Below are 55,152 nucleotides of genomic sequence, written 5' to 3' on the forward strand. Positions count from 1 at the left end.
CTCGCCGCGTATCCCGCCGACCCGGGCTTCGTGGTCGTCGACTCGCGCTCCACCGCCGCCTGGGACCAGGGCCACGTCCCCGGCGCCGTCCACCTGCCCACGGCGCTCGTCCCCGAGCAGGCCGGACAGCTCCTCGACCCGTCCGTGCCCGTCGTCACCTACTGCTGGGGCCCGGGCTGCAACGGAGCGGCCCGCTCCGCCCTCGCCCTCGCCGAACTCGGCTTCCAGGTCAAGGAGATGCTGGGCGGCTTCGAGTACTGGGTGCGCGAGGGCTTCGCCCACGAGACGTGGGAGGGGCCCGCGCGGCAGAGCGCGGACCCCCTCACGGCGCCGGCCGACGGCGCCGACTGCGGCTGCTGAACCGCCCTCCCCCTACAGCTTGGAGAGCTCGTCCACCAGGTCGTCGAGGCCCAGCGACCCCTGCGACAGCGCCGCCATGTGCCACGCCTTCGCGTCGAACGCGTCACCGTGCGCCGCCCGCGCGTTGGCCCGGCCCAGCAGCCACGCGCGCTCGCCCAGCTTGTAGCCGATCGCCTGGCCGGGGATCGACAGATAGCGGGTCAGCTCGCTCTCCACGAAGTCCGCGGGGCGGCTGCTGTGCGCGCCGAAGAACTCCTGGGCCAGCCCGGGCGTCCAGCGCTCGCCGGGGTGGAACGGCGAGTCCGCCGGGATCTCCAGCTCCAGGTGCATGCCGATGTCGACGATGACCCGGCACGCCCGCATCATCTGCGCGTCCAGGTACCCGATCCGCGTCTCGGCGTCGGTCAGGTGGCCCAGCTCGTCCATCAGCCGCTCCGCGTACAGCGCCCAGCCCTCGGCGTTCGCGGAGACGATGCCGACGGTCGCCTGGTAGCGCGAGAGGTCGTCGGCGACGTGCGCCCACTGCGCGAGCTGGAGGTGGTGGCCGGGAACGCCCTCGTGGTACCAGGTCGACACCAGGTCGTAGACGGGGAAGCGGGTCTGGCCCATCGTCGGCAGCCAGGTCCGGCCGGGCCGGGAGAAGTCGACCGACGGCTCCGTGTAGTACGGCGCGGCCGCGCTGCCGGAGGGCGCGATGCACGACTCCACCTTCCGTACCCGCTCCGCGAGTTCGAAGTGGGTGCCGTCGAGCGTGTCGATCGCCTCGTCCATGAGGTCCTGGAGCCACTGCCGGACCTCCTCGACGCCCTCGATGTGCCGCCCGTGCTCGTCGAGGTGCGCGAGCGCCACCCACGGCGTCGCGGCGCCGGGCAGGATCTTCTCCGCCTCCAGCCGCATCTCGGCGAGCAGCCGGTGGAACTCGCTCCAGCCGTACGCGTACGCCTCGTCGAGGTCGAGGTCCGTGCCGTTGTAGTAGCGCGACCAGCGGGCGTAGCGCTCGCGGCCCACCACGTCCGCGGACCCCTCGACGGCCGGCGCGTACACGTCGCGCATCCAGTCGCGCAGCTCCAGGGTCGCGGCGTCGGCCGCCGCTGCGGCCGCCGTGAGTTCGTCGCGCAGCGTCTCGGGGCCCGCGGCCACGAACTCGCCGAACCAGCCCGCCCATTCGGCGAGCTGTCCGACGAACGTCGCGGTCGGGCGCGGCCCGCCGTGCAGCTTGCGCTCCAGGCCGAGCGCGAGCGTCTCGCGGTATCCGGCGAACGCCGCCGGGACCGCCCGCAGCCGCGCGGCGATCGCCGCCCAGTCCTCGTCCGTGCCGGTCGGCGTGATCGTGAAGACCTCCCGCACGTGGTGCACGGGCGAGCCCAGGTTCGCGACGGCGCGCAGGTGCTCGTCCGCGTCGTGCACGGCGAGTTCGGCGGTGAGCCGCTCGCGCAGCAGCCGGGCGCAGCGCCGCTCGACGTCGCTGTCGGCCGCGGGCCCCCGCTCGGCCGCGTCGAGCCGCTCCAGCGTCCGCCGGGCCAGCGCGGCGACCGCGTCGAGGCCCGCGGGCGAGAGGTCGGGCAGCTTGCTGTGGGCGGACGGTACGCCGAGGTAGGTGCCGGTGACCGGGTCGAGGGCGATCAGCTCGTCGACGTAGGAGTCCGCGACCTGGCGGGGGGTGTGCGCGATGTCTGACATGCGGACATCCTCGTACGGGTCAGGGGTTCTCGTCACCCTGGTACCCGGTCGGCGGCAGCAGCGGCCCGCACTCCCACTGCTGGAAGACCAGCCGGGTCTCCACCCGTGCCACCTCGTGCCGCGCCGTGAACTCGTCGAGGACCAGCCGCTGGAGGTCGGCCATGTCGCGGACGGCGACGTGCACCAGATAGTCGTCCGGCCCGGTGACGTGGAAGACCGTGCGCGTCTCGGGCAGGGCCCGGACCCGCTCCACGAACGGGCCCACCAGCTCCCGCCGGTGCGGGCGCACCTGGACCGACAGCAGCGCTTGCAGGCCGCGGCCGAGCCGCGCCGGATCGACCCGCAGCGCGTGCCCCAGGATCACCCCGGCGCGCCGCAGCCTGGCCACCCGGTCCAGGCACGTCGAGGGCGCGACCCCGACGCGCGCGGCGAGATCCCGGTACGTCGTACGGGCGTCGTTCTGCAACAGGCGCAGGATCTCCAGGTCCACCGGATCGAGTGCGACGGAATCGGCCATCCGCCGAACGTAGCACGGGAGTTGGACCGTCCGGCCGGGCATCCGTCCAGGCTGTGGGGCATGGACCCCACCAAGGACCACCACGAGGACGCGCCGCGCTCCCGCACCCGGAGCCTGGCCACCGAAGCCGTGCACGCCGGCCGCGACGACCTCGCCGGACTCGGCCTGCACGCCCCGCCCATCGACCTGTCGACGACCTACCCCTGCGCCGACAGCAGGGCCGAGGCCGCCCGGATCGACGCGTTCGCCGCCGACGGCGCCCTCGACGGCGGCCCGCCGGTCTACGGCCGCCTCGGCAATCCGACGGTCGCCCGGTTCGAGACGGCTCTCGCCCGCCTGGAGGGCACCGGGGCCGCGGTCGCCTTCGCCAGCGGCATGGCCGCCCTGACCGCCGTCCTGCTGGTCCGCCGTTCCGCCGGCCTGGGACACGTCGTCGCGGTCCGCCCGCTGTACGGGTGCAGCGACCACCTCCTCGACACGGGCGTCCTCGGCACCGAGGTGACCTGGGTCGATCCGGCCGGGATCGCCGACGCCATCCGGCCCGACACCGGCCTGGTGCTGGTGGAGTCGCCCGCCAACCCCACGCTCGCGGAGGTCGACCTGCGGGCCGTCGCGCACGGCTGCGGCACCGTGCCGCTGCTCGTCGACAACACGTTCGCGACGCCCGTGCTGCAACGGCCCGTGGAGAGCGGCGCCCGGCTGGTGCTGCACAGCGCGACCAAGTATCTGGGCGGGCACGGCGACGTCCTGGGCGGCGTGGTGGCCTGCGACGAGGCGTTCGCGGGGCAGTTGCGCACGATGCGGTTCGCGACGGGCGGGGTGCTGCACCCGCTCGCGGGCTATCTGCTGCTGCGCGGCCTGGCGACGCTTCCCGTACGGGTGCGGGCCGCGTCGGCGACGGCGGCGGAACTGGCGCGGCGGCTGACCCGCGACCCGCGCGTCACCCGCGTGCACTATCCCCGGATCGGCGGCGCGATGGTCGCGTTCGAGGTGGCCGGGGACCCGCACGCGGTGATCGCGGGGGTGGAACTGGTCACCCCCGCCGTCAGCCTCGGCAGCGTCGATTCGCTCATCCAGCATCCGGCGTCCATCAGCCACCGCGTGGTGGCGGCCGGCGACCGCAGGGCCGCCGGGGTCGGCGACCGGCTGCTGCGTCTGTCGGTCGGCCTGGAGGACGTGGACGACCTGTGGGCCGACCTCGACCGGGCGCTGGGCGCGAGGCCCGACGCGGCCGGGGCCGGGGCCAAGGCGGGGGCGGTCCCGGCCGGCTCGGGTCGCGGGGCGCGGCGGGACGGGGAGCGCCCCGGGCCGGTGTCCTCGTCGGCGGGCCGCGCGAGGTGACGCCGGTCGGGGCCGGCGCCGGATCGGGAAGCGACCCGGCCCCGGCCCCGACCGGGTGCGGCGGCCGTCCGGCGCTTCCTACGCCTGGGCGTCCGACTCGTACGGCAGCCGGGAGGCGACCGGCGTCGCGTCGAGGCGCGCGGTGATCACCAGGGTGCCCTCCTCGATCTGGTAGTCGAGCGGCAGGCCGAGGCCGCGCATCGCCGCGACCATGCCGGTGTTGGACGCCTGCGTCACCGCGTACACGCTCTCGCAGCCCGCCTCGACGGCCATCGCGACCAGCCGGCCGAGGAGCTCGGCGCCGACGCCGCGGCGCTGCCAGCCGTCCTCGACGAGGAGCGCCAGCTCCGTCTCGTCGCCGTCCCACAGCAGGTGGCCGAGGGCGACGATCCGGCCCGACGCGGTCTGCGCGGCGAGCGTGCGGCCGAAGCGGGGGCTGAGCAGATGGCCCAGATAGCGGTCGGCGTCGCCGACGGGCCCGTGGTAGCGCATGCTCAGGGTCCGTGCCGAGCAGCGCTCGTGCATCTCCTTGGCGGCCGGCACGTCGGAGGGGTCGGCGCGGCGCACCGTGATCTCGTTGCCCTCGGGCAGGGTCAGCACGTCCCGGCCGCGCGGGACGCGCGGGCCGAGCCGGGTGTCCAGCTCGACGAGGGCGCGGGCCCGCGCGAACTCGGTCGGGGTGAACGGCAGGTACGGCCGCTCCACCGTGATCAGACCGCCGTCCGGAGTGCGCAGCCGCAGCTCCGTGGTGTCGAAACCGCCCTCCGCCGGGGTGCTGTCCGCGGCCTTGGCGGGCAGCGACCTGATGGTGCAGCGGCCGAGCAACTGGCGCAGCGCCAGCGGCAGTTCGGCCGCGTCCTGGGCCGTGCGGGTGGCCAGGCCCAGGATCCGGGTGGGGGCGTCGACCAGGTCGTGGGTGTCGGCGCGCTCGATCCAGGTGTCGGCGCCGCCGGCCCGGGACACGGCCCGGGTCAGCTCGGCGGCGGCCGTCTCCAGCGGGGCGCGCAGCAGGAACTCGTCGACGGTGCCGTCGGCCAGCGGATGCGTCTGGAGGCTGAGGATGTCCACCCGCTGCCGGGCCAGCACCGTGCACAGCGCGGCGAGCGACCCCGGCTCGTCGCGCACCGTGGTCCGCATCCGCCACAGCGTGCTGCCCGCCGGGTCGAGCCCGGCCGCGTCCTGCCGCCCGGCCGCCGTCGCCCCGTCCTGAGGGGCGGCGGACGGCGGGGCGCCGGTATCCGCCGTGGGTGGGGCGTGCTCGTGGCGGCGTGACCACCACACGTGGAACCCGGCGGTGGCGAGCAGCGCCACCGCCGAGACCATGAGCAGCGCGGGACCGTCGGGGCCGTGCCCGATCATGTTCGCCACCGCGTCGGCCACGGCCACCGCCGTGAACAGGGCGGCCAGTTCGACCAGGTCCCGCCGCCAGTGGTGGACGGGACGGCCGTGCTTCACTCGTGTCACATCAGACATGTCTGGACTCATGCATCCACTGTGAAGGAGTGGTGTTGCGCGATCACGAACGATGTGTGTCCGATGGGTAAAGAACGCTTATGCCTGATTTGTTCCTTCACTTGTTCCTTCATCTGTTCCTTCACCTGTTCCCCCTGGCCGGGCTACTGCCCGACCCGTCCCGGCTGGAGCGTCCGGGCGAACAGGACGTCGCCGCCCTCCTGCCGCAGCCGCACGGTCAGCTCTCCGCTCCCGCCGTCGATCTCGACCTCGCCGAAGTACGGCGGCGTCTCCATGGGCGAGGTGTTCGCCCGCGACGGCGCCTTGAGGAACACCTGCTGCGGCCCGAACGTCCCGTCCAGCTTCGTCGCCTGGAAGCCACCCGCCGCCAGCGGCCCCGACACGAACTCCCAGAACGGCTCGAAGTCCTGGAACGCGGCGCTCGACGGCTCGTAGTGCTGCGCCGACGTGTAGTGGACGTCCGCCGTCAGCCACAGCGTGCCGGTGATCCGGCGGTGCTTGATGTGCCGCAGCAGCTCGGCGATCTGCAACTCGCGGCCGAGCGGCGCGCCCGGATCGCCCTGCGCCACCGCTTCGAAGTCCGTGGCGCCGTCGGTCACCACGAGTCCCAGCGGCATGTCGGAGGCGATCACCTTCCAGGTGGCCCGCGACCGGGACAACTCCCGCTTCAGCCAGGCCAGCTGCTCGGCACCCAGGATGCCGGTCGTGTCGTCGGGCTGCCGGCCCGGCGAGTTCGCGTCGCGGTACGTGCGCATGTCGAGCACGAACACGTCGAGCAACGGGCCCTGCCGCAGCACCCGGTACACCCGCCCGTCCGCGTCGCCCGGCGACAGCGTGGAGACCGGGGCGTACTCACTGAACGCCCGCAGCGAGCGCGCCGCCAGCACGTCCGCGCGCTTCTCCGTGTAGCGGTCGTCGTTCAGGAGCTGCCCCGGATACCAGTTGTTGTGGACCTCGTGGTCGTCCCACTGGACGATGGAGGGGACCTGGGCGTTGAACCGGCGCACGTGCTCGTCCAGCAGGTTGTACCGGAACGCGCCCCGGAAATCGCCGAGCGTCTGCGCGACCTTCGACTTCTCCTCGGTGGTCACATTGCGCCACACCCGCCCGTCGGGCAGCGTCACGCTGGGCAGGATCGGGCCGTCGGCGTAGATGTTGTCGCCGCTGCACAGGAAGAAGTCCGGGTCCAGGGCGCGCATGTCCTCGTAGACGCGAAGGCCGCCGCGGTCGGGGTTGATGCCCCAGCCCTGGCCCGCGATGTCGCCCGACCAGAGGAACCGCACGCCGTCCCGGCGCCGGGCCGGAGCGGTGCGGAACGTGCCCGTCACCGGCTCGCCCGTGCGCCGCGGGTCGTCCGGGTCGGCGAGCAGCACCCGGTAGTGGATCTGCTCGCCCGACGGCAGACCGTGCAGCCGCGTCGTCCCCGTGAAATCGGTGTCCGGCCCGACCAGCGGACCGCGCCAGCGCGTCGTCCGCTTGAACGACGCGGTGGCCGACGTCTCCACGACCATCCGCGCGGGCCGGTCCGCCCGCACCCAGACCAGGCCCGAGTGCGCGCCCACGTCCCCGGCCTGGACGCCCCAGCCCGCCGCGGGACGGCCCGACAGGGCGAACGCGGGGGCGACGCCGCCGCCGACCGCCGGCAGGGCGAGCCCCGCCGACGCGGCGAGCGCGCCACGGAGCACCCCCCGGCGGCCGGGGAGCGGATCGGGCCGCGGGACTGACGGACGGTGTGACATGGACGCCTCCGATTCCAGTGACGGGTGTGACGGCGGTGCGGTGTCATGACCGGCGCGCGGCGCCGCGGGGCCACACCTACTGGCTCTCCACGGCGCGCACACGAACCCCAAGTGAACAACCGTGTCCACCGGCGGGGAACCAGGCGCGCGGACTCCTCGGTGCCTACGGTGACGGCCCTCTCCCGGGCGCGCTCCGGGCGGCGCCGGGCCGCCGCGGGGCATCCAACTCCCGCACCGCGCGGGCCAGGAGGCGCACCCCTTCGGTGATGCGGGCGGGGGAGAGGTGGGCGTACCCCAGCACCAGGCAGACGCCCCCGCCGGGCCCGCCGCTGCCGCCCCCGTAGTGGCGCAGCGTGCGCACGGAGACGCCCGCGGCCGCGCACCGGTCCAGGAGGTCATCCTCGCGGCCGGAGTCGACCGGGAGGGCGGCGATGGCGTGCAGCCCGGCCGCGATGCCCGTCACCTCGGCCCTCGGCAGCTCGTCCCGCAGGGCCGTCACGAGGGTGTCCCTGCGCTCCTTGTAGGCCCGCTGGCAGCGGCGCAACTGCCGGTCGTAGTCGCCCCGCTCGATGAACCGGGCGAGCGTCGCCTGGTCGAGCGCGGGGTGGCCCAGGTCCAGATAGCGCTTGCGCTCGACGACCTCCTGGACCAGGGCGTCGGGCACGACCATCCAGCCCAGGCGCAGCCCGGGCGCCAGCGACTTGCTCACCGAGCCCGTGTAGGCGACGCGTGTGGGGTCGAGGCCCTGGAGCGCGCCGACCGGGGCCCGGTCGTAGCGGAAGTCGCCGTCGTAGTCGTCCTCCACGAGCAGGCCGTCCGACGCGCGCGCCCAGGCCAGGAGCTCCGTCCTGCGCGCCGCCGAGTACGCCAGACCCGACGGGAAGTGGTGCGAGGGGGTCGTCACCACCGTGCGGACCCCCGAGGCGCGCAGCGCGTCCACGGCGAGCCCCTCCGCGTCCATGCCGACCCGCACCGCCGTGGCCCCGGCCGCCGCGAAGAGGTCCTCGAACTGCGGGCTGCCCGGCTGCTCCACCCCGATGCGCCGCTGCCCGCGCGCCCGGAGCACGGAGCCGAGCAGCGTCACCGCCTGCGTGACCCCGGCGCACACGATGACCCGCTCGGGGTCGGTCACCACGCCCCGGCGCCGGGTCAGCAGCTCCGCGAGGGCCGTCCGCAGCCGGGGCAGTCCGCGCGGGTCCGGATAGCCGAGCCCCTGGTGCGGCAGCCCGCCCAGGACATCGCGCTGCGCCCCGGCCCAGGCGGCGCGCGGGAACAGCGACAGGTCGGGGCTGCCCGCGACGAAGTCGGCCCGGATCCCCGCGGCCGGCCGCGGCGCCCGGTCCCGGGCCCCAGGCGGCGCGGCCCGCACCGCGTCACCGACCCAGGTCCCGGCGCCCCGGCCGCTGCGCAGATATCCCTCGGCGGTCAACTGCTCGTAGGCCTCCGTGATCAGGCCCCGCGACACCCCGAGATCCCGGGCCAGATCACGGCTCGACGGCAGGCGCGTCCCCGGCGCGAGCCGGCCCGACCGCACCGCGTCGCGCAGGGCGGACCGCAAGGAGCGGCCGCGTGCCCGGGCCGGCGCGGCGGCGGCGGGCAGCAGCAACTCCCAGGAGGGGGAGGGCGCAGGGGTCTCGTTCGTCATGCCGGGGACACTAATGCGGTCCGCTTACCGGTCGCTGACCGTTCGCCGACCACCCCCTGACACACGGCGGGGACGCCCCCGCGGCGGTCCGGAATTGGTCCACGAAGAGCCCCGCCGATTGGTCCTCCTGCGGGACCACTGCGGCTTCTAGCGTCGACCTCATGACCACACCGTCACTTCGAGGCTCCCTGCTCGCCGCCCTCGCCTGCGTCCTGGTCGGCGGCTCCTTCACCGCCAACAGCGTCCTCGGGTCCTACCCGTACGCGGGCGGCCAGTTCCTGCGCTACGGCGCCGCCTGCCTGCTGCTCCTGCCCGGACTCGCCCTCGCCCCGCTGCGCACCCTCACCGGCCGCCGGTGGGCACGGCTCGCCCTGCTCGCCGCCGTCGGCATGGTCGGGTTCAACCTCGCGGTGCTCGCCGCCGAGCGCTCGGCGGAACCCGCCGTCCCGGGCGTCCTCGTGGGCTGCGCCCCCGTCGTCGTCGCCGTCCTGGTGCCGCTCCTGTCCGGGCGGCGGCCCCGGCGGGCCGTGCTGTACGGCGCGCTGCTCGTCGCCGCCGGAGCGTTCACGGTGCAGGGCTGGGGGCGCACGGACGCCCTCGGGATCGCCTTCTCCGTCGGCGCCCTCGCCGGTGAGGTGGGGTTCGCGGTGCTCGCCGCACCCGTGCTCGCGCCGCTCGGCCCGCGTCTGCTGTCGTGCACGGTGTGCGGCGTCGCCGCCGTGGAGTCGGCGGCGGTCGGCGTGGTCGTGGACGGCGCGTCCTGGCTGCGGGTGCCCGACGCCGCGGAGACCGCCGCCCTGGTGTGGCAGGCCGTGATCGTCACCGTGATCGGCTTCGTGTGCTGGTACATGGGCATGCAGCGGATCGGCGCCGAACGCGCCACGCTGTTCTCCGGCCTCATCCCGGTCGCCGCCGCCTGCACGGCGCCGCTGGTCGGCTCGGGCGCGTACGGCGCCGCGCAGGCCGCGGGCAGCGTCCTGGTGGGCGCCGGCGTCGCCCTCGGCTCGGGGGCGTGGGCGGCGGCCCGGCGCCGGCCGGTGGGCCCCGCCGCGGCGGGCGCGCCGTCAGCGGCTGGTGTCGAGCACCACGCGCGCGACGAGCGCGGGGTCGTCGTGCATGGGGACATGGCCGCATCCCGGCAGCCTGACCAGCCGGGCGCCCGGCAGGACCCGCTTGGCGCGCACGCCCTGGCGCCGCAGGAGCAACCGGTCCCGGGTGCCCCAGGCCACCGTCACGGGGATCTCGGGGATGTCGTCGCGGAACTGCACGTCGCGCCCGGCGGCGAGGGTCTGTCCGAAGCCGGTCGCGTTGCGCAGCGCCAGCGTCTCGGCGACCACGGCCTCGGGTGAACGGCGCCCGGGGTGCGCGTAGATGGAGCTGGTCAGCGCCGTCCGACCGGCCGCCGAGCGGGACAGCCGCTCGATCACCGGCAGCGGCAGCGCCCGCGCGCCCCGCCGCATCGCCAGCAGCGTGCCGAACGCGTACCGGCGCTCGGCCTGCGTCCAGAACCCGGCGGGGGACAGCGCCGTGACGGACCGTACGAGCTTCTCGCGGGCCAGTTCCAGGGCCAGCAGGCCGCCCAGCGAGTTCCCGGCCACGTGCGGCCGCTCGATGCCCAGGTGACGGCAGAAGGCGTCCAGGACGGGCGCCACGCTCGACAGGCCGTAGGACAGCCCCTCCGGCAGCGCGGGGGACGAACCGAAGCCCGGCAGGTCCACCGCGATGACGTCGCGCTCGGTGGCCAGGATCGGCAGCACCGGCTGCCACGCCTGCCAGTGGTGGCCTATGCCGTGCAGCAGGAGCAGCGGCTCCCCGGCGCCCGCTCGCTCGTACGTCAGGGTCACCTCGCGCGGTCCGCCGGGGCTCTCGATGGTGAAGGACGCCTGCTCCGTCATGTCGTACGCTCCCTGTCCCCGCCTGCACCGCGACGGCTCTTTAGACTCCCTGTCAGCAACAATTACCGCCCAGTAGCGCCCAGTTCAAGGGGGCGGGGCGACAGCGGTCCTCCCGCGCGCGCGGACGTCCCCGTTCCGCTTGGACAGGAGCGGGCGTCTCGGATGGGATGGGGGCGTGGCCGCAGACACGCCGACCGACGACTCGCTCCACGTCTTCGAGGAGCACCGCCCCGTGCTCATGGGCGTGGCCTACCGCATGCTGGGCCGCGTCGCCGACGCCGAGGACGTCGTGCAGGACGCCTGGCTGCGCTGGTCGCGCGCCGACCGGGACGCCGTCCGCGAACCGCGCGCCTACTTGGTGCGCGTCGTCACCCGTCTCGCCATCGACCGGCTGCGCGAGGCACAGGCACGCCGCGAGTCCTACGTGGGCCCCTGGCTGCCCGAACCGCTCGTCACCGACTTCGGGCCGACCGCACCCGACACCGCCGAGCGGGCCGTGCTCGCCGACTCCGTCTCGTTCGCCGTGCTCGTCGTCCTGGAGTCGCTGTCCCCGCTGGAGCGCGCCGTGTTCGTGCTGCGCGAGGCGTTCGGGCTGCCCTTCGCGGAGATCGCCTCCGTGCTGGAGCGCGGCGAGGGGGCGGTGCGCCAGCTCGCCACCCGCGCGCGCAAGCACGTCGAGGAGCGGCGCCCCAGGTTCGACGTCGATCCGGTCCAGCAGCGCGACCTCACCGAGCGGTTCCTCGCCGCCGCGGCCGAGGGCGACCTCGACGGCCTGCTCGCCCTGCTCGCCCCCGACGTGCGGCTGGTGGGCGACAGCGGCGGCAAGTCCAAGGCGCCGCTGCGCGTCATCGAGTCCGCCGACAAGGTGGGGCGGTTCCTGCGGGGGATCGGGGCGCAGGGCGCCGCTCCCGGGTTCGCGTTCCGCTTCGCCGAGGTCAACGGCGCGCCCGCGCTGCTCGTCCTCCTCGACGGCACAATCGACGCGTTCTTCCAGTTGGGCGTCTCCGCCGGCAGGATCCAGCACGTCTACATCGTGCGGAACCCCGACAAACTGCGAGCTCTGCGGAATCCGGGGTAAGTGCAGCGGTGTGCTTGCGCGTGCTTTCTCATGCAACGTTCATCCACGCCTCGCGAACGCCGTGTGAACACCTTGCGGCCTCGCATGAATGCTCTGCGGCACGACCCCTGTACAGGGCGCAGCCGATCGATGATTGGTCTTGACCAAGTCCCCGGGCGGGCCTACGCTCGCAGAGATAGTGCAGGAACCTTTAATAAACAAGGGCGCTAAAAAGCCGCCGGAACACGGCTGTTGCGGAGGATCAGGGTGGGGACCACGCAGTTGGAAGCGGCGCCGGAGCCGAAGTACTGGCACCTCAAGACCGTGCTCAGCGAGGCGCTCGACTCGGAGTTCGCCGTGGGGGAGATCCTGCCGAACGAGCGCGATCTGGCGGCCCGCTTCGGCGTGGCCCGGGCGACGCTCCGCCAGGCACTCGAACAGCTCGAACTGGAAGGCAGGCTCCAGCGCCGCCGCGGTGTCGGCACGACCGTCGCGCCGCCGCGCGTCGGAGTGGACGTCTCCGCCACCGGCCACGACTGGCCGGGCGCGAGCGGTGACGCCTGGCAGGCCGTCGACTGCGTCCTCGACGCGGCCCCGGCCGCCGTCGCCGACATGCTGGAGACCGGCCCGGACGAGCGCGTGCACATCCTGCGCCGCACGCGCGTCTCGCACGGCCAGCCCGTCGCCGCCGAGCTGCTCTACGTGCCCGCGGCGTCGGTCCCCGACCTGACGGCCATAGACGCCCCCTCCGGCGCGGCACGCGCGCGTGCCGTCCTGCGGGAGTTGCAGCGCCTCGGCCTCGACGGCCAGGACCGCGCGGTCGAGCTGGGCTCGGCCCGCGCCGACGACGCCAAGGAACTGGAGCGCCTCCCCGGCGCCCCCGTCCTGGTGGTGACCACCCGCTACTTCACCGAGGGCACCACGGCGGCCGTCTCCATGGCCACGTACCGCGCGGACACCTGCCGTCTCACCTTCGGCGACACCCCGGACGTGGAGATCCACCACGCCCCCCACACGCAGGCCTCCTGACCCACCCGTCCCACCGTTCCCCGCCCCCGGGGAGGGGTGGGACGCCCACCGCCCGCACGCGCCCCGCCACCACGTACGCGCACGTGAAGCAAACACGTGAAGCAAAGCCGCCGCGACACCCCGCACCACGCAACGGACGCCCGCATGGGCCCCGCCAGGGGCGCGGGGGAACTGCGCGCTCAGCCACCACGTACGCGCACGTGAAATACAGCCGCCGCGACACCCCGCACCACGCAACGGACGCCCGCATGGGCCCCGCCAGGGGCGCGGGGAACTGCGCGCTCAGCCACACCCCACGCGCACCCGCAAGCAGCGCACGCGACCCCCGACGAGAAGGCCCCCTCACGGCCCCGTCACGACCAGCCCCGCCCCGACCGGCGCGGCGGAAGAGGCGGCCCGGCCGCGACGGGCGCGGCGCGGGGACACGTCACCGCCGGGCCGTCACGGTCCCCTCGGTGGCGAACAGCTGCTCCTCGACATGGTCCAATGCCAGACGCAGGGCCCCGGTCGCCACGGCCGCCTCCCCGAGCAACGACAACGCCACCCGGGGCGGCCGCAGGCAGTACCGCTCCAGTTCCCGCCGCAACGGATCCAGCACCCCGTCGAGCCCGGCGGCCCACCCCCCGACCACCACCAGCTCCGGATCGAGCGCGAGCACCAGCGCGGCGACATCGTGCACCAGCCGCTGAATGAACCGCTCCATGGCGGCCCCGGCCTGCTCGTCGCCCTGCCGCGCCAGCGTGAACACCTTCGCCACGGCCTGCTCGTCCAGCGGATGCAGCGGCTCGTCCGTGGTCGACAGCAGCGTCTCGGGCCGCACCCCGCGCCCCAGCAGGTGCAGCGCCCCGATCTCCCCGGCCGCGCCCCCGTACCCCCGGTGCAGGCGCCCGCCGATCAGCGCCCCGGCTCCGGGGCTGAGCCCCGCCATGACGAACACCATGTCGTCCGAGTCGACGCCGGCGCCCTTCCAGTGCTCGGCGACGGCCGCCGTGTTGGCGTCGTTCTCCACGATGACCGGGCACTTGAAGGAGCGCCGCAACCGCTCGCCCAGCGGCAGCCCCGTCCACCCGGGCAACGCCGTCCCGAGCCGGACGGTGCCGTCGGCCTCCACGATCCCCGGACTGCCCACGCCGACCGCCCGCAGCGATCCCCGGGCCACCCCGGCCCGCCGCAGCAGATCGGCGACGGCCCCGCGCAGCCGCTCGATGCGCTCCTCCGCGGGCGCGGCCTCGTCGACGTCCTTGGCGGCCGTCCCGATGATCCGGCCGTCGAGCGCGGACAGCACCGCGGCGACCCGGTGCGGCCCGATCTCCAGACCGAGCAGATGCCCCGCTTCGGCCCGGAAGCGGAACTTCCGCGCGGGCCGCCCCTGGCGCCGCGCGCCCGGTTCCTCGACCGCCGTCTCCACGACGAGTCCGGCCTCGATGAGCCCCTCGACGACACCCTCGACGGTCGGCCGGGACAGCCCCGTCACCCGGGTGATCTCGGTGAGCGTCGCGAAATCCGTGGCCCGCAGCGCGTGCAGCACCACCGCGGAGTTGATCCGCCTGAGCAGAGAAGGATCCCCGCCGGTCAGCAGCCCCAACGTCAGTCCTCCCAGCTAGTGCGCGTGTTCGCCGGATGCTACTCGCCGGGACGGACAGCGGCGAGAGCCGGGTGCACTTCTGTGGCGACCGGCGCTCAGCCGGGCGGCCGGCGAAACGGACGGACCGGGCGTCAGCCCGGCGCGACGAAACCGGATTCGTAGGCGGCGATCACCGCCTGGGTCCGATCGCGGGCCCCCAGCTTGGCCAGCACCGCGCTCACGTGCGACTTGACCGTCTCGGTGCCGACGACGAGATCCGTGGCGATCTCCGCGTTCGACAGCCCGCGCGCCATCAGCCGCAGCACCGCCGACTCCCGATCGGTGAGGGCCGCGCGCGCCATGGCGGCCCGCGCCGCCGGATTGCCGTACTCGGCGGCCAGTCCGCGCAGGGCCGCCGGGAAGAGGAGGGAGTCGCCGCCCGCGACGGCCCGCACGGCGTGCACGATCTCGGCGGGCCGGGCCCGCTTCAGCAGGAACCCGTCGGCGCCCGCGCGCAGCGCCCCGTACACGTATTCGTCGTTCTCGAAGGTCGTGATCACGAGGATCTTCGGCGGGTCCGGCACCGCGCGCAGCACCGCGCGAGTGGCCTCGATCCCGTCGAGCAGGGGCATCCGGACGTCCATGGCGACGACGTCCGGCCGCAGTTCGCGCACCAGCGGCACCACGGCCGCGCCGTCCGCCGCCTCCCCGAGCACCGTGATGTCGGCCTGCGCTTCGAGCACGGCGCGCAGGCCCGCGCGGACCAGGGGCTCGTCATCGACGAGGAGGACGGTGAGCGGCACGGCGCCAGCGTAGATCACGCCACGGGCAGTTCGACGTGCACCTGCCACTCGTCCCCGAGGGGGCCGGTGCGGGCCCGGCCGCCGAGCAGCGCCGCCCGCTCCCGGACCCCGCGCAGCCCGCTCCCCGTACCGCCGCCCGCGGACCCGCCACGATCGCGTACGCCGTCCCCGCGCTCACCGGCCACGGGCGCGCGCCCTCCGGACGCCGCACGGCTCGCGGGCAGCGGATTGCGGACGTCCAGGACGAGGCGCCGGTCCGCGACCTGGAGGGCCACGCTGACCGGGACGGCCCCGCAGTGCCGCAGCACGTTCGTGAGCGCCTCCTGAAGGATGCGGTAGCCCTCCCGGGACACCGCCCCCGGCACCGTCTCCACCGGCCCCTCCACCACCATCTCCACCGCGGCCCCCGAGGCCCGCGCCGAGTCGAGCAGCCGGTCCGCCTCCTGGAGCGTCGGACGACCGCCCGCCGGCCGCTCCGCCTCGCGCAGCACCCGCAGGACCCGCTCCAGATCCTCCAGCGCCGCCCGCCCCGTCTCCTCGATGGCGTCCAGCGCCCGCTCCGTGAACGCCGGATCACCCGCCGCCCGCGCCGCCCCCGCCTGCACCACCGCCACCGTCAGCGCGTGCCCGATGGAGTCGTGCAGTTCCCGCGCGATGCGGTGGCGCTGCAACAACTGCTCGGTGCGCTCCTCCAGCGCGGCGAGCCGTTCCGCGGCCGACGGGCCGAGCAGCGGGGGAGCCGCCCGCGTGAGCAGCCACCCGACACCCGCCACCCCGAACAGCAGGACGAGCACCGGCACCGGGACGAGCAGGGCGCTCGCCGCGCCCAGGTCCGGAGCGGGCAGCACCGACAGGCTTCCGTCCGGCCGTCCCGCGGCGGCCGAGAGCAACTCCAGCACCAGCGCCATCAGCTGTCCGGTCACCAGCGCCACGGACAGGCCGAGGAACAGCCGCAGCACCAGCCAGACGGCGGTCCGCGCCCGGTCGCGCCAGGACGCGGACGGCGCCACCGAGACCCCGCTCTCCGCGCCGCCGTCCGCCTCGCGCGCGTGCCCGCCGGGGAACAGCATCAGCCGCGCCTGGAGGCCCTCCGCGCGCCGGGCCACCGGGACCAGGGCGAACAGCACGAGGAACGGCACGGGAACCACGTAGACGAGGAGCCAGTCGCGTGGCGTCGGCGACGACAGGCCGGGGAAGACCGCGGCGCACACGAACGCGAACACCGCCGCGCACAGCAGATGGAGCCAGCGGGTGTAGGTGACCGTGCGGACCAGCGGTCCCAGGAAGCGGGGCATGGGGGCATCGTGCCAGCGCCCCCGCCCCGCCCGGTTCCCCCGCGCGGGGGAGACGCCACCCGCCGGCGGGGGAGGACCGCGCCCCGGCCCGTGCCCGAGGCTGACGCCATGACCAGCATCGACGTCCAGAACCTCACCAAGGAGTACGGCGCGAAGCGGGCGGTGGACCGGCTGTCCTTCCGCGTCGAACCGGGCCGCGTCACCGGCTTCCTCGGCCCGAACGGCGCCGGGAAGTCCACCACGATGCGCCTCGCCCTCGGCCTCGCCCGCCCCACCGCGGGGACGGTCCTCGTCGGCGGTCGCCCCTACGCCGCCCACGCCGCCCCGCTGCGCCGGGTGGGCGCGCTGCTCGACCCGCAGGCCGCCCACGGCGCCCGGACCGCCCGGGACCACCTGCTGGCGCTCGCCGTCGGCAACGGCCTTCCCGCGCGCCGCGTCGACGACGTCCTCGAACAGGCCGGCATCGCGGCGGTGGCGAGGCGCCGCGTGAAGACGTTCTCCCTCGGCATGCGGCAGCGGCTCGGCATCGCGGCGGCCCTGCTCGGCGATCCCGACGTGGTGCTCCTCGACGAGCCGGCCAACGGGCTCGACCCCGAAGGGATCGTCTGGATCCGCGAGTTGCTGCGCGACCTCGCGCGCGAAGGACGCACGGTCCTGGTCTCCAGCCACCTCATGAACGAGACCGCGACCTTCGCCGACCACCTCGTCGTCCTGGGCCGCGGCCGACTGCTCGCCGACCTGCCGATGCCCGACTTCATCGCCGCGCACAGCACGCGCCGCGCCCACGTGCGCACCACCGACCCGGAACGGCTGCGCGCCCTGCTCACGCGAGCGGGCCACACCGTCACGCTCGCCGCCGACGGCCGCTGCACGGTCGACGGCGCCCGCGCCGCGGAGATCGGCGCCCGCGCCGCCGCCGACGGCCTGCCCGTCCTCGAACTCGTCGACGAACAGGTCTCCTTGGAGCAGGCCTACCTCACCCTCACCGCCCGCGACACCGAGTTCGCCGCGACCTCCCTCCAGGAGGCGTGACCATGCCCGGTACCGCACGCCCGTCCACTGCCGCCACGCCCTGGTCCGGCGCTCCCGGCGCCGTCAGCCCTCTCGCCGTGCTGCACTCCGAATGGATCAAGGTCAGATCGCTGCGCGGCAGCCTCGGCTCGCTGATCGCCGTGTTCGCGGCCACCGTCGGCATCACCGTCCTGGTCCGCGCCACCGTCGGCAGTGCCGTGACCGGCAGCGGTGACGACGTCCTCCACGGCGCCTTCTACGCCCTGGACTTCGGCCAGATCGCCGCCCTCGCCTTCGGCGCCACCGCCGTCTCCTGCGAGTTCCGGGACGGAGCCCTGCGCGTCTCCCTCACCGCAGTCCCGCGCCGCGGCCTGTTCTACGCGGCGAAGACCACGGTCGTCGCAGGCTGCGCGTGGGCCGTCGGCACCCTCACCACCCTCACGGCGTTCGTCGCGGGACAGGCCTTCCTGGGCGACGACGCGCTGACCCTCGGCGACCCGGGCGCGCTGCGCGCCTGCCTCGGCGGCGGCGCGTACCTCGCGCTCATGGCGCTGTTCGCGGCGGGCCTGACGGCCGTGCTGCGCAGCGCGGTGGTGGTGCTCAGCGTCCTCGTACCGTTCCTGCTCCTCGTGTCGTTCGTGATCGGCGACGTGGCGGGCCCGGCCGCCGACTATCTGCCCGACCGGGCCGGACAGCAGGTCCTGCGCCTGCACGCCGAGGGGCCCCTCGGCCCCTGGACGGGACTCGCCGTGACCGCGCTGTGGGCCGCCGCGGCCGTCCTCGCCGGCTGGTGGAGCGTGCGTCGCAGGGACGCCTGAGGCGCGGGCGGCCCGTTGTCGGTGGCGGGCGCTTTACTGGAACGGTGAACCTCGCCGAGCAGTGCGCGGCCATCGACCTGCTGTGGGCGTCCCCCTTCCCGGACGACCACGGCAGATCCACCGCGGGCTGGGGCGGGCCCGGCTACGCGGTGGCGGAGCTGACCCGGCGGCACGGCGCGCGCGAGGAGGCGGAGGACCGCGCGGACGCCGACCGCGACGACCTGTCGGCGCTGCTCGCGCAGGGCTGGGGAGCGCCGTACCGGTTCAGCCTGTGGAGCGTGCACACCCGCGCGCTGGAGCAGGGCGCCGTGGTGTCCGAGCCCTGGGGCTGGCTCAGTGCCTGCGCCCAGGAGCTGCACTCGTGGTGCGTCGGCGAGCGCTGGGTCGCCCTCGCCGTGGCCCACCAGGGCGACGACCCGTCCTACCAACTGCTGGCCGTCGTCACCGATGTGGCGCCGCCCTAGGCTCTGTCCGGCGGATCGTGGCGGCATTGCTCCCGGGCCATGCGCAGCACTCTGACGGAGCATGCCCAGTGGTTACGGCGACGAGTACTACCCCGGACAGGCGCAAGGGTGGCTTCGTCCCCTGCGAGCGGCAGCGTTTGTTGAGCAGCCTGGGAGGTAGGTGGTGCTCCGCTGGCTCGCTGATCGGCTCTGGCTCAACTTCTATGGTCCGTGACTGTAGGTCACCGATTAGATCTCGAACAGGGCTTCCTCCTGTGGCGGGATTGGAGGGTCAAGGACGTTGCGGAGGCGGGTGATGTCCTGGCGCCACTGCGGCCAGTTCGCGGCTTGTGCCCACTGTTCGGCGAGTTCAGACCGGTGGGAGACCACTTGGTCTAGGGCGTCGACGGCGAGCATCTGAAGGTCTTTAGGCAATTCCGGTAGCGGCTCTGATGGGCCATAGTTCGGGCACGCTGGATCGCCGTCAGGATGCTGGGCAACGACCAGGGCTGCCGCGCCCACGGCTCGCTCGCCGTCGTAGATTTCCAGGAAGTCCGTCGGCCCGGCGGCGCGCTTGAGCACGCCGCGGATCATGGCTTCGCGTTCTTCCAGTGCTGCCTCGTCCAGTTCATCGGCGAAGTCGGCGGCGGTGTCGTTGTCGAAGGGGCCGATGTCCCAGGTGCCCATGTCTCTCCTCGCGCGGTTGCCTGGGGATCGTCGCACTGGTCACTGACAGTGCTATATCTGCCGCTTGATCATTTTGATGCGGTTGGCATGGCCTTCGACTGCGCCGAGCTCCAGGGCAGGTGAGGCCGGCGATGACGGCGTCGCGGTCGCGGTCGATGCCTGCGGCGGGGTGTGGAGGCTGGGCAGGTCGTCCCGCTGGACGGCGGCCAGCCAGTCCGGGAGTTGCTCGCCTTGGCGCTCGGTGAGCATGACTGCGAAGGCGCGGTCGTGCCGGGTGGGTGCGTCGATCTCGGGGCATTGGGTGCGGACGACTTTGAGCAGCAGTTGTTCGGCCTCGGGGAGAGTTTCCGGTCGCCGGAGAAGCCATCCGGCGACGGTGCGGGGCGAGGGTGGACGTGGGGCCATCGGTCGCGGTGAGGTGCGCTTCTTGTGCAGGTAAGCGCGGACGCGCTGGTAGCTGCCCTTGTAGCCGAGCGGCATGTTCTCTTCCCACAGTCGGTCATCCAGGTAAGGCTTGTAGTAATCGAGGACCGACCCCGCCTTGAAGGGCTCTTCGACGCGCGCCGGCCACTGTTGGCAGGGGACCGCGGGATGGCTGCTGAGTGAGCGCCAGGTCGAGGTGCTTGATGCTGTGGTGATCACGCGTGAACTGCTGGGGGCGGGCCCCACGTCGCTCGCGGAGGCGAAGACCATCGTTGTGGCGAGCCCAGGCAGGGGGGCGTGAGCTGAGGGTGCACGAGCAGATCATGGACGGCTTGGGGCAGAACGCCGCCCTCGGCCAGTGAGAACCGGGTGGTCGGCGCCCCGCCGCCCATGCGGGGTTTCAGGGAACCGTAGACGGCCTTGGCTGGCTCTTCGGCTCGCGCCCGTGTGGAGGCGAGGCGGTAGACACCTCATGGTGCCACGCGGTCAAGCCGGGGTCGTGAGAGGCCGATGTAGCCTTCTGACTGTTCGATTGCGGGCAGGGGGTGGGGATGCGATGGACGTAGTGCGGGTCATGGAGTCGTTGGCAGAGCAGGGTGTGTCGGTGCTGTTCAAGATCGACGCCGAGCGCATGCGCGATGCGACGAAGCCTTGGACCTTCGTCGCGAGCGGAGCTCCGCTTCAGGATGGTCTCCTGGTTCGCACGGACGCCGCCTCTCTGGAGGCGTGCCTGGAGGTCTGCCTTCCGCGGCTGCGTGAGTCTGGTTTGGTGATTCCCGATTGACGGGTGCGGTCCAGGGCGGGCAACAAGCTGTGATTGAGCTTCCCGAAGGGTCTTGGTGGGACTGGGACATCGTCACCTGGGCCCCCGGGCGGTTGCGTTTGGGCGCCGGGCACGACATCTCGTATGCCCACGGCCTGGAGTTGGTGTTCAGCGATCCGGTCTTTGTCACGTGCCCGGCAGCCTTCCAGGATCCCGCGTTTCGTGCGCCGACGCCTGACGAGGTCCGGCTCATTGCCCGGCAGGTCGGCGAGGCACCTCCCGTACTAGTTGCTTTCGAGGCCGATGCGGGCGGGCCGAGTCTCGCTTCCGGGCTGGTCGCGGCTGGGCGGCTCGACATCGTCCAGGGAACCGTCTTCCGGTACTGGCGCGAGAATCTCGCGGCCGGGGAACGTCTGGCTCCTTGGGTAGAACCACCGGTTTGATTGGTCCTCCATCTATGCGGCGGCCGCACCAAGTACTTCGCTTGAAGGTGGGAAGCAGCGAGTTCGTCGAACAGTCGGCGGTTCTTGAGGCAGTGGTGGAGCTGGCCGAGCAGCCGGTTTAGAGATTGCGCTGGGCGGTGGCGTGCCAGTCGGAGTGCTCTTCGCTTCGGCGTCGGTAGTGGGCTTCGGCTCCCATGGAGGCCGTCAGGGAGGCGAAAGCCTAGAGGAGGCGCCGGCGTAGGCTTTCAGGCCACGGGCGTCAGCGATCGGGGTGCGATCGTCTCCGATCTCGGCCAGCACACGGGCACCGAGCTGGGTGCCAAGGCCGGGAAAGCCGAGGATGCTCTCCGCGTCAGGATGCTGCGGGAAGGCTTCCTCCACCACCTGGGCGAGTTTGTCTGCGGCGGCGGCGAAGTCGACCGCGACGATCACCGGGACCTTCGCTGGATTGCCATCAGCCCAGGCCGCAAAGGCGTCACGATCTACCTGAGTGAAGTCGAAGACGTTGGCAGCGAACCTTCTTCGACGTATCTGTGTTTCCGTCCCTGGACGCCGATGACGAGACCTGAGGAAAGGAGATCGCCACTATGTCGACTCCGCAGGACGCACTGCTTAGGGCCTGCAGCGAGCCCGGCGTGAACCCTGACTGGGTCCTCCAGGGAATCGTCTGCGATGAGTATCGCGATTTCCGGATCGCCAGAAGCAACGAACGCCCGACGACCCAATGAGCCCAGGTGCCACCCCCAGCAGCGGCGTGCCCACCAGCCGTCGTCCAGTGAGGCAGTCATGTCTCGCAATTCGCGCGCAACCCGCGGAGGCCGGGCATGGAGAGCGAGCTCGAGGTTCGCGCGTTCATCGGTCGTATAGAAGGGATTGCAGAGCGGGCATCCGCAACCACCGGAAAGGGCGAGCCGCGGACGATGGGCTATCCGTGACCACTGCCGAAGGGCTTGAGCTACCGCGCCAGGCCACAGTCGGTCTCGTTCAAGGCGAGCGGCCGCGGCTGCAAGCTTGCCGGAACCGCCCGCGAACCCAGGCTCTGACGCTCCAGGCGACCGCTACCTGGAGAAACGGCTAGGGCCGGAAGGCACTCGACGAACCCCCGGCAAGCACTCGACAGAGGCCCGGCCACGCATCGGCATCGGCAAGGCAAGCCCTCCGCGAGGCACGTAGGCCGGTACCGGGCGGACCCGGGGCGCGCGGCGGGAACTCCCGTGCCACCATGGCATCTTGATCAGCAGCGGCACCCCTCATCACCACCGCACGCGGCACCCCGGCAGGACCGCGGGAACGGAGACCACATGAGCGACGACAGCGCGCAGCAGGGCATCGAGCAGCGGATCTCCGCCCACATCGCGCACAACGCCCGCGTGTGGAACTACTGGCTCGGCGGCAAGGACCACTACGAGGTCGACGAGCAGGTCGGCGACATGGTCACCGCCATGTATCCGAGCATCGGCGAGGTCGCCCGCGCCGACCGCGCCTTCCTCGGCCGCGCCGTCACGTTCCTGGCCGGCGAGGCGGGCATCCGGCAGTACCTGGACGTCGGCACGGGCCTGCCGACCGTGGAGAACACGCACGAGGTGGCCCAGCGCATCGCCCCCGACGCCCGCGTGGTCTACGTCGACAACGACCCGATCGTGCTGACCCACGCCCGTGCCCTGCTCACCAGCTCCGAGCAGGGCGCCACCAGCTACGTCGACGCCGACGCGCACGACCCGAGGGCGATCGTCGAGGCCGCGTCGCGCACCCTCGACCTCGACAGGCCCGTGGCGATCATGCTGCTCGGCATCCTGAACTTCGTCCTCGACACCGAGAAGGCCACGGCCATCGTGCGCGACCTCGTCGCCGCCGTCCCCTCGGGCAGCTACCTCGTCCTCACCCACCCCACCCTGGAGCTGGGCGGGGAGGGGAACGAGGCGGCGATGAAGTTCTGGAACGAGAACGCGACGCCGCCCATCACCGCCCGCACCGGCGCCGAGGTGGCGGCGTTCCTCGACGGCCTGGAGCTCGTCGAGCCCGGCCTCGTCTCCTGCGCGCGCTGGCGCGCCGACGGCACCGAAGAGGGCCCGCTGGTCGCCCAGTTCGGCGTCGTCGCCCGCAAGCCCTGACCCCGGGCCAGGGGCTCCGGGGGCCTGCCGAAGGTCCCCGGAGCCCCTCAGCTCACCCCGTGAGCGCCGCCGGATCCGACGCCGACAGCAGGCGCGCGTACCGGTCCCGCCAGGGCAGCGCCTCCTCCAGGGCCGCGCTCAGCGCGATCAGGGTCGCCTCGTCCGCGGGCCGCCCGACGAGCTGCACCCCGATCGGGACGCCCTCCTCGGCGGTCCAGTACAGCGGCACGTTCACGGCGGGCTGCCCGGTCATGTTGTACGGACTCGTGAACGCGCTGAACGCGCTCTGCCGGTACAGGTTGACCAGCGGATCGCCGGACTCGTCGAAGTACTCCACGGGCCGCGGCACGGTCGCCAGCGTCGGCGTGAGGACGACGTCGTACGCGGCCGTCGCCCGGACCGCCCGCCGCGCGGCGCGCTGCATCCCGGTGATCGCGGCGGCGAACCGCGCGCCCGACACCCCGCGCCCGTACTCCCGCCAGGCCCGCGTGACGGGCCGCAGCAGCGCCTCGCGGTCCGCGTCGACCGCGTACCCGAGCGACTGCACGCCCCACGCCGACACGAAGTGGTCGCCGATCCCGGGGCCGAACGGCGTGGGGATGTCCTCCACGACGTGCCCGAGGCTCTCCAGCAGCGCCGACGCGTGCTCCCACGCGGCCAGGCACTGCGGGTCGACGGTGACGCCGTCCGCCGCCGGCGTCGCGTACCGGCCGATGCGCAGCCGCCCGGGAGCGCGGTCGGCGTGGCCGAGGAAGGTCTCGCCCGCGGGCAGCGGCGGCGCCCAGTGCGGATCGCCCGGCTCGGGCCCGGCCAGCACGTCGAGGAGGGCCGCCGCGTCCCGCACCGAGCGCGCCAGCGGCCCCTGCACCGCCAGCCCGGTGACCTCGGCGCCCGCGGGGCCCGAACTGACCCGCCCCCGCGACGGCTTGATGCCGAACAGACCGCACACGCTGGCCGGGATCCGGATCGAGCCGCCGCCGTCGCTCGCGTGCGCTACCGGCACCAGCCCGAGCGCCACGGCGACCGCGGACCCCCCGCTGGACCCGCCGGCCGAGAGCGTCGGATCCCAGGGGTTGCGCGCCGGGCCCGTGATGTCGTTGTCGGTGTAGCAACAGCAGCCGAACTCGGGGGTGTTGGTCTTGCCGAGGCCGACCAGACCGGCCGCGCGCAGTCGCGTGACGCTGTGCGCGTCGGCCGTCGGCACGTGCGCGACGAACGCCTTCGAGCCGTAGGTGGTCGCCACACCGGCGGTGTCGGTGAGGTCCTTCACCGCCGTGGGCACCCCGTACAGGGGGGAGTCCCGCACGGCGTCCGGGCGCTCCCGCAGCGCGGCCGCCGCGGCGAGCGCCGCCTCGGGGGTGCGGGTCACGAACGCGCCGTAGGCCGCGTCGAAGGCCTCGGCGCGGGCGAGGTGGTGGCGGACCAGGTCCTCGGGGCCGAGGTCGCCGGCGCGGACGGCGGCGGCCTGCTCCAGCGCGGTGAGCGCGTGCGGTGCGGTGGGGGTGCTCATACGGTGCTTCCCTCCTGGGCGTCGTGCCGGATCCCGGCGACCTGACGGGCCACCGACTCCTCGTGCCGCTCCAGGTCGCGCCGGGCGTCGCGCGGGCGCCACCGGCCGGTCATCACGAAGACGAACGGGACGAACAGCACCTGCCCGCCCAGGCACACCCACCACCAGGTCTGCCAGGCGCCGGGGTTGTCCGCCCCCGCCTGCCGCACCTCGTCGCCGTGCTCGCGCAGGATCTTCAGCTGCGGCGCGGCCTCGCGCACGGTCCGCAGCCCGTCGTCGCCGACCTCCCGCCGGGCGCGGGCGAGCAGCGCCGGGGGCACCTCGCCCGGCCCGTACCGGTCGAGTTCGGCGAACAGCTTCGGGTGGGCCCCGGTGACGGCGAGCGCCGGAGCGGCCTGGACGGACGCCGCCCGCACCTCGGTGCCGTGCTCGATCAGCGGGGTCACCGTGTTCACGACGAGCGGGACGCAGGCGGCGGAGAGAGCCACCGTGATGCGGACGATCCAGCCCCAGATCGCCAGGCCCGTCGCGGTGGCCGCCGGATTGTGCCGCTCCACGGTCTCGGTGAAGCTCGCCATCCACGGCGAGTAGGCGATCCCGCTGGTCACGCCGATCCCGGCGACGATGAACGCGAACGTGTAGTAGCCGGTGTGCGGCTGGGTCGCGTGCAGTGTGAAGGCGAGGGTGAACCCGATCGAACCGAGCGCGCCCGCCAGCATGAACGGCTTGCGCACCCGCAGCCGGTCGGAGAGCAGCCCCGCGAGGACGAGGGAGATCGCGTTCGCGCCCCAGTACCAGTTGAGCAGGGCGTTCGCGCGCTGCGCCGAGTATCCGAACGTCGTCGAGAAGTACAGGACGAAGTTGCCGACGGCCGCGTAGTACAGCAGCAGGTACAGGCCGATGGCGACGGCCGAGCCGATGACGTCGAGGCGCATCATCTGCTGCCACTGGCCGTGCAGCGCGGCATCGGTGTCGATGCCCTTGGCGCGGGCCTCGACGAGGGCGCGGTCGCGCAGGCTCACCATGATCTGGTCGCGCAGGGCCGGCGCCAGCTCCCGCAGCCCGAACAGGGCGATCGCGAAGAGCACGAGCCCGCTGATGCCCGCGAAGCGGATCTCGTCCTGCCAGCTCGTCCCGTCCCCGTACGTGCGCGAGGTGACGGCCGTGACCACCAGGGAGCCGATGATCGGCCCCATCGTCCAGTAGCCCATCGCCGAGGCGCGGCCCAACTGCGGGGAGAAGTCGCGGATCAGGGCCGGTGTGGCGACCAGGATCATGCCCTCGACGAGCGCGACCGCGCAGTAGAGCAGCAGATAACTCGTTCTGCCGGGCGCGTGCGGCAGCGCGAACGTCGTCAGCAGGCCGACCACCAGAAGCCCGTAGACCACGATGTTGGCCCGGCCCCAGCGGTCGGCGAACCCGGCCGCGAGGGAGGCGAACGCGCCGACGGCGTTCGCGGCCACCGAGATGTAGACGAAGTACAGGAACGTCATGTGGTACTCGGCGATGATCGCGGTCGACACCGCGTACTGCACGTACAACTGGTAGTACAGGACGACCGTGACGAGCACGACGATCGCCAGATACCAGTAGCGGGCGCCACGTTCGGGATAACGGTCGAGCCGTCGTCCGCCCGGCCCCCGCAGCGTGAACGAGATCGACACCTTGCCTCCTGTGCTGGTCGGCGGCGCGCCGGGGTGCGTGCTCGCCGCCGCGAGGCTAGTACCGACTGGTCGGTACGTAGAAGGGGTCGGGGCGATATTTGTTGATCGGCCCGGAGCCGCGCGCCGGGCCGGCGGGCCGTCGCACACGGAAGCCGCCCGCGACGGGCGTCCGGCGTCGGACGGTCACGGGCGGCTTCAGATGGCTTCGGGCGGCTGGCGCCGCCGCGGTGCGGGGGGCGTGTCAGAGGATGGCGCCCGGCGTGTAGCCGGCGGCGTCCGGGTGCTGCTTCACGATCTCCTCGACCCGGCCGACGACCTGGCCGACCTGGCCCGCGGCGGCGCCCGTGAACGACAGCTTGTCCGCCATCAGCGCGTCGAGCCGCGCGCGGTCCAGCGGGATCCGGGGGTCGGCGGCGAGCTTGTCGAGCAGCTCGTTGCGCTCGGCACCCTGCTCGCGCATGGCGAGCGCGGAGGCGACCGCGTTCTCCTTGATGGCCTCGTGGGCCTCCTCGCGGCCGACGCCCGCGCGCACCGACGCCATCAGCACCTTGGTGGTGGCGAGGAACGGCAGGTAGCGGTCCAGCTCGCGCGCGACGACGGCCGGGAACGCGCCGAACTCGTCGAGCACCGTCAGGAACGTCTCCAGCAGGCCGTCGAGCGCGAAGAACGCGTCCGGCAGCGCGACCCGGCGCACCACCGAGCAGGACACGTCGCCCTCGTTCCACTGGTCGCCCGCCAGCTCGCCGGTCATCGACGCGTAGCCGCGCAGAATGACCATGAGGCCGTTGACGCGCTCGCAGGAGCGGGTGTTCATCTTGTGCGGCATCGCCGACGAGCCGACCTGGCCCGGCTTGAAGCCCTCGGTGACCAGCTCGTGCCCGGCCATCAGCCGGACCGTCTTGGCCAGCGAGGACGGCGCGGCCGCGAGCTGCACCAGCGCGGTGACGACCTCGTAGTCGAGGGAGCGCGGGTAGACCTGGCCGACCGAGGTGAACGCCTGCGAGAAGCCGAGGTGACCGGCGATCCGGTCCTCCAGGTCGGCGAGCTTCGCGGCGTCGCCGCCGAGCAGGTCGAGCATGTCCTGCGCGGTGCCGACCGGGCCCTTGATGCCGCGCAGCGGATAGCGGTTCAGCAGCTCCTCGACCCGGCCGTACGCGACGAGCAGCTCGTCGGCGGCGGTCGCGAAGCGCTTGCCGAGCGTGGTGGCCTGCGCGGCGACGTTGTGCGAGCGGCCCGCCATGACCAGCTCGCCGTACTCGCCGGCCAGCTTGCCCAGACGCGCCAGGACGGCGACGGAACGGTCCCTGACCAGCTCCAGCGAGAGCCGGATCTGCAACTGCTCGACGTTCTCCGTCAGGTCGCGCGACGTCATGCCCTTGTGGACCTGCTCGTGCCCGGCGAGTGCGTTGAACTCCTCGATGCGGGCCTTCACGTCGTGCCGCGTGACCTTCTCGCGCTCGGCGATCGAGGCCAGGTCGACCTGGTCCAGCACCCGCTCGTAGTCGGCGATCGCGCCGTCCGGCACCTCGATCCCGAGGTCCTGCTGGGCCTTGAGGACGGCGAGCCAGAGCCTGCGCTCCAGCTTCACCTTCTCCTCGGGGGACCAGAGGATGGCGAGGTCGACGGAGGCATAGCGTCCGGCGAGGACGTTCGGGATACGGGGCTTTGCAGGCGCAGTCACGTGTACGGAGTTTACCGGGCGTCCCTACAGGCTCAGAACCGGCCGAGGAGTGGAGGAACCTCCAGGTCGCGGGCGCGGACATCACGCGCGAACCGGGTGAACGGCGCGCCGTGCGCGGCGTCGGGGTGCCGGTGCCGGGTAGGGAGGAGAGGTCGCCCGGCGCGGAGCGCGCGGGGGAGAGCGAAGGGAGCTGGGACGGATGGCCGCCTGGGAGTACAGGGTGCTGAAGTACAAGCTGCGGATGAAGGGCTTCGACTACGAGCAGATCGAGAAGGACCTCAACGAGCTGGGCGCGGAGGGCTGGGAGGCGTTCAGCACGATCGCTCCCGGCTACGGCACCGGCCAGGCCGTCGAGCTGGCCGTCGCCGTGAAGCGCCCGCGCGCGTGAGCGGGGCGGCCCGCCGGGACCGGCGGCTGCGCTTCGACGGCTGGATCGCGGGCGCCGGCACGGCCTCCGGGACCCGGCTGGTCGTCGGGTACTGGCCCCGGTCGCCCTGGGGCCCGTTCGCCGACGTGATGGTGGAGGCGACCGACGGGCGCCGCGAACTGCTCGCGCCCACCGCGCAGGTCGCCGACTTCGTGGCGGGGACCTACTCCTTCGACACCGTCACGCACTGCCCGGTCACCGTCGAGCCGGGCCCCGCCGCCTGGCGGGTGAGCGCCGGACCCCTGCGGCTGCGCCTCACCACCGGGCGCCGGGACCCGCTCGGCCACCTGCTGCGCGCCGTCCCCCGCCGGGTCGCGGCCGCACCGGCCTGGGCCGCCGTGTGCGACCTGCCCGCCCGGCTGCTGATGCCCGGCGTGCGCACGCGCGGCAGCGCCGGGGGCGGGCGGCGCGAGTGGTACGCCGCGCTCGACCACCGGCCGCTCACCGCCGTCGACGCCACCTGGGACGGCGCCGACCTCGGGGCGCTGCGCCCGGTGGACCCGCCCGTCCGCTTCGGCTTCGGGTCCGTGCCGCGCGGGCCGTCGCTCACGCGCGTCGTCTCCACGGTGGAGCTGCCCGCCGCAGACCTCGCACGCACGCAAAATCTCAACAGAAGTACGTAGATTGCTGATTCCACGACGAAAACTCTTCGCTCTTCTCTTGTGGGAGCGGCCATGGCCGCCCTACTGTCGCCGCACCCGTGAGAGAAACGAGGAACTGATGTCGTGGTTCAGCACCCGCGCGGCCGCGGGACGGCTCGACGTCCTGCCGCGAAGACCCGCCAGGATCGCCACCGTGCTCGTCGCCGTGTCCGCCTCCCTCGGCCTCACGCTGGTCGGCACCGACGCCGTGGCCGGGCCGAGCACCGACGCCCGGCCCGTCGTGACGCGCGCGGGCCTCGACCCCGCACTCGTCGCCGGCCGCGGCGCCGATGTGCCCTTCGCCGAGCAGGAGGCGGAGAACGCCCGGACCAACGGCACGGTCATCGGCCCCGACCGGACCGCGTACACGCTCCCGTCCGAGGCGTCGGGCCGCAGCGCCGTCAGACTCCGGCCGGGCCAGTACGTCGACTTCACCCTGCCGCGCACGGCCAACGCCCTCACGGTCCGCTACAGCATCCCGGACGTCGCGGGCGGCGGCGGCATCACGGCGCCGCTGGACGTCGCGGTGAACGGCTCCCGCCGCGCCACGATGACGCTCACCTCGCAGTACGCGTGGCTCTACAACCAGTACCCCTTCAGCAACGACCCGCAGGCCGACCTGCTCCACCCCGACTGGTGGATCACCGAGTGCCAGTGTGTGCCGAACGCGACCACGCCCGCCCCGGTCGTCGACAAGCCCTTCCGGCCGAGCCACTTCTACGACGAGCAGCGCCTGCGGCTGGGGCGGACCTACCACGCGGGGGACACGGTGCGGCTGAGCGTGCCGGCCCGCACCCCGGCCGCCTGGACCGTGATCGACCTCCTCGACTCCGAGCTCGTGGCCCCGCCGCGCGTCGTGCCCGTCGCCGCGAACGTGCTCGCCTTCGGCGCCGACCCGCTCGGCCGCCGCGACTCCGCCGGCGCCCTGGACAGAGCCATCGCCTTCGCCCAGCGCAAGCACCTGAAGGTCTACGTCCCGCCGGGCACGTACAAGGTCGACCGGCACATCGTCGTGGACGACGTGACGATCGTCGGCGCGGGCAGCTGGTACACCATCTTCAAGGGCCGCGAGGTCGCCCTGAGCACCCCGGCACCGGACGGCTCCGTGCACACCGGGGTCGGCTTCTACGGCAAGGACGCGGCGGACGGCGGCAGCAGCGACGTCCACCTGTCGGGCTTCGCCGTCGAGGGCGACGTGCGCGAGCGCGTCGACACCGACCAGGTCAACGCCGTGGGCGGCGCGCTCAGCGACTCCAGCGTCTCCGGCCTGTACCTGCACCACACCAAGGTCGGCCTGTGGTTCGACGGCCCGATGCGCGGACTGCGCGTCACCGACAACGTCATCGCCGACCAGATCGCCGACGGCCTCAACTTCCACACCGGCGTGACCGACTCCACGGTCTCCGGCAACTTCGTCCGCAACACCGGCGACGACGCGCTCGCCATGTGGTCCGAGAAGACCGGCAACGCGCGCAACACCTTCGCGCACAACACCGTCCAGACGCCCGTCCTCGCCAACGGCATCGCGATCTACGGCGGCACGGACAACACCGTCACCGGCAACCTGATCGCCGACCCGGTCCGGGAGGGCAGCGCCATCCAGGTCGGCTCGCGCTTCGGCGCCGAGCCGTTCACCGGAAAGCTCGACATCACGGACAACACGACGGTGCGCGCCGGCACGTTCGAGCTGAACTGGCGGATCGGTCTCGGCGCCATCTGGTTCTACGCGCTGGAGAAGGACATCGACGCGGACATCCGGGTCACCGGCGACCACTTCCTGGACAACACCTACAACGCGATCATGTTCGTGTCCGACTTCCCGGTGAAGGACAAGTACCGGATCGAGGGCGTCCACTTCAAGGACATCCGGGTGGACGGCACCGGCACCTCGGTGCTCAGCGCCCGCGCGGCCGGCTCGGCCTCCTTCGAGAACGTCGACGCCCGCAACGTCGGCGCCGTCGGCATCAACAACTGCGGATCCTTCAACTTCCCCTCGACGGGATCCGAGTTCACCGTCCGGGACCTCGGCGGCAACGACGGGGGCGGCACCACCGGCCCCTGGCTCGCCCCCTGGGAGCTGCCGAACACCATCACCTGCGACGACCGTCCGGCCGTCGTCGCTCCGCCCGCCCCCGGAGCGTGGTGACAGCACACCGCCCTCCGGACGACCGCGTGCCCCGACGAGCCCCGTGCCCGTCGGGGCACGCGCCCGTCCCGGCCCCCGGACTCAGTCGTCGTACGGGGTGAGGTCGGCCCGCTTCGGCGGCCGGCCGTCCCCCGAGGACCTGCCGGTCAGCCGGCGGCCGATCCACGGGACCAGGTGCTGCCGCGCGAAGCGGGCGTCGCTGACGCGGCGCGTCACCCAGGTCGCCCGGACCGCGGGCGGCAGCGGCGACCGCCAGTCGTCCTCGCTGGCGTGGCCGAGCGCCTCCCAGACCGCCCCGGCGACCCGGCGATGCCCCTCCGCCGTCAGATGCAGCCGGTCCACGTCCCACATCCGCTGGTCCCCGAGGACACCGGCCCCGTACAGATCGACGACGAGCGCGCCGTGCCGGGCCGCGAGGTCGTCGATGCAGACGAACAGCTCCTCCATGCGCGGCCGGAACCGCTCCATGACCGGGCCGTTGCGGCCCGGGCTGCGCATCAGCACCAACTGCCGGCACGAGGGCGCCAGCTTCTCGACGGCCTCGGTGAGCAGGTCGCGGACCCGGACCATGTCGCACTTGGGGCGCAGGGTGTCGTTGAGCCCGCCCACCAGGGTGACGACGTCGGCCCGCATCGACGCGGCGACGTCGATCTGCTCGTCGACGATCTGCCCGATGAGCTTGCCGCGCACCGCCAGGTTCGCGTAGCGGAAGCCCGGGGTGTGCGCCGCCATCCGGGCGGCCAGCAGGTCGGCCCAGCCGCGGTAGGAGCCGTCGGGCAGCAGGTCCGACATGCCCTCGGTGAAGGAGTCGCCGACCGCGACAAGACTGGTGTAGTTGGCATTCATCTGCATGGCGCCAGTGATGGTATCCCGGCCCCACCGGTCGCGTCCGCCGCAGGTCTGGGCAGCGGGCGGGTACGGCGGTATGCCGGGAGCACCGGGCCGGCACAGGAACGGAAAACCCGGGGCACGGAACAGAGCGGGGGAGACCGGTATGGGCATGGGCAGCATGTGGACGACGAGTTTCTGGAAGGCCACCGCCGAACGGGCCGTCCGGACCTTCGCACAGTCACTGGCGGCCGTCCTGGTCGCCGGGGCGACCAGCCTGCTCGACGTCGACTGGGCGGCGGCGCTCGGCACGGCGGGCCTCGCCACGGTGCTGGCGGTGCTCACCGCGCTCGGCGCCGCGGGCGTCGGCCCCCACGGACCCGGGATCCTGGAGACCCCCACCGGCGAACCCGCGGCGCGGCGCGCGGACTGAACCCGGCCCGCACGCCGCCCCTCACACGGGCTGGCCGAACAGCTCGCGCAGCAGGTCCTCCATGGTCACCAGGCCCGCGAGCCGGCCGTCCGCGCCGAGCACCGCCGCGACATGCGTCCGGCTGCGCCGCATCGCGGTCAGCACGTCGTCCAGCGGGGTCGCCTCGCGCACCCGCGCGATGGACCGCATGTCCGGCACCCGGAACGGCAGATCGCGCGGCGTCGCGTCCAGCGCGTCCTTCACGTGGAGGTAGCCGACGATGCGCCGGCCCTCGTCGACGACCGGGAAGCGCGAGAACCCGGACTCGGCCGACAGCTGCTCCAACTGCTCGGGAGTGACGCCCACGCGCGCGTAGACGACCTTCTCCAGCGGCAGCACCACGTCTTTGACCGGGCGGCGGCCCAGCTCCAGGGCGTCGTGCAGCCGTTCCTGCGCGCGGTCGTCGATCAGACCGGCCTCCGAGGAGTCCCGGACCAGCCGGGCCAGCTCGCTGTCCGAGAACGTCGCCGCGACCTCGTCCTTCGTCTCCACGCGCAACAGTCTCAGCAGCGTGTTCGCGAAGGCGTTGACGGCGAAGATCACCGGGCGCAGGGCGCGCGCGACGGCGACCAGCGGCGGGCCGAGCGCCAGCGCGGCGCGCACCGGCTCGGCGAGCGAGATGTTCTTCGGGACCATCTCTCCGAGCAGCATGTGCAGATACGTCGCCACGGCCAGCGCGATCACGAACGCGATCGGATGGACCAGCCCGTGCGGCATCCCGACGGCGTCGAAGACCGGCTCCAGGAGATGGGCGATGGCCGGCTCGGCGACGATGCCGAGCACCAGGGTGCACAGCGTGATGCCGAGCTGCGCCGCGGCCAGCAGCGCCGACACGTGCTCCAGGCCCCACAGGACGCTGCGCGCCCGGCGGTCGCCCTCCTCGGCGTGCGGCTCGATCTGGCTGCGCCGTACGGAGATCAGCGCGAACTCGGCGCCGACGAAGAACGCGTTGACGACGAGGGTCGCCAGGCCGATCAGGAGCTGGATCGCGGTCATCGGGCCTCCTCCCGCACGGTGTCGGTGGCGAGCGGTGCGTGCAGCAGCACGCGCGCGGCACGGTGTCCGTGCGCGTCCACGACGTCGAGCCGCCACCCGGCGACCTCGACGCTGTCGCCGGTGTCGGGGATGCGGCCCAGCTCGGTGGCGACGAGCCCGGCCAGGGTCTCGTACGGACCGTCGGGGGCGCGCAGCCCGACCCGGGCGAGCTGGTCGGTGCGGGCGGCGCCGTCGGCCGAGTACACCGCGCGGCCCGCGTCGTCCGCGCCGGCGGGCGCGATGTCGGGCGTCTCGTGCGGATCGTGCTCGTCGCGCACCTCGCCGACGACCTCCTCGACGATGTCCTCCAGGGTGGCCACACCGGCCGTGCCGCCGTACTCGTCGATGACGACGGCCATGGTCCGCCTGCCGGACAGCCGGTCCAGGAGCTGGTCGACGGAGAGCGTCTCCGGCACCAGGAGCGGTTCGCGCAGCAGCTCGGACACGCGCGAGCGGGCGCGCTGCGCGGCGGGCACGGCGAGCACGTCCTTGATGTGGACGATGCCGACGACGGAGTCGAGGTTGCCGCGGAAGACGGGGAAGCGGGACAGGCCGGTGGCCCGGGTCGCGTTCGCCACGTCCTCGCAGGTGGCCTGCACGTCGAGGGCGACGACCTGGACGCGCGGCGTCATCACGTTCTCCGCGGTCAGGTCGGCCAGGTTCAGGGTGCGGACGAACAGCTCGGCGGTGTCCGCCTCCAGGGCGCCCGCCTTGGCGGAGTGCCGGGCCAGCGCCATCAGCTCCTGCGGCCCGCGCGCGGAGGCCAGCTCCTCGGTCGGCTCGATGCCGAAGCGGCGCACGAGCCGGTTCGCGGTGTTGTTCAGATGGGTGATGAAGGGCCGGAAGACGGCGCTGAACCAGCGCTGCGGCGTGGCCACCCGCTTGGCGACCGCCAGCGGCGAGGAGATCGCCCAGTTCTTCGGCACCAGCTCACCGACGACCATCAGGAACACCGTCGACAGCGCGGTGCCCAGCACCAGCGCCACGGACGTCGACGCGCCCTTCGGGATACCGAGGCCTTCCAGCGGCCCCGCGATGAGCTTGGCGATGGACGGCTCGGCGAGCATGCCGACGACCAGGTTGGTCACGGTGATGCCGAGCTGGGCGCCCGAGAGCTGGAAGGTGAGGTTGCGCGCGGCCTTCAGCGCGCCGGCGGCGCCGCGCTCGCCCCGCTCGACGGCATCCTCCAGCTCACCGCGCTCGACGGTGGTGAGCGAGAACTCGGCGGCCACGAAGGCGCCGCAGGCCAGCGAGAGCAGCACTGCGACGGCGAGCAGGAGTACTTCGGTCATCATCGGGTCGTCACCTCCGTCCCATGATCGGCCAGGGACGGCTGCGGCGCGCGATCTCGGGGACCGCGCAGGGGGTTCGACCGGGTACTGGGAGGCTCGCCCATGGGCGGACGCTCACACCTTTCACTGGAGAGGTCTGGCGTGCCCCGCGCGATGCGGGGCACGGGCCCATGGTAAAGGATCGGCAAAGCGTTCGTCACGCTACCGCTCGGTCAGCGGCTTGACCCAGCGGCTCCACTGCGGCTCGGGTGCGTAACCGGCCGCCGTCCACGCGGGGTGCGCCGCCGCGTTGCGGTCCAGGACCATCGCGTCGGCGCGCCGCCCGCCGAGTGCGAGGAACCGCTCCTCGGCCGCCGCGAGCAGTGCCGACCCGATGCCCTGCCGGCGTGCGTCCGGACGGACGGCGAGCCGGTACAGATGGCACCGCCAGCCGTCGAACCCGGCGATCACCGTCCCCACCAGCTCGCCGTCGCGCTCGGCGAGCAGCAGCGCCGCGTGGTCGCGGGCGACCAGGCGCTCCACGCCCGCGCGGTCGTCGCTGATGCTGGTGCCCTCGGCGGCCACCTTCCAGAAGGCGAGCACGGCGTCGAGATCGGTGGGGGCGGCGGACCGGATGCGGAGATCGTTCATGACGCGTACGCAACCAGGCGGGGGCCGCGCGCCGCAACGGCTTTCAGGGGCCGGTGACCGACCGTCCCGCCCACGGCGGCGCCGGCTCCGCCAGCGCCGAGAGCCGGTCGCGCAGCGCGTCGGGGAGGGCGACGGCCCGGCCCGCCCGCTGGTCGACGTACAGGGCGAGCAGTTCGATGGTGGCGACGGCGTCCGGGCCGCCCGCGGACATCTCGTGCGCGAACCGGACCTTCTTCCCGGCCGCGCCGAGCACCCGCGTGCGCACGGTGAGCGCGGTCCCCTCGGGGACGTCCCGCAGATAGCGGACGTGGGACTCGACGGTGTACAGCGAGCAGCCGGTGCGCTCGCGGTAGGCGGCGTCGACGCCGGTGCGGTCCATCAGGGCGTCGGTCGCGAACCCGAAGACCAGGACGTAGAACGCCTCGCTCATGTGGCCGTTGTAGTCGATCCACTCGGGCCGTACCGTCGCGTGGAACAGCGGTGGGGCGCTCACGCGTCACCGCCCCGGGGCAGCCGGCCGGTCGCGCGCAGCACGGCGATGACGTCCCGGTCGCGCTCGCCGACCAGGTCGGCGACGGTGCGCCCGGCGGCGGCGGCGTCGCAGCCGGACACCACGGCGTCGTACAGCTCCCGGTCCAGCTCGGGGGCTTCGAGCCGGGTCCACGGCGACTTCAGGGACGGCCCGAAGTGGTCGAGCATGTGGGCCATGCCGCCCTCGCCGCCCGCCAGCGCGAACGTGAGCATCGGGCCCATGACCGCCCAGCGCAGGCCGGGCCCCTCGGTGATGGACCGGTCGATGTCGGCGACCGTCGCCTCGCCGTTCGCCACCATGTGCAGCGCCTCGCGCCACAGGGCCTCCTGGAGGCGGTTGGCGATGAAGCCGGGCACCTCGCGGTCCATGGTGATCACGGACTTGCCCGCGCGCTCGTAGAAGCGGGACAGCCAGGCCACGGCCCCCGGGTCGGTGTGCTCGCCGCCCGCCACCTCGACGAGCGGTATCAGGTACGGCGGGTTGAAGGGGTGCCCGACGACGAGCCGGCCGGGGCCGCCCGCCGTCGTCTGCATGTCGGTCATCGGATAGCCGGAGGTGGAGGAGGCGATCACGACCCCGGCGGGGGTCGCCGCGTCCAGCCGCGCGAGCAGCTCGCGCTTCAGCTCCAGCTTCTCCGGAGCGCTCTCCTGGACGAACTCGGCGTGTACGACGGCCTCTTCGAGGGTGTCGGTGACGGTGAGCCGGTCGGGCGACGCGCCCGGGGCGGGCCCCAGCTGTTCGAGTGCGGGCCAGGCCGCGTCCACCAGCCGCCGCAGCCGGGCCCCGGCGTCGGGCGCGGGGTCCCACGCGGTGACGTCGTAGCCGCGGCCGAGGAAGTGCGCGACCCAGCCGCCGCCGATCACTCCGGCGCCGACGCAGGCGACGCGGCGCACGGACTCGGGGGAGGTCTTCTCGGTGAAGGTCAAGCGAGGACTCCTTGGGTGGGTCGGGCCTCAGCCGCGGGGCTTGAGACCGAGCTGGAGGCGGGCCTCGTCGGGGGTGGCGATCCGGGCGCCCATCGCCTCGACGAGCGTCACGGCGCGCTCCACGAGCTGGGCGTTGGTGGCCTTGACGCCCTTGCCGAGATACAGGTTGTCCTCCAGGCCGACCCGCACGTGCCCGCCGAGCAGGACCGACTGGGCCACCCACGGCATCTGCATCCGGCCGAGCGCGAAGCTCGCCCACCGCGCGCCCTCGGGCAGCATGTGCACCATCGACTGGAGCACCCCGGGGTCGGCGGGCGCTCCCCAGGGGACGCCCATGCAGAGCTGGAACACGGTCGGGTCGTCGAGCAGTCCTTCGGCGAGCAACTGCTTGGCGAACCACAGCTGTCCGGTGTCGAAGATCTCCAACTCGGGCCGCACGCCCAGCTCCTGGATGCGGCGGGCCCCGGCGCGCAGCATGTCGGGCGTGGAGACGTAGAGGTTCGAGCCGTCGCCGAAGTTCAGCGAGCCGCAGTCCAGGGTGCAGATGTCCGGCAGCAGTTGCTCGACGTGCGGCAGCCGCTCCAGACCGCCGACGAGGTCGGTGCCGGGCAGCTGCCGCAGCGGCTCGTCGGGGTCGACGACGAGGTCGCCGCCCATCCCGGCGGTGAGGTTGATGACGACGTCGGTGCCGGTCTCCTTGATGCGCTCGACGACCTCCCGGTACAGCCGCGGGTCGCGCGAGGGCGCGCCGGTCTCCGGATCGCGTACGTGGATGTGGACCGCGGCGGCGCCGGCCTCGGCGGCCCGCACCGCGGAGGCGGCGATCTGCTCGGGGGTGACGGGGACGTGGGGGCTCTTGCGCACGGTGTCACCGGCGCCGGTGAGGGCGCAGGTGATGATGACGTCCTGGTTCATGGGTCGCGTCGGATCCTCTCGGGGGAAAGGCGGGCGGGCGACGGAAACGGGGTCGGGGACGGGGTCGGGGGACGGCGGAGCCGGGCCCGGGGGCCGTGCGGCTCGGCGTCGGGACGTCACGACCGTAACCGCGCACCCTCCTCCCTCTCAAGCCCTCGTTTCATGATGCGAGCCTGCGTCGCACCATATGAACGCGGACCGCGTGGGGTCAGAGCGTCTGCGCGGCCCGCCCGATCTCCTCCGCCGCGGCCCGCGCCAGCGGTCCGAGGGTGTCGAAGCGCGACTCCGGCACCCGGTCGTGCGGCCCCCAGATGCTGACCACCGCGAACGGCCGGCCCCCGCTGCCGAGCACCGGAGCGGAGACGCCGTACAGGCTGCGTTCCATCTCGCCCAGACAGACGCTGTAGCCGCGCTCCCGGGTCCGTTCGAGATCCGCCCGCAGCCGTCGCCGGTCGGTGATCGTGGTGTCCGTGAACGCCTCCAGCGCGTCGCCGAGCAGCGCGTCCCCCTCCTCCTCGGGCAGCCAGGCGAGCAGCGCCTTGCCGGTCGACGTCGCGTGCAACGGCACCTGCCGGCCGAGCCACTTGGCGCTGAGCACCACCGGCGGTGTCACCTCGTCGACATAGGTGAGCCCGAGCTGCTGCACCACCGCGAGGTCGGCCGTCTCGCCGGTCTGCGCACTGACCCGGCGCAGGGTGCCGTGCGCGCGCCGGATCAGCCCGTCGTACCCGGCGGCCGACCCCATCCGGGCCACCTCGAAGCCGATCGTGTAGCGGTGGGTCACCGGGCTGCGCTCCACCAGGCCGAACCGCTCCATGGTCGACAGCAGACGCCAGGCCGTCGCCCGGTTCAGGTCGCAGCGGGCCGCGAGATTCGTGGCGGTGTCCCCTTCCGGCGCGCTGTCCGCCGCGGCCCGCAGCAAGGTGATCGCGCGCTCCAGGGACTGCACCGTGCCGGTGGGGCTCGCACCCTCGCCGACCTGCGGGGATTCGGTGTCGTTCGTGGTGTGCCGGGTGTTCGGCATAGGTCTCGGTCCCTCGGCTCTCTCGCCCTGTTCTTCACTGGGGGGAATACAAGTGGTGATCGTGGGCAGAAGCGCAGGCGCATGGCCTGCGACCTGGATCTTCCTCACTTGACCTCCCTCACGGCCGTATCTATGTTCTCAGCATCCGAGCGGCGATCGCGCCATGTGAACGTACGGAATGTCCTGTGATCTGGAGGCGAGGCCCCACCATGTCCGACAGTGTTTCTCCGCCCGGCGACGATTCCCGGGTCCGGTCCCGCGCACTGAGCCGCCGCCGCGTCCTGCGCGGCGGCGCGCTGCTCGCCGGCGCCGTCCCGGCCGCGGGCCTGCTCAGTGCCTGCTCGCGGCCCGTCGTCGCCGCGTCGAACGGGAAGCCGCGGCGCGGCGGCGTGCTGCGCGTCGGCGTCAGCGGCGGCAGCGCGAAGGACAGCCTCGACCCGCACAGCCCGCTGACGTACCCCGACCAGTCCCGTGTCGTGAACCTCTTCGAGCCGCTCTTCACGCACGACGCCGACTACCGCATCAAGCCGCTGCTCGCCGAGTCCCTCGAATCGTCCAAGGACGGCAGGACCTGGGTGGTCAAGCTGCGCCGGGGCATCGAGTTCCACAACGGCAGGACGCTCGATGCCAACGATGTCATCGCGACCCTGCGCCGCGTCGTCGACCCCAAGGCGCCCACCGCGGGGGCGGGCAGCCTCGCGATGCTCGACGCGAAGGGCCTGAAGCGGGAGAACGCCACCACGGTACGGATCCCGCTGACGGTCCCGTACGCGCTGTTCGAGGACCTGCTCGCCCAGTACACGCTCGGCATCGTCCCGGAGGACTTCGACCTCAGGCGGCCGGTCGGCACCGGGCCGTTCGTCTTCCGCTCGTTCACGCCCGGCGACCGGTCCACCTTCCGGCGCTTCGACGGCTACTGGCGGCGGCCCGCGTACCTCGACGAGGTGCACATCCTCGACTTCCCCGACGACACCGCGAAGATCAACGCGCTGCTGAGCCGCCAGCTCGACGCCATCGACAACCTGCCGCCCGCGTACATCGAGATGATCAAGAACCAGGGCGGGCGGGTGCTGATCTCCAAGACCGGCTCCTGGAACCCCCTCACGATGCGGGTCGACACCGCCCCCTTCGACGACGTCCGGGTCCGGCAGGCCTTCCGGCTCATCGTCGACCGGCCGCAGATGGTCGAGCAGGTGCTCGGCGGCCAGGGCCGCGTCGGGAATGACATGTACTCGCCGCTCGACCCGGCCTACGCCGGTCACCTGCCCCAGCGCCACCAGGACCTGGCCCGCGCCCGCTCCCTCCTCAAGGCCGCCGGACACGAGGACCTGCGGGTCGAGCTCGTCACCTCCTCCGGCATCGGCGCCGGCTCCATCGAGGCCGCCCAGCTCTTCGCCCAGCAGGCCAAGGGCGCCGGGGTGAAGGTCGACGTCCGCATCACCGACGCGGCGACCTTCTACGGCGACCGCTACCTGAGCTGGCCCTTCGCCCAGGACTACTGGATCACCCGGAACTACGTCGCGCAGGTGGACTCCGGCTCCCTCAAGTCCTCCCCGTACAACGAGACCCACTGGAACGATCCGGAGTTCAACAGCCTCATGACCCGGGCCCGACGCGAATTCGACCCCGACAGACGCAAAGCACTGCTCCAGGCCGCACAGAAGATCGAGTACGACCGCGGCGGACACATCGTCTGGGGATTCAAGAACCAGGTGGACGCCTACGCGGCCAACGTCACCGGCTTCACCCCGAACGCCAACCTCCCGCTGTCCAACTACGAGTTCCGCAATGTCTCGGTCAGTGACTGAGCCGGCGGCGGTCCCCGCGGCGGACGGGTCCCTCCACCGCGACGACGCCCCCAGCCCGACACGCACCTGGACCCTGTGGGCGCTGCGCCGCGTCGGCATGGCGGCCCTCACCCTCTGGCTGATATCCCTCCTGGTCTTCACCGCCACCCATCTGCTCGGCGACCCGGCCCAGGCCATCCTCGGCCGTTCGGCCACCCCCGAACGCCTGGCCGCGCTCCGCTCGGACCTCGGCCTCGACCAGTCCGCCGTGCACCAGTACTTCTCCTGGCTCGGCGGCGTCCTCACGGGCGACTTCGGCACCTCGCTCGCCACCAAGGGCCCGGTCTCCGCGCTCATCGGCGGGAAGATCGTCAACAGCGCCGTCCTGGTCGCCATCGCGGCCGTCATCATCGCCCCGCTGTCGGCACTCGTCGCCCTCTACTCGGCCCGCCGCCGCGACAGCGCCGTCGACCACGTCATCCAGGTCGCCCTGCTCGGCACCGCCGCGCTCCCCGAGTTCGTGATCGGCATCCTGCTCGTCACCCTCTTCTCCACCGTCGTCTTCACCTGGCTGCCGTCCGTGGCGGTCTCCTGGGCCGGCGGACCCTGGACCGACCCCGTCGTCATGATCCTGCCGGTGGCGACGCTCACCCTGGCCGTCGTCCCCTACGTCGCCCGGATCCTGCGCGCCAGCCTCATCGAGGTCCTGGAGAGCGACTACGTCGAGATGGCCCGCCTCAAGGGCGTCCCCGAGCGCCGCGCCGTCGCCCGGCACGCCCTCGGCAACGCCGTCGTGCCCGCCATCCAGGTCATGGCCCTGCAACTCGCCTGGCTCGCCGGGGGAGTCGTCGTGGTGGAGAGCCTGTTCCTCTACCCCGGCATCGGCACCGCCCTGGTCGACGCCGTACGCAACCGGGACGTCCCGGTGATCCAGGCCCTCGCCCTGCTGATCGCCGCCGTCTACGTCGTCGTCAACCTGATCGCCGACGTCCTGACCATCCTCGTGACACCCAAACTCCGGACGGGGGTGCGGTGATGGCCACCGCTGTGCTCGACACCAAGACCGGCACGACCGGGACGGACCCGGTCCCGCGCCGCTTCCGGCTGCGCGGCGCGCTCGCCTCCGGCCGCACCTGGGTGGGCATCGTGCTCACCGTCGGCATCGTGGGCATCGCCTTCCTCGGCCCGCTGTTCTCCCCGCACGGGGAGAACGACATCGTCGGCGCCCCCTACTCGGACGCCGCGCCCGGCGCGCTCCTCGGCACCGACTACCTCGGCCAGGACGTGTGGAGCCGGCTCCTCGCGGGCGGCGACTGGGTCGTCGTCACCGCCGTGTCCGCCACCGTCCTCGGCATGGTGCTCGGCGTCGCCGCCGGGCTCGTCGCCGGCTACGCGCGCGGCTGGCTCGACGAGGTCGTCATGCGGATCTGCGACGTGATCCTCGCCTTCCCGCAGATCGTGCTGGTCCTGGTGCTGCTGTCGGTGGCCGGGCCCAAGCGCTGGCTGGTCGTCGTGGTCGTCGGCGTCTCGCACGCGCCGCGCGTCGCCCGCCTCACCCGGGGCATGACGACCGGCCTCGCGACCCGCGAGTTCATCCAGTCCGCCGAGGCGCTCGGCGAGAAGCGCACCCGGATCCTGTTCCGCGAGCTGCTGCCGAACATGTCGGCCCCGCTCCTCGCCGAACTCGGCCTGCGGCTCACCTACTCGGTCGGCCTGGTCGCCTCCATCGGCTTCCTCGGCTTCGCCTCCGACCCCAGCGCCGCCGACTGGGGCCTGATGATCAACGAGAACCGACTGGCCCTCGCCGTCCAGCCCTGGGCGATCCTCGCCCCGGTCGTCGCCATCGCCGTCCTCGCCCTGGGCACGAACCTGATCGCCGACGGCATCGCCCGCGCGGCGGCCGGTTCCGGGCCGGGTGAGCGGGCGTGAGCCGTCCCTTCCCCCGCTCCGAAGGGAGCCACCCGATGACCCCACCGATCACCGACGTCGAACCCGGCACCGGTACCGCCGCCGCGTCCTGCACCGTCACCGGCCTGCGCGTGGTGCTCGGCCGCACCGGCCCCGACGTCGTCGACGACATCAGCTTCGACGTCGCCGCGGGCGAGATCCTGGCCCTGGTCGGCGAGTCCGGCAGCGGCAAGACCACCATCGCCACGGCCCTGCTCGCCCACACCCGCCGGGGCGCCCGCGTCGACGCCGGCGAGGTCGTCCTCGACGGCCGCGAACTGCTCGGCGCCCCCGCCGCGGAGGCCCGCAGGCGCCGCGGCTCCGAGGTCGCCTACGTGCCGCAGGACCCCGCCGCCTCCCTCAACCCCGTGATGCGCGTCGGCAGCCAGATCCGCGAGGTCCTCGACGTCCACCACGCGGGCACCCCGGCCGAACGCGACGCCCGCGTCCGCGAGGTGCTCGCCGAGGTCGCGCTGCCCGACGACGACGCCTTCCTGCGCCGCTACCCGCACCAGCTCTCCGGCGGGCAGTTGCAGCGCGTCGGCATCGCCATGGCGTTCGCGCTGCGGCCCCGCGTCCTCGTCCTGGACGAGCCGACGACCGGCCTCGACGTCACCACCCAGGCCCATGTCCTGTCCACGGTGCGGGAGTTGTGCGCCCGGCACGACGTGGCCGCCGTCTACGTCACCCACGACCTCGCCGTCGTCCGCGAGTTCGCGCACCGCGTCGCCGTGATGTACGCGGGCCGCATCGTCGAGATCGGCCCGCGCGGGACCGTCTTCGCCGCGCCCTCGCACCCGTACACCCGCGCCCTGCTCACCGCCGTCCCCAGCGTCAACGAGGCCCGCGTGCTCACCGGCATCCCCGGCAGCACCCCCTCACCGGGCCGGCGCCCCACCGGCTGCCGGTTCCGCGACCGCTGCGACTTCGCCGAGGACGCCTGCGCGCAGCGGGAGCCGGAGCTGACCGCCGTCACCGGCAGCGACGTGCGCGCCCGCTGCCGCCGGGTGGACCACGTCCGCGCCCGCCCGCTGACGTTCACCGTCGCCCCGCCCGCCGCCACCGAGCGCCCCGCCCCCGTCCTCACCGTCGAGGCGCTGACCGCCCACTACGGATCCCGGCAGATCCTGCACGGCATCGACCTCACCGTCGGCCGCAACGAGTGCGTGGCCGTCGTCGGCCAGTCCGGCAGCGGCAAGTCGACCCTCTCCCGGGCCATCGGCGGACTGCACGACGAGTGGACCGGCAGCGTCACCTTCCAGGACGCGCCGATGCCGCCCGGCGCCCGCCGGCGCGGCCGCGAGCTGCGCAAGGCCGTCCAGTACGTGTTCCAGAACCCCTACCTGGCGCTCAATCCCCGGATGACGGTCGGCAAGATCATCCGCAGGCCGCTGGAACTGTTCGGCCTCGCCCGCGGCGCCGCCGCCACCGAGCGCGTCCACGAGCTGCTCGCCCAGGTCATGCTCGCGCCCGGCGTCGCCGACCTGCGCCCCGACCGGCTCTCCGGCGGCGAGCGCCAGCGCGTCGCGATCGCCCGCGCGCTCGCCTGCGAGCCCGAGCTGCTGATCTGCGACGAGGTGACCTCCGCGCTCGACGTCTCCGTACAGGCGTCGATCGTGACCCTGCTCGACGACCTGCGCACCAGCCGCGGCCTGTCGATGCTGTTCGTCACCCACAACCTCGCCCTCGTCCGCTCGCTCGCCACCCGGGTCGCCGTCCTCTCCGACGGCCGCATCGTGGAGGAGGGCCCGACCGCCGAGGTCCTGGACCGGCCCGCGCACCCGTACACCCGGCAACTGCTCACCGACACCCCCGGCCGGGAGGACGGCGACCGCCCCGCACCCGTAGGAGAAGGCACCTGATGGCCACCGCCCCCCTGGCCCGCCCCGACATCGACGCGCTGCGCGAACCGCAACGGCTGATCCCGTGCTCGACCGAGATCCCCCGGTCCGCCGCGCCGCGGCCCTGGCCGCGCGCCGAGCGCCCGCTCGCCGTCCGGGTGACCGGTGCCGGACGGACCATGGACCTCGACGAGTTCCTCGACCTCACCTGCACCACCTCGCTCGTCGTGATCGTCGACGGGACCCTGGTGCACGAGCGGTACTTCCACGGCGTCACGCCCGAGGACCGGCTGCTCGGCAACTCCGCGACCAAGTCGGCCCTCGCCCTCCTCGTCGGGACCGTCGCGGACCTCGACCTCGACGCGCCCGCGCGCTCCTACGTCCCCGAACTCGACGACCCCGCCTGCGGCTACCGCGAGGTGACGGTCCGTCATCTGCTCGCCATGACCACCGGCGTGGACTGGGCGGAGGACCACCGCGACCCGGCCTCGCCCGCCGCCCGGCTCGTCGCCCCCCTGCGCGAGGGCCGCGGCAGCCTGCGCGAGCAGCTCACCTCCATCCCGCCCGGCCGGACCCCCGGCACCTCGTTCACGTACTGCACCGCCGACTCGCTCGTCCTCGACTGGGTCCGCGAACGAGCCACCGGCCTCGACTTCGCCACCCATCTGGGCCGCCTGTGGAACGACCTCGGCGCCGAGCACCCGGCCGTCGTCGGCCAGGACCCGCACGGCGTCGCCATGGCCGGCGGCTCGCTCGCGGCGACCGCCCGCGACTGGGCCCGCCTCGGCCTGCTCCAGATGGACGGCCGCGTCGACGGGCGCGCCCTCGTCCCGCAGGAGTGGACCGACACGTCGAGCCGCCCCGGTGAGCCGTTCCTGCACCCGGGCCGGCTGCCCGTGTCGATCACCGCGCACGCCGGGTTCGGCCACCACTGGTGGCCGCTGGACGCGGCGGGGCGCCGGGTCACCGCGGACGGCATGCGCGGCCAGTTCGTCTACGCCGACCGCGACCGCCGGGTCGTCGTCGTCAAGACCTCGGCCTGGCCGCACGGCGACGCCTGGGCCGACATGCAGTACCGCGACCTGTGCTACCTGGCGCTCCCGGCCATCGCGGAGGCGGCCCTGAACGCCTGACACGGGGCGCCGGTCCACATTCGCGGGCCTTGTGGGTGCTAGTGGACCGGCGCTAGCGTGAGGACATGCCGAAGACGCAGCTGAACGTGCGGGTCGACGCGGACACCGCGCGCGCCGCCCGCGAGCGGGCGCTGGCCCGCGGGATGAGCGTGAACCGCTACATCGAGGACCTCGTCCGGCGGGACGCGGGGGAGCAGGGCCGCATGTTCGTCGACGCCGCCGCCGACTTCATGCGGCGCTACGAGACGGTGTTCGCCGAGGAGTTCGGCCCGGACACCGAAGGCCGGCGCCGTCCCGTTGAGTGACGCGAGCGGCACCCCGCGCGTCACGGTCGACCTCGCCTGGCTGCTGATGGTCGCCGAGCAGAAGACCCCCGGCGACCCGCGCATCACCGACTGGGGCGCCCTCGTGGCGGCCGCCGCCCGGGCCCGCGCCCGCATCCTCGACCTGCCGGTCTACGACACCCCGCAGGCGCGCGCCGCCGCACTGCTGCAACTCCTCATCCACGTACCGGCGCTGGAGCGGTCGAACGCGATGTACGCCACCGCCGTCGCCTACGCCTATCTGGTGGCGAGCGGCGTCCCGGTGACGACCTCCCCGGAGCAGGTGAGGGAGCTGGCCCGGCTGGTGAAGAACGACGGCGCGAGCGTCCACGACATCGAGAAGGAACTGCACGGCTGGAGCCGGTGAACCCCGGGCCACGCCCTACGGACGCCGGGCGCTGCCCAGCACGCAGTACGAGGTGGGCAGCCGCGGTCCGCGGTCCGGCACGATCAGCTCCCGGTACGCGACCGGCCCGAAACCGGCGTCACGCAGGCAGCCCACCGTGTCGCGCGCCGTGTGACAGCCGCCGAAGAGCAGCGGCCACACCGTCCGGTCGAGCCCCGACTGCACCGCACGCATCCCGCGCCCCGGCGCCCGCCCGTGCTCGAAGAACCGCACCTCGCCGCCGGGCCGCAGCACCCGGCGCACCTCGCCCAGGGACCGCGCCACCTCCCGCAGGCTGCACAGCACCAGGCAGAGCACGACCGCGTCGTACGCCTCGCTCTTGACCGGCAGCGCCTGCGCGGTGCCGGGCACCACGTCCACCGGCACCTCCGCCCGCCGCGCCGCGTCGACCGCCGCCCGGCGCAGCGCCCGCTCCGGTTCGATGGCGACGACCTCGGCGACGGTGGCGGGGTAGTGGCGGAAGTTCAGCCCGTTCCCCGCCCCGATCTCCAGCACCCGGCCACAGAGCCCGGCGAGCAGTTCGGTGCGCACGGGCCCCATGAACGGCTCGATCCGCTCGCTGAGCCCCGTGTAGAACCGGGCGAACACCGGGTGCCGTACGGCATCCCCGGTCACTTTCCGCGGTCGGTCCGCCATCGCGGGCCTCCTCCGTGTCGGGACGTCCCCGGGGTCTGGGACGTGCTGCCCGGAGTGTTCCCCGCGCGGGGGGAGCGGCAACGCCGCGGCCGGGCCGCCGTTCGCCGGCCCGGCCGGCCGCGGTGCCCGGCGCGCCGTCAGCGCGCGCCCGCGGCATCCCACGCGCGGGCGAACGCCGCCCCGTCCCAGGCCCCGCCCAGCCCGGGCGCCAGCCACTGCCCGGCCGCCGCCCGGAACTCCTCGGGCCGGAGCCGCCCGGACGCCTCGGGCACCGCTCCGAGCAGCGGGGCCCCGGCGACCTTCGGCAGGTCCGCCACGTTGCAGCGCTCGGCGAGGTCCGGCTCCCGGGGCCAGCTCCCGATGACGAGGCCGGTCTGTGTCAGCCCGCGGGCCCGCAGCGCCTCCGCGGTCAGCTGCACCGCGTTCAGCGTGCCGAGTCCGGCCCGCGCCACCACCAGCACCGGCGCGCCGGCCAGCCGCGCGACGTCGGCGAGCGTCGACCCCTCGTCGTCGAGGTGCACGAGCAGCCCGCCCGCGCCCTCCACCAGTACGAGATCGTGCGAGGCCGCCAGCTTGACCGCGGTCTCGGCGATCTCGGCGGGCCGCACCGGCGGCAGCCCGGCCCGGGCCGCGGCCGTCCCCGGCGCGAGCGGCTCCGGATACCGGGCCAGCTCCACCCCGGTCACCCGCTCACCGGCCAGCCGCAGCACCTCGGCGACATCGCCCGGCTCGCCCGGCGCGACCCCGGTCTGCGCGGGCTTGAGCACCGCCACCGAACGCCCGGCCCGCACGGCGACCGCCGCCAGCGCCGCCGTCGTCACGGTCTTGCCGATCTCGGTCCCCGTCCCGGTGACCACCCATACCGTCATGCCCGCTCATCCTTCCCGCGCGGCGGCGCACACCGCGCGTGTGATCCGCGCCAGATCCCCGTCACCCGTGACGTACGGCGGCATGGTGTAGACGAGGTCGCGGAACGGCCGCACCCACACCCCTTCCGCGACGGCGGCGCGGGTGGCCGCGGCGACGTCCACCTCGTGGTCGAGCTGGACGACACCGATCGCCCCGAGCACCCGCACGTCCCGGACGCCCGGCAGACCGGCCGCCGCCGACAGCCCGTCCCGCAGCCCCGCCTCGATCCGCTTCACCTCGGCGAGCCAGTCCTGCCCGAGCAGCAGATCGATCGAGGCGCAGGCCACCGCGGCGGCCAGCGGATTGCCCATGAACGTCGGACCGTGCGCGAGCACCGGCACCTCGCCGCGCGAGATCCCCCGCGCCACCCGCGGTGTGCACAGTGTCGCGGCGAGCGTCAGATAACCCCCGGTCAGCGCCTTGCCGACGCACATCACGTCCGGGGTGAGCCCGGCGTGATCCGCCGCGAACAGCGCACCCGTGCGCCCGAAGCCCGTGGCGATCTCGTCGAACACCAGCAGCACGTCGTGCGCGTCGCACGCCTCCCGCAGCACCCGCAGGTAGGCGGGGGAGTGGAACCGCATCCCGCCGGCGCCCTGCACCACCGGCTCCACGATCACGGCGGCCAGCTCGTGCGCGTGCCGCTCGACCGTGCGCCGCAACCGCTCCGCGTACGACTCCTCGTAGGTGTCCGGCGGTGCGTCCGCGAACACCTGCTCCGGCAGCACCCCGGCCCACAGGCCGTGCATCCCGCCCTCCGGGTCGCACACGGACATCGGCTGCCAGGTGTCGCCGTGGTAGCCGCCGCGCCAGGTCAGCATCCGGCGCTTCTCCGGCCGGCCGAGCGAACGCCAGTACTGAAGGCACATCTTCAGCGCGACCTCGACCGACACGGACCCCGAGTCGGCGAGGAACACGTGCTCGAGACCGGCGGGCGAGATCTCGACGAGCCGCTGCGCGAGCCGGATCGCCGGCTCGTGGGTGAGCCCGCCGAACATCACGTGGCTCATCCGGTCCAGCTGCCCGCGCGCCGCCTCGTTGAGGACGGGGTGGTTGTAGCCGTGGATCGCGGACCACCACGAGGACATCCCGTCGACCAGCTCGCCGTGCCCGGCGACCCGCAGCCGAACCCCGGCCGCCGACTCGACGACCAGGGGCTGCTGCCGTCCCGGCATGGGACCGTACGGATGCCAGACGTGCTCCCGGTCGAGCCGCAGCAGCTCCTCGATCCGCGGGTCGGCCGGGCGGGTACGCGGATCAGGCATTGGGCGCGAGGTCCGTCCCGGCGCCCCGGCGGCGCACGGCGACCAGGTCGGTCCGCGCCTCGGTCGCCTCGGCCGCCCCGGTGGCCCCGGCGGTCCCGGTGCTCTCCCCGGAGCCGCACACCGACCCGCAGCCGCCGCCCGCGCGGTGCTCCGGCAGCGTCACCCGGTCGGTGCCCTCCACCTCGAACCCCGCGTCGGCGATCATCTCCAGGTCCGCGTGGCCCGCCTGCCCCTCACTGGTCAGGTAGTCGCCGAGGAAGATGGAGTTGGCGATGTGCAGGGCCAGCGGCTGCATCGTGCGCAGGTGCACCTCGCGCCCGCCCGCGATCCGCACCTCCACGTCCGGGCAGACGAACCTGACCATGGCCAGAATGCGCAGGCAGCGCTGCGGCGTCAGGTTCCACTCCTTGGCCAGCGGCGTCCCCTCGAAGGGGATCAGGAAGTTCACCGGGACCGAGTCCGGGTCCAGTTCGCGCAGCCCGAACACGACGTCGACCAGGTCCTCGTCGCTCTCGCCCATGCCGGCGATGAGTCCCGAGCAGGCCGAGAGGCCCGCCGTGTGCGCCTTGCGCACGGTGTCGACCCGGTCGGCGTAGGTGTGCGTCGTGGTGATGTCGCCGTAGGTCGCCTCGGACGTGTTCAGGTTGTGGTTGTAGGCGTCGGCGCCCGCGCCGCGCAGCCGCTCGGCCTGACCGTCGGAGAGCAGCCCGAGGCAGGCGCACACCTCGACGCCCTCGTTCTGCGACTTGATCGCGTCGATGGTGGCCGCGACCCGCTCGACGTCCTTGTCCGTGGGACCGCGCCCGCTCGCCACCAGGCAGACCCGCTTGGCGCCGCCCGCGACCCCGGCGGCCGCCGCCTGCGACGCCTCGTCCGGCTTGAGCCAGGTGTACTTGAGGATCTCGGCCTTCGAGCCGAGCCGCTGGGAGCAGTACGAGCAGTCCTCCGGGCACAGGCCCGACTTGAGGTTCACCAGGTAGTTGAGCTTGACCCGGCGCCCGAACCACTGGCGGCGCACCTTGCCGGCCGCGGCCACCACGTCGAGCAGTTCGTCGTCCGGCGTCGCCAGCACGGCGAGCGCCTCTTCACGGCTCGGCGTCTCGCGCCGAAGCCCCTTGTCCACCAGCGTGTTCAGCAGGTCCATGAGCCCTGATCCTGGCTCATCCACCGGCTCCGGGGAAAGGAGAGTCCGCACAAAGGACGGGGCTCGACGTGTGGGTATTGCCACATCCTGGGCCGGTGGCGGGGCGACTAGGGTCTGTGCATTACCTACAAACAGAGGGAGTCATGGACCGACAAGCCGAGGGCGTCGCGGACCGTCGGGCCGAGGGAGTGGCGACTCCGGCGCACAGCAGCCCTACCCCTGCCGTCGCTCCCGTAAGCGCCCCGGCCCCGGCTCCCGCCCCGGCCCCGGCTCCCGCCCCGGCCCCGGCCCCGGCTCTGGCCTTCGGCTGGCTCGATGAGCGGCGCCGGGCCCGTGAGACGGCCGGACTCGTCCGCACGCTGCGCCCGCGCCCCGCGGACTCCCCGCTGCTCGACCTGGCGAGCAACGACTATCTGGGTCTCACCCGGCACCCGGAGACGATCGCGGGGGCGGTCGAGGCGGCCCGCCGGTGGGGCGGCGGTGCCACCGGCTCGCGGCTGGTCACCGGCACCACCGAGCTGCACACGCGACTGGAGCGCGAACTGGCCGAGTTCTGCGGTTTCGAAGCCGCGCTCGTGCTGTCGTCCGGTTACGCGGCGAACCTCGCGGCCGTCACGGCGCTCGCCCCGCAGGGCACGCTGATCGTCTCCGACGCCGCCAACCACGCCTCCCTGATCGACGGTTGCCGGCTGGCCCGCGCGACCACCCGGGTCGTGCCGCACGCCGACCCGGCGGCGGTGCGCACCGCGCTCGCCGCGCACGACGGACCGGCCGTGGTGGTCAGCGACACCGTCTTCTCGGTCGACGGCGACCGGGCGCCGCTCGGCGAACTGGGCCGAGTGGCGGCGGAGTCCGGGGCGGGTCTGATCCTGGACGACGCGCACGGGCTCGGCGTCCTCGGCGCGGGCGGACGCGGCGCCCCGCACGCGGCGGGTCTCGCGGGCGACCCCGCCACCGTCGCCACGGTGACCCTGTCGAAGTCCTTCGGCAGCCAGGGCGGAGCGGTCCTCGGACCGGCGCCGGTCATCGACCACCTCGTCAACACGGCGCGTACGTTCATCTTCGACACCGGCCTCGCGCCGGCCGCCGTCGGCGCCGCGCTCGCGGCGCTGCGTCTGCTGCGCCGCGAACCCCGGCGGGCGGCACGGGCCCGCGAGGTCGCGGCGACGCTGCATCAACTCCTCGTGGCCGAGGGCCTGTCGGCCGTCCGTCCGCAGGCGGCGGTGGTCTCGGTGCGCGCACCCTCGCCCGAGGGGGCGGTGCGCTGGGCCGCGGCCTGCCGGGCGGCGGGACTGGCGGTGGGCTGTTTCCGTCCGCCGTCCGTGCCGGACGGCGTCTCACGGCTGCGGCTGACCGCCCGCGCCGACCTCACCGACGAACAGGTCGCCGAGGCCGTGCGGGTGATCAGTCGGACAGCTCCCCGGGGCGCGGTCAGCGCAGGGAGCCGATGAACCCCTCCCAGGCGGAGGGGGCGAACAGCACGGCGGGACCCGCCGTGTTCTTGGAGTCGCGGACGGCCAGCAGGCCGGCCGCGGGCCCCGAGGGCAAGGGGGCCGTCTCCACACAGTTGTTGGCGCCCGTGCTGCGGCTGCTGCGCCGCCACTGTGCGCCGCTCAGCGACATGCTGTCGGAAACGTACCGAGGCAGTGCATTCATGGTGCCTCCCTGACGCAGTGCCGGTGCGTGACGGAGCGTCGGCGACCCCCGCACGTCCGGCTATCCGGCTATCTGTGCGATGAACTTCAGTGAGTCCTCGGGTGGAAGAGCGTGTCCCAGAAGAGCTTCGAAGGCGTCCGTGTACGCGGTGAGATCGTCTTTCCGCTCAAGGTAGAGACTACTCGTCAAATGGTCGAGAACAACCACGTCCAGATCAGTTGTGTTCGGAAAGGAGAACACAACGAAAGGACCGGTGATACCGATGTGCCCACCTGCGGAGAAGGGAAGCGCCTGAATCCGGACATGCGGCAGCTGGGCCACCTCGGCCAAATGTGCCAATTGCCTTTGCAGAATGTCTTTTCCGCCCACTTCGCGGCGGAGTACGGCCTCGTCCAGGATGGCCGTCAGGTGCAGGGGCGTCTCCGCGTGCAGCACCGCCTGTCGCGCGAGACGCACGTCCACCAGCGACTCGATATGCCGCTCGGGCATGCCACCGAGAACGGATCGTGTCACCGCGTAGGCGTACTCCGGCGTCTGCAACAGCCCCGGCATCACACTGGTCTCCAGCGTCCTGATCCGGCACGCCTGTGATTCCAGGCTGATGAAGTCGCGGTACAGCGGCGGCAGAAGTCCGCGATAGGCGTGCCACCAATGGTGCCCGCCGGCATCCTCGGCCCCCGCCAACGCCACGACGAGTTCGCGAAGTTGGGGGTCTTTCGCCTCGAATGCGTCGAGCAGCCGCAGCACGTCCGAGCCCGTCACACCGCTGCGCCCCGTCTCGATCCGGCTCACTTTCGACTGGTGCCAGCCGACCAGTCGCGCGGCTTCACCACTGGTGAGTCCGGCTCCCACGCGCAGCGCGCGCAATTCGGCACCCAGCTTGCGGCGGCGCACCGCGGGACCGTACTTCATGCTGTCTCCTCTGGCCCTCGGGCCGCACGGCCGCTCTCTCCCGGCCCGTACGGGGACGGCTCCTGAGCAGACGGTAGAGGAACCGGCGCGCGCTCGCCCAAATACGGTCTACCGTCGCAGAGTTCACCGCTTCGGGCGACAGATATATGCATATCTTGGGGGATCGGCACCCTGGGAGCGCATCCAAGTGGCACGCTGGCGCGAAGCAGTAGCCGGGGCCCGGGAGTGAAGCATCCGCGGCGGGCGGTCGAGCGGCCCCGAAAGGAAAGGGACGACTTCGCCATGGCAGACCACCAGGAAGCATCCGTCACGCTGCCGAGCGATCCCGCGTCGGTCCCCACGGCCCGGAGGTATGTGAGCAACGTGCTGACGGAGTGGGGCATGCCGGGGGACTGCGACGCGGCGGACACCGTCCGGCTGATCGTCTCGGAACTCGTGACGAACGCGGTGCAGCACACCCGCGGGCAGTCCCCCACCTTCACCGTCGAGCTGGAACTGGAGCGGGACGAGCACCTGCGGATCGGTGTGACGGACAGCCACCCCCGCTACCCCCGGCGGCTGCCTGCCGCGGTGCAGCAGGACAACGGGCGGGGCATGGTCATCATCCGCTGTCTGGCGGCCGAGTGCGGCGGCCGGCTCTCGGTCTGTCCGACCGCCGAGGGCGGTAAGACGGTGTGGATCGCCCTGCCGTGGAGGAGCACCCTGTCCGAGCCCGGCGGCGCCGTCCACCAGGCACCCACGCGCTGAGCGCGGCGCGCCCGTGGGGCGTCGGCCCGGCGGCGGTCCGACACCGGACACGCGTCCGACCCCGGACATGTCCCGCTCGGCAGCGGCCCGGACCGGGAAGGGCCCCGCCCGGTACGTCGCGCGGCACGGCAGGGCACGGCACGGCTCGGCAGAGCACGGCACGGCGGCACGCGGCCGCTTCCGGGCCCCTCGGAGGCGTTTCCGGGCCCGCCGGGGGCGCCGCGCACGCGCCACCGCAGGGCGTGCGAGGGACCGCGAGGGCCCCGCGTGCCAGGGCGGCAGGCGGCAGGCGGTGGGCGAGGGGTGGTCCGGCGCCGGGCCACCCTCCGCGGACAGGTCCGTCCCGGGCGTCAGCGCACCCGGCCGTACCAGACGCTCTTGGTCCAGATCTTCTCCAGCCGCACCACGGCCCCCGTCTTCGGGGAGTGCCAGATCCGTCCCTTGCCGGCGTAGATGCCGACGTGGTAGACGCTCCGGCCCGAGTGGAAGAACACCAGATCGCCGCGTTTGCGCTGGGACCCGGCGACATGGTGGGTCTTGTTGTACTGCTGCGCGGCGGTGCGGGGCAGCTTCTTGCCCGCCCGCTTGAACGAGTAGAGCGTGAGCCCCGAGCAGTCGAACCGGTGCGGTCCCGAGGCGCCCCACTTGTACGGCGCGCCCTTCTTCGACGCCGCGACCTGGAGGGCCTTGGACGAGGCCACGGCGGCTGACGCCGCGGGCGCGGCGCCGGGGACCATCAGCCCGGCGCCCGCGACGGCGAGCGTCAGGGCCGAGGCCGTACCGGCCCGGGTCAGCAGCGACGGGACACGATTCAGCGCGGTCATGCGCAACCCTTCGTCAGCCGCCTGCGAAGGATGACCTGTCGGGTTCGGGCTGGCGAAGATGCCCGGCCGCGGCTGCGGCTTCACCCCAAGGAACGCTCGCAGCGGGTGCTGCGGCGGCCCGTCGTGCCTGGGTCCTCCACTCCTGCCGATCCACTCCTGTCGACCTGGCATCCGGGCGGCGGCAGGACTCGGCGTCCGCACGGACCGCCCCGCCGCTGCGGCGGGGGCTTGTCGTCGGAGGGATCTTGACCCACCTTTGCCAGGAAAACCGAGTCGAACCGGCGGTAAGTGAGGCTCCTCACGCTTGACCCGTTCAGGTGGACAGTGCGGCTTTCGGGAACCGGCGGCCACCCCCGACCACGCCCGCACCAGGCACGGAACCGAAAATTCCGGGGTCCGGCTACCGTGGTCGCGCAACTCTTGCGGTCGCGCCGTCTACTCATATCTACGCCATCCGGGGGTACTCCTTCCGGGCCGTTTCCCGCCGTGGCCGGACGGCGTGACCGTCGACGAGCGCCGGGTGACCCCGACTGTTCGTCAGGAGGCGTTTTCTGGCGGCAATGTGACTGATCGTGTCCGCCTCTCGCCGTCCAGGACGCGCAGCGCCCGCGCCAGCGTCTCCGCGTGCACCCGGCTCTCGCCCCGCTGGTGCATCAGCGTCAGGGCGTCCCGGAGCGCCACCGCCCGGCCCACCAGCGCCTGGGCGGCCCGCAGGCCCCGATAGGTGTCGTCGCCGCGCGCCGGATTGATGCGGGCCAGCAGATCGACCACGGCCAGATAGCTGTCGACCAGGTCGCACTCG

The 55,152-nt window shown here is 73.3% G+C and carries 53 protein-coding genes, 2 pseudogenes and 1 riboswitch (2 of these 56 only partly in view); of the genes and pseudogenes, 24 read left to right on the forward strand and 31 right to left on the reverse strand.

Going from position 1 to position 55,152, the window contains the following annotated elements; all coding sequences use genetic code 11:
- Positions 1-360, forward strand: the 3' portion of a protein-coding gene (locus tag ACIP5K_RS23965; RefSeq protein WP_401412479.1) for a rhodanese-like domain-containing protein. It extends 138 nt beyond the left edge of the window; the window shows 360 of its 498 coding nt (coding positions 139-498); the start codon falls outside the window, past its left edge; its stop codon occupies positions 358-360.
- Between the two features lie 12 nt (positions 361-372).
- Here the strand turns inward: ACIP5K_RS23965 and ACIP5K_RS23970 are convergent, their stop codons facing one another.
- Together ACIP5K_RS23970 and ACIP5K_RS23975 are read right to left on the reverse strand one after the other, a co-directional pair.
- A complete protein-coding gene (locus ACIP5K_RS23970; protein WP_401412481.1) occupies positions 373-2,040 on the reverse strand; it encodes a DUF885 domain-containing protein in 1,668 nt (555 codons plus the stop codon).
- 19 nt (positions 2,041-2,059) lie between these two features.
- The gene (locus tag ACIP5K_RS23975) at positions 2,060-2,557 is read right to left on the reverse strand and encodes an Lrp/AsnC family transcriptional regulator (RefSeq protein WP_401412483.1); all 498 of its coding nucleotides are present in this window, start codon (positions 2,555-2,557) and stop codon (positions 2,060-2,062) included.
- Between the two features lie 60 nt (positions 2,558-2,617).
- Here ACIP5K_RS23975 and ACIP5K_RS23980 point away from each other — a divergent pair, with 60 nt between their 5' ends.
- A complete protein-coding gene (locus ACIP5K_RS23980; RefSeq protein WP_401412485.1) occupies positions 2,618-3,898 on the forward strand; it encodes a trans-sulfuration enzyme family protein in 1,281 nt (426 codons plus the stop codon).
- Between the two features lie 78 nt (positions 3,899-3,976).
- Here the strand turns inward: ACIP5K_RS23980 and ACIP5K_RS23985 are convergent, their stop codons facing one another.
- From ACIP5K_RS23985 to ACIP5K_RS23995, 3 genes are all read right to left on the reverse strand, one after another.
- Positions 3,977-5,371, reverse strand: coding sequence for a GNAT family N-acetyltransferase (locus ACIP5K_RS23985; RefSeq protein ID WP_401412486.1), 1,395 nt, complete (start codon positions 5,369-5,371; stop codon positions 3,977-3,979).
- Positions 5,372-5,514: 143 nt separating this feature from the next.
- Entirely contained in the window at positions 5,515-7,110 is a 1,596-nt protein-coding gene (locus ACIP5K_RS23990; protein ID WP_401412487.1) for an alkaline phosphatase D family protein, read from the reverse strand.
- A 163-nt stretch (positions 7,111-7,273) separates the two neighbouring features.
- The gene (locus tag ACIP5K_RS23995) at positions 7,274-8,755 is read right to left on the reverse strand and encodes a PLP-dependent aminotransferase family protein (protein WP_401412489.1); all 1,482 of its coding nucleotides are present in this window, start codon (positions 8,753-8,755) and stop codon (positions 7,274-7,276) included.
- A 161-nt stretch (positions 8,756-8,916) separates the two neighbouring features.
- On the opposite strand from ACIP5K_RS23995, the pseudogene ACIP5K_RS24000 reads away from it, so the two are divergent.
- Positions 8,917-9,744: pseudogene (locus ACIP5K_RS24000) on the forward strand (EamA family transporter); the annotation flags it as partial.
- A 75-nt stretch (positions 9,745-9,819) separates the two neighbouring features.
- Here the strand turns inward: ACIP5K_RS24000 and ACIP5K_RS24005 are convergent.
- Complete coding sequence (locus ACIP5K_RS24005) at positions 9,820-10,650, reverse strand: alpha/beta fold hydrolase (protein WP_401412491.1); 831 nt, start codon at positions 10,648-10,650, stop codon at positions 9,820-9,822.
- A gap of 175 nt (positions 10,651-10,825) precedes the next feature.
- Between ACIP5K_RS24005 and sigJ the strand changes: the two genes are divergently transcribed.
- Both sigJ and ACIP5K_RS24015 read left to right on the forward strand, forming a co-directional pair.
- Positions 10,826-11,728, forward strand: a complete 903-nt coding sequence (gene sigJ, locus ACIP5K_RS24010) for an RNA polymerase sigma factor SigJ (protein WP_401412492.1) — start codon at positions 10,826-10,828, stop codon at positions 11,726-11,728.
- 246 nt (positions 11,729-11,974) lie between these two features.
- Positions 11,975-12,736: a GntR family transcriptional regulator gene (locus tag ACIP5K_RS24015; RefSeq protein WP_401412494.1), complete on the forward strand. Its 762-nt coding sequence runs from the start codon at positions 11,975-11,977 to the stop codon at positions 12,734-12,736.
- Between the two features lie 427 nt (positions 12,737-13,163).
- Here the strand turns inward: ACIP5K_RS24015 and ACIP5K_RS24020 are convergent, their stop codons facing one another.
- The 3 genes from ACIP5K_RS24020 to ACIP5K_RS24030 all read right to left on the reverse strand — a co-directional run bounded on the left by ACIP5K_RS24020 (position 13,164) and on the right by ACIP5K_RS24030 (position 16,398).
- The gene (locus ACIP5K_RS24020; protein ID WP_401412495.1) at positions 13,164-14,321 is read right to left on the reverse strand and encodes an ROK family transcriptional regulator; all 1,158 of its coding nucleotides are present in this window, start codon (positions 14,319-14,321) and stop codon (positions 13,164-13,166) included.
- 131 nt (positions 14,322-14,452) lie between these two features.
- Positions 14,453-15,103 carry a response regulator gene (locus ACIP5K_RS24025; protein WP_401412497.1) on the reverse strand — a complete coding sequence of 217 codons (651 nt, stop codon included), beginning with the start codon at positions 15,101-15,103 and terminating at the stop codon, positions 14,453-14,455.
- A 14-nt stretch (positions 15,104-15,117) separates the two neighbouring features.
- Positions 15,118-16,398, reverse strand: a complete 1,281-nt coding sequence (locus tag ACIP5K_RS24030) for a sensor histidine kinase (protein ID WP_401412498.1) — start codon at positions 16,396-16,398, stop codon at positions 15,118-15,120.
- Between the two features lie 108 nt (positions 16,399-16,506).
- Between ACIP5K_RS24030 and ACIP5K_RS24035 the strand changes: the two genes are divergently transcribed.
- The 3 genes from ACIP5K_RS24035 to ACIP5K_RS24045 are packed head-to-tail and all read left to right on the forward strand — an operon-like array spanning position 16,507 to position 18,691.
- Entirely contained in the window at positions 16,507-17,430 is a 924-nt protein-coding gene (locus ACIP5K_RS24035) for an ATP-binding cassette domain-containing protein (protein WP_401412500.1), read from the forward strand.
- Between the two features lie 2 nt (positions 17,431-17,432).
- Entirely contained in the window at positions 17,433-18,227 is a 795-nt protein-coding gene (locus ACIP5K_RS24040) for an ABC transporter permease (RefSeq protein WP_401412502.1), read from the forward strand.
- A 44-nt stretch (positions 18,228-18,271) separates the two neighbouring features.
- Positions 18,272-18,691, forward strand: a complete 420-nt coding sequence (locus tag ACIP5K_RS24045; RefSeq protein ID WP_401412503.1) for a hypothetical protein — start codon at positions 18,272-18,274, stop codon at positions 18,689-18,691.
- Positions 18,692-18,919: 228 nt separating this feature from the next.
- On the opposite strand, the gene ACIP5K_RS24050 is transcribed toward ACIP5K_RS24045, so the two are convergent.
- Positions 18,920-19,357: a DUF4259 domain-containing protein gene (locus ACIP5K_RS24050; RefSeq protein ID WP_401412505.1), complete on the reverse strand. Its 438-nt coding sequence runs from the start codon at positions 19,355-19,357 to the stop codon at positions 18,920-18,922.
- Positions 19,358-19,408: 51 nt separating this feature from the next.
- Entirely contained in the window at positions 19,409-19,999 is a 591-nt protein-coding gene (locus ACIP5K_RS24055; RefSeq protein ID WP_401412507.1) for a hypothetical protein, read from the reverse strand.
- Positions 20,000-20,354: 355 nt separating this feature from the next.
- Here ACIP5K_RS24055 and ACIP5K_RS24060 point away from each other — a divergent pair, with 355 nt between their 5' ends.
- Positions 20,355-20,564 carry a hypothetical protein gene (locus tag ACIP5K_RS24060; RefSeq protein ID WP_401412508.1) on the forward strand — a complete coding sequence of 70 codons (210 nt, stop codon included), beginning with the start codon at positions 20,355-20,357 and terminating at the stop codon, positions 20,562-20,564.
- Positions 20,565-20,593: 29 nt separating this feature from the next.
- Positions 20,594-20,986, forward strand: a complete 393-nt coding sequence (locus ACIP5K_RS24065; RefSeq protein ID WP_401412510.1) for a hypothetical protein — start codon at positions 20,594-20,596, stop codon at positions 20,984-20,986.
- Positions 20,987-21,214: 228 nt separating this feature from the next.
- Here ACIP5K_RS24065 and ACIP5K_RS24070 read toward each other — a convergent pair.
- Positions 21,215-21,391, reverse strand: a pseudogene (locus ACIP5K_RS24070) (IS110 family transposase); the annotation flags it as partial.
- Between the two features lie 896 nt (positions 21,392-22,287).
- On the opposite strand from ACIP5K_RS24070, the gene ACIP5K_RS24075 reads away from it, so the two are divergent.
- Positions 22,288-23,097, forward strand: a complete 810-nt coding sequence (locus ACIP5K_RS24075) for an SAM-dependent methyltransferase (RefSeq protein WP_401412512.1) — start codon at positions 22,288-22,290, stop codon at positions 23,095-23,097.
- Positions 23,098-23,149: 52 nt separating this feature from the next.
- Here the strand turns inward: ACIP5K_RS24075 and ACIP5K_RS24080 are convergent, their stop codons facing one another.
- The 3 genes from ACIP5K_RS24080 to purB all read right to left on the reverse strand — a co-directional run bounded on the left by ACIP5K_RS24080 (position 23,150) and on the right by purB (position 27,952).
- Positions 23,150-24,607, reverse strand: a complete 1,458-nt coding sequence (locus tag ACIP5K_RS24080) for an amidase (protein WP_401412514.1) — start codon at positions 24,605-24,607, stop codon at positions 23,150-23,152.
- On the reverse strand, positions 24,604-26,271 hold the full coding sequence (locus ACIP5K_RS24085) for an MFS transporter (RefSeq protein ID WP_401412516.1): 1,668 nt from the start codon (positions 26,269-26,271) through the stop codon (positions 24,604-24,606). Before ACIP5K_RS24085 ends, ACIP5K_RS24080 begins: the two co-directional genes overlap by 4 nt.
- A 241-nt stretch (positions 26,272-26,512) precedes the next feature.
- Positions 26,513-27,952, reverse strand: coding sequence for an adenylosuccinate lyase (gene purB / locus ACIP5K_RS24090; RefSeq protein ID WP_401412518.1), 1,440 nt, complete (start codon positions 27,950-27,952; stop codon positions 26,513-26,515).
- 199 nt (positions 27,953-28,151) lie between these two features.
- Between purB and ACIP5K_RS24095 the strand changes: the two genes are divergently transcribed.
- The 3 genes from ACIP5K_RS24095 to ACIP5K_RS24105 all read left to right on the forward strand — a co-directional run bounded on the left by ACIP5K_RS24095 (position 28,152) and on the right by ACIP5K_RS24105 (position 31,166).
- Entirely contained in the window at positions 28,152-28,340 is a 189-nt protein-coding gene (locus tag ACIP5K_RS24095) for a DUF4177 domain-containing protein (RefSeq protein ID WP_401412520.1), read from the forward strand.
- Positions 28,337-29,002: a hypothetical protein gene (locus ACIP5K_RS24100; RefSeq protein ID WP_401412522.1), complete on the forward strand. Its 666-nt coding sequence runs from the start codon at positions 28,337-28,339 to the stop codon at positions 29,000-29,002. Before ACIP5K_RS24095 ends, ACIP5K_RS24100 begins: the two co-directional genes overlap by 4 nt.
- A gap of 97 nt (positions 29,003-29,099) precedes the next feature.
- Positions 29,100-31,166 (forward strand): glycosyl hydrolase family 28-related protein, encoded by a 2,067-nt coding sequence (locus tag ACIP5K_RS24105; RefSeq protein WP_401412524.1) that lies wholly within the window; start codon positions 29,100-29,102, stop codon positions 31,164-31,166.
- Between the two features lie 81 nt (positions 31,167-31,247).
- Here ACIP5K_RS24105 and ACIP5K_RS24110 read toward each other — a convergent pair whose 3' ends face one another.
- Positions 31,248-32,018: an SGNH/GDSL hydrolase family protein gene (locus ACIP5K_RS24110; RefSeq protein WP_401412525.1), complete on the reverse strand. Its 771-nt coding sequence runs from the start codon at positions 32,016-32,018 to the stop codon at positions 31,248-31,250.
- A gap of 142 nt (positions 32,019-32,160) precedes the next feature.
- Here ACIP5K_RS24110 and ACIP5K_RS24115 point away from each other — a divergent pair, with 142 nt between their 5' ends.
- Positions 32,161-32,427 (forward strand): holin, encoded by a 267-nt coding sequence (locus ACIP5K_RS24115; protein ID WP_401412527.1) that lies wholly within the window; start codon positions 32,161-32,163, stop codon positions 32,425-32,427.
- Between the two features lie 21 nt (positions 32,428-32,448).
- On the opposite strand, the gene ACIP5K_RS24120 is transcribed toward ACIP5K_RS24115, so the two are convergent.
- The 7 genes from ACIP5K_RS24120 to ACIP5K_RS24150 all read right to left on the reverse strand — a co-directional run bounded on the left by ACIP5K_RS24120 (position 32,449) and on the right by ACIP5K_RS24150 (position 38,820).
- The gene (locus ACIP5K_RS24120; protein WP_401412529.1) at positions 32,449-33,462 is read right to left on the reverse strand and encodes a hemolysin family protein; all 1,014 of its coding nucleotides are present in this window, start codon (positions 33,460-33,462) and stop codon (positions 32,449-32,451) included.
- Positions 33,459-34,793 (reverse strand): hemolysin family protein, encoded by a 1,335-nt coding sequence (locus tag ACIP5K_RS24125; protein ID WP_401412531.1) that lies wholly within the window; start codon positions 34,791-34,793, stop codon positions 33,459-33,461. The genes ACIP5K_RS24120 and ACIP5K_RS24125 overlap by 4 nt, the downstream gene beginning before the upstream one ends.
- A gap of 201 nt (positions 34,794-34,994) precedes the next feature.
- Positions 34,995-35,423, reverse strand: coding sequence for a GNAT family N-acetyltransferase (locus ACIP5K_RS24130; RefSeq protein WP_401412533.1), 429 nt, complete (start codon positions 35,421-35,423; stop codon positions 34,995-34,997).
- 43 nt (positions 35,424-35,466) lie between these two features.
- Positions 35,467-35,916 carry a thioesterase family protein gene (locus ACIP5K_RS24135; RefSeq protein ID WP_401412534.1) on the reverse strand — a complete coding sequence of 150 codons (450 nt, stop codon included), beginning with the start codon at positions 35,914-35,916 and terminating at the stop codon, positions 35,467-35,469.
- A complete protein-coding gene (locus ACIP5K_RS24140) occupies positions 35,913-36,881 on the reverse strand; it encodes a 3-hydroxyacyl-CoA dehydrogenase NAD-binding domain-containing protein (RefSeq protein WP_401412535.1) in 969 nt (322 codons plus the stop codon). The genes ACIP5K_RS24135 and ACIP5K_RS24140 overlap by 4 nt, the downstream gene beginning before the upstream one ends.
- A 27-nt stretch (positions 36,882-36,908) precedes the next feature.
- Positions 36,909-37,796 (reverse strand): 3-keto-5-aminohexanoate cleavage protein, encoded by an 888-nt coding sequence (locus ACIP5K_RS24145; RefSeq protein ID WP_401412537.1) that lies wholly within the window; start codon positions 37,794-37,796, stop codon positions 36,909-36,911.
- Positions 37,797-38,004: 208 nt separating this feature from the next.
- Positions 38,005-38,820: an IclR family transcriptional regulator gene (locus tag ACIP5K_RS24150; RefSeq protein ID WP_401412539.1), complete on the reverse strand. Its 816-nt coding sequence runs from the start codon at positions 38,818-38,820 to the stop codon at positions 38,005-38,007.
- Positions 38,821-39,029: 209 nt separating this feature from the next.
- On the opposite strand from ACIP5K_RS24150, the gene ACIP5K_RS24155 reads away from it, so the two are divergent.
- From ACIP5K_RS24155 to ACIP5K_RS24185, 7 genes are all read left to right on the forward strand, one after another.
- Positions 39,030-40,628 (forward strand): ABC transporter substrate-binding protein, encoded by a 1,599-nt coding sequence (locus tag ACIP5K_RS24155; protein WP_401412541.1) that lies wholly within the window; start codon positions 39,030-39,032, stop codon positions 40,626-40,628.
- A complete protein-coding gene (locus tag ACIP5K_RS24160; RefSeq protein ID WP_401412543.1) occupies positions 40,621-41,643 on the forward strand; it encodes an ABC transporter permease in 1,023 nt (340 codons plus the stop codon). Before ACIP5K_RS24155 ends, ACIP5K_RS24160 begins: the two co-directional genes overlap by 8 nt.
- On the forward strand, positions 41,643-42,536 hold the full coding sequence (locus tag ACIP5K_RS24165) for an ABC transporter permease (RefSeq protein WP_401412544.1): 894 nt from the start codon (positions 41,643-41,645) through the stop codon (positions 42,534-42,536). Before ACIP5K_RS24160 ends, ACIP5K_RS24165 begins: the two co-directional genes overlap by 1 nt.
- A 35-nt stretch (positions 42,537-42,571) precedes the next feature.
- On the forward strand, positions 42,572-44,416 hold the full coding sequence (locus ACIP5K_RS24170) for an ABC transporter ATP-binding protein (protein WP_401412546.1): 1,845 nt from the start codon (positions 42,572-42,574) through the stop codon (positions 44,414-44,416).
- On the forward strand, positions 44,416-45,528 hold the full coding sequence (locus tag ACIP5K_RS24175) for a serine hydrolase domain-containing protein (RefSeq protein WP_401412548.1): 1,113 nt from the start codon (positions 44,416-44,418) through the stop codon (positions 45,526-45,528). The genes ACIP5K_RS24170 and ACIP5K_RS24175 overlap by 1 nt, the downstream gene beginning before the upstream one ends.
- A 65-nt stretch (positions 45,529-45,593) precedes the next feature.
- The gene (locus ACIP5K_RS24180) at positions 45,594-45,833 is read left to right on the forward strand and encodes a toxin-antitoxin system HicB family antitoxin (RefSeq protein WP_401412550.1); all 240 of its coding nucleotides are present in this window, start codon (positions 45,594-45,596) and stop codon (positions 45,831-45,833) included.
- Between the two features lie 46 nt (positions 45,834-45,879).
- Positions 45,880-46,218: a fic family toxin-antitoxin system, toxin component gene (locus tag ACIP5K_RS24185; protein ID WP_401412774.1), complete on the forward strand. Its 339-nt coding sequence runs from the start codon at positions 45,880-45,882 to the stop codon at positions 46,216-46,218.
- A 15-nt stretch (positions 46,219-46,233) separates the two neighbouring features.
- Here the strand turns inward: ACIP5K_RS24185 and ACIP5K_RS24190 are convergent, their stop codons facing one another.
- The 4 genes from ACIP5K_RS24190 to bioB all read right to left on the reverse strand — a co-directional run bounded on the left by ACIP5K_RS24190 (position 46,234) and on the right by bioB (position 50,211).
- On the reverse strand, positions 46,234-46,893 hold the full coding sequence (locus ACIP5K_RS24190) for a class I SAM-dependent methyltransferase (RefSeq protein ID WP_401412552.1): 660 nt from the start codon (positions 46,891-46,893) through the stop codon (positions 46,234-46,236).
- A gap of 137 nt (positions 46,894-47,030) precedes the next feature.
- Positions 47,031-47,762, reverse strand: coding sequence for a dethiobiotin synthase (gene bioD / locus ACIP5K_RS24195; RefSeq protein WP_401412553.1), 732 nt, complete (start codon positions 47,760-47,762; stop codon positions 47,031-47,033).
- A gap of 6 nt (positions 47,763-47,768) precedes the next feature.
- Positions 47,769-49,067: an adenosylmethionine--8-amino-7-oxononanoate transaminase gene (locus ACIP5K_RS24200; protein WP_401412555.1), complete on the reverse strand. Its 1,299-nt coding sequence runs from the start codon at positions 49,065-49,067 to the stop codon at positions 47,769-47,771.
- Positions 49,060-50,211: a biotin synthase BioB gene (bioB, locus tag ACIP5K_RS24205; RefSeq protein WP_401412557.1), complete on the reverse strand. Its 1,152-nt coding sequence runs from the start codon at positions 50,209-50,211 to the stop codon at positions 49,060-49,062. Before bioB ends, ACIP5K_RS24200 begins: the two co-directional genes overlap by 8 nt.
- 296 nt (positions 50,212-50,507) lie before the next feature.
- On the opposite strand from bioB, the gene ACIP5K_RS24210 reads away from it, so the two are divergent.
- Positions 50,508-51,662: an 8-amino-7-oxononanoate synthase gene (locus ACIP5K_RS24210; RefSeq protein WP_401412776.1), complete on the forward strand. Its 1,155-nt coding sequence runs from the start codon at positions 50,508-50,510 to the stop codon at positions 51,660-51,662.
- On the opposite strand, the gene ACIP5K_RS24215 is transcribed toward ACIP5K_RS24210, so the two are convergent.
- Both ACIP5K_RS24215 and ACIP5K_RS24220 read right to left on the reverse strand, forming a co-directional pair.
- Positions 51,643-51,867, reverse strand: coding sequence for a DUF397 domain-containing protein (locus tag ACIP5K_RS24215; protein ID WP_401412559.1), 225 nt, complete (start codon positions 51,865-51,867; stop codon positions 51,643-51,645). The two genes, ACIP5K_RS24210 and ACIP5K_RS24215, sit on opposite strands and share 20 nt — an antisense overlap.
- Before the next feature lie 60 nt (positions 51,868-51,927).
- On the reverse strand, positions 51,928-52,779 hold the full coding sequence (locus ACIP5K_RS24220) for a helix-turn-helix domain-containing protein (RefSeq protein WP_401412560.1): 852 nt from the start codon (positions 52,777-52,779) through the stop codon (positions 51,928-51,930).
- Positions 52,780-53,061: 282 nt separating this feature from the next.
- Here ACIP5K_RS24220 and ACIP5K_RS24225 point away from each other — a divergent pair, with 282 nt between their 5' ends.
- On the forward strand, positions 53,062-53,526 hold the full coding sequence (locus ACIP5K_RS24225; protein ID WP_401412561.1) for an ATP-binding protein: 465 nt from the start codon (positions 53,062-53,064) through the stop codon (positions 53,524-53,526).
- Between the two features lie 350 nt (positions 53,527-53,876).
- Here the strand turns inward: ACIP5K_RS24225 and ACIP5K_RS24230 are convergent, their stop codons facing one another.
- Positions 53,877-54,350 (reverse strand): C40 family peptidase, encoded by a 474-nt coding sequence (locus tag ACIP5K_RS24230; protein ID WP_401412562.1) that lies wholly within the window; start codon positions 54,348-54,350, stop codon positions 53,877-53,879.
- A 3-nt stretch (positions 54,351-54,353) separates the two neighbouring features.
- Positions 54,354-54,554: riboswitch (cyclic di-AMP (ydaO/yuaA leader) on the reverse strand.
- Positions 54,555-54,887: 333 nt separating this feature from the next.
- Positions 54,888-55,152, reverse strand: the 3' portion of a protein-coding gene (locus tag ACIP5K_RS24235; RefSeq protein ID WP_401412563.1) for a hypothetical protein. The gene runs 44 nt beyond the window's last position; the window shows 265 of its 309 coding nt (coding positions 45-309); its start codon lies beyond the right edge, outside the window; it ends in the stop codon at positions 54,888-54,890.

The organism is Streptomyces sp. NPDC088785, assembly GCF_044750685.1.
Lineage (GTDB): Bacteria > Actinomycetota > Actinomycetes > Streptomycetales > Streptomycetaceae > Streptomyces.

Excerpts from the sequence above, each read along its gene's own strand:
- ACIP5K_RS23970 (WP_401412481.1), bottom strand. The coding sequence starts at position 2,040 with ATGTCAGACATCGCGCACACCCCCCGCCAGGTCGCGGACTCCTACGTC.
- ACIP5K_RS23975 (WP_401412483.1), bottom strand. The coding sequence starts at position 2,557 with ATGGCCGATTCCGTCGCACTCGATCCGGTGGACCTGGAGATCCTGCGC.
- ACIP5K_RS23980 (WP_401412485.1), top strand. The coding sequence starts at position 2,618 with ATGGACCCCACCAAGGACCACCACGAGGACGCGCCGCGCTCCCGCACC.
- ACIP5K_RS23985 (WP_401412486.1), bottom strand. The coding sequence starts at position 5,371 with ATGTCTGATGTGACACGAGTGAAGCACGGCCGTCCCGTCCACCACTGG.
- ACIP5K_RS23990 (WP_401412487.1), bottom strand. The coding sequence starts at position 7,110 with ATGTCACACCGTCCGTCAGTCCCGCGGCCCGATCCGCTCCCCGGCCGC.
- ACIP5K_RS23995 (WP_401412489.1), bottom strand. The coding sequence starts at position 8,755 with ATGACGAACGAGACCCCTGCGCCCTCCCCCTCCTGGGAGTTGCTGCTG.
- ACIP5K_RS24005 (WP_401412491.1), bottom strand. The coding sequence starts at position 10,650 with ATGACGGAGCAGGCGTCCTTCACCATCGAGAGCCCCGGCGGACCGCGC.
- ACIP5K_RS24030 (WP_401412498.1), bottom strand. The coding sequence starts at position 16,398 with ATGCCCCGCTTCCTGGGACCGCTGGTCCGCACGGTCACCTACACCCGC.
- ACIP5K_RS24035 (WP_401412500.1), top strand. The coding sequence starts at position 16,507 with ATGACCAGCATCGACGTCCAGAACCTCACCAAGGAGTACGGCGCGAAG.
- ACIP5K_RS24040 (WP_401412502.1), top strand. The coding sequence starts at position 17,433 with ATGCCCGGTACCGCACGCCCGTCCACTGCCGCCACGCCCTGGTCCGGC.
- ACIP5K_RS24050 (WP_401412505.1), bottom strand. The coding sequence starts at position 19,357 with ATGGGCACCTGGGACATCGGCCCCTTCGACAACGACACCGCCGCCGAC.
- ACIP5K_RS24060 (WP_401412508.1), top strand. The coding sequence starts at position 20,355 with ATGGAGTCGTTGGCAGAGCAGGGTGTGTCGGTGCTGTTCAAGATCGAC.
- ACIP5K_RS24075 (WP_401412512.1), top strand. The coding sequence starts at position 22,288 with ATGAGCGACGACAGCGCGCAGCAGGGCATCGAGCAGCGGATCTCCGCC.
- ACIP5K_RS24080 (WP_401412514.1), bottom strand. The coding sequence starts at position 24,607 with ATGAGCACCCCCACCGCACCGCACGCGCTCACCGCGCTGGAGCAGGCC.
- ACIP5K_RS24095 (WP_401412520.1), top strand. The coding sequence starts at position 28,152 with ATGGCCGCCTGGGAGTACAGGGTGCTGAAGTACAAGCTGCGGATGAAG.
- ACIP5K_RS24105 (WP_401412524.1), top strand. The coding sequence starts at position 29,100 with ATGTCGTGGTTCAGCACCCGCGCGGCCGCGGGACGGCTCGACGTCCTG.
- ACIP5K_RS24110 (WP_401412525.1), bottom strand. The coding sequence starts at position 32,018 with ATGCAGATGAATGCCAACTACACCAGTCTTGTCGCGGTCGGCGACTCC.
- ACIP5K_RS24115 (WP_401412527.1), top strand. The coding sequence starts at position 32,161 with ATGGGCATGGGCAGCATGTGGACGACGAGTTTCTGGAAGGCCACCGCC.
- ACIP5K_RS24120 (WP_401412529.1), bottom strand. The coding sequence starts at position 33,462 with ATGACCGCGATCCAGCTCCTGATCGGCCTGGCGACCCTCGTCGTCAAC.
- ACIP5K_RS24125 (WP_401412531.1), bottom strand. The coding sequence starts at position 34,793 with ATGACCGAAGTACTCCTGCTCGCCGTCGCAGTGCTGCTCTCGCTGGCC.
- ACIP5K_RS24130 (WP_401412533.1), bottom strand. The coding sequence starts at position 35,423 with ATGAACGATCTCCGCATCCGGTCCGCCGCCCCCACCGATCTCGACGCC.
- ACIP5K_RS24145 (WP_401412537.1), bottom strand. The coding sequence starts at position 37,796 with ATGAACCAGGACGTCATCATCACCTGCGCCCTCACCGGCGCCGGTGAC.
- ACIP5K_RS24150 (WP_401412539.1), bottom strand. The coding sequence starts at position 38,820 with ATGCCGAACACCCGGCACACCACGAACGACACCGAATCCCCGCAGGTC.
- ACIP5K_RS24155 (WP_401412541.1), top strand. The coding sequence starts at position 39,030 with ATGTCCGACAGTGTTTCTCCGCCCGGCGACGATTCCCGGGTCCGGTCC.
- ACIP5K_RS24165 (WP_401412544.1), top strand. The coding sequence starts at position 41,643 with ATGGCCACCGCTGTGCTCGACACCAAGACCGGCACGACCGGGACGGAC.
- ACIP5K_RS24170 (WP_401412546.1), top strand. The coding sequence starts at position 42,572 with ATGACCCCACCGATCACCGACGTCGAACCCGGCACCGGTACCGCCGCC.
- ACIP5K_RS24175 (WP_401412548.1), top strand. The coding sequence starts at position 44,416 with ATGGCCACCGCCCCCCTGGCCCGCCCCGACATCGACGCGCTGCGCGAA.
- ACIP5K_RS24180 (WP_401412550.1), top strand. The coding sequence starts at position 45,594 with ATGCCGAAGACGCAGCTGAACGTGCGGGTCGACGCGGACACCGCGCGC.
- ACIP5K_RS24185 (WP_401412774.1), top strand. The coding sequence starts at position 45,880 with ATGGTCGCCGAGCAGAAGACCCCCGGCGACCCGCGCATCACCGACTGG.
- ACIP5K_RS24190 (WP_401412552.1), bottom strand. The coding sequence starts at position 46,893 with ATGGCGGACCGACCGCGGAAAGTGACCGGGGATGCCGTACGGCACCCG.
- bioD (WP_401412553.1), bottom strand. The coding sequence starts at position 47,762 with ATGACGGTATGGGTGGTCACCGGGACGGGGACCGAGATCGGCAAGACC.
- ACIP5K_RS24200 (WP_401412555.1), bottom strand. The coding sequence starts at position 49,067 with ATGCCTGATCCGCGTACCCGCCCGGCCGACCCGCGGATCGAGGAGCTG.
- bioB (WP_401412557.1), bottom strand. The coding sequence starts at position 50,211 with ATGGACCTGCTGAACACGCTGGTGGACAAGGGGCTTCGGCGCGAGACG.
- ACIP5K_RS24215 (WP_401412559.1), bottom strand. The coding sequence starts at position 51,867 with ATGAATGCACTGCCTCGGTACGTTTCCGACAGCATGTCGCTGAGCGGC.
- ACIP5K_RS24220 (WP_401412560.1), bottom strand. The coding sequence starts at position 52,779 with ATGAAGTACGGTCCCGCGGTGCGCCGCCGCAAGCTGGGTGCCGAATTG.
- ACIP5K_RS24225 (WP_401412561.1), top strand. The coding sequence starts at position 53,062 with ATGGCAGACCACCAGGAAGCATCCGTCACGCTGCCGAGCGATCCCGCG.
- ACIP5K_RS24230 (WP_401412562.1), bottom strand. The coding sequence starts at position 54,350 with ATGACCGCGCTGAATCGTGTCCCGTCGCTGCTGACCCGGGCCGGTACG.